This is a genomic window from Streptomyces sp. NPDC127100 (assembly GCF_042724095.1).
Lineage (GTDB): Bacteria > Actinomycetota > Actinomycetes > Streptomycetales > Streptomycetaceae > Streptomyces.
In genome coordinates this window covers 1-43,482 of sequence record NZ_JBHXFL010000054.1, presented here as the reverse complement: position 1 = coordinate 43,482, position 43,482 = coordinate 1, and the positions used below count along the sequence as shown (strand labels likewise).

43 protein-coding genes are annotated in these 43,482 nt (G+C 73.9%); 16 read left to right on the top strand and 27 right to left on the bottom strand.

Annotated elements, in window-relative coordinates:
- Positions 1-66: 66 nt before the first annotated feature.
- The 3 genes from ACFWJB_RS31715 to ACFWJB_RS31705 form a co-directional block, all read right to left on the bottom strand.
- A complete protein-coding gene (locus ACFWJB_RS31715; protein ID WP_385462881.1) occupies positions 67-1,941 on the bottom strand; it encodes a rhamnogalacturonan lyase in 1,875 nt (624 codons plus the stop codon).
- 79 nt (positions 1,942-2,020) lie between these two features.
- A complete protein-coding gene (locus ACFWJB_RS31710; protein ID WP_385462883.1) occupies positions 2,021-2,761 on the bottom strand; it encodes a class I SAM-dependent methyltransferase in 741 nt (246 codons plus the stop codon).
- Positions 2,762-2,765: 4 nt separating this feature from the next.
- Positions 2,766-3,071 (bottom strand): 4a-hydroxytetrahydrobiopterin dehydratase, encoded by a 306-nt coding sequence (locus ACFWJB_RS31705; RefSeq protein ID WP_385462886.1) that lies wholly within the window; start codon positions 3,069-3,071, stop codon positions 2,766-2,768.
- A 141-nt stretch (positions 3,072-3,212) separates the two neighbouring features.
- Between ACFWJB_RS31705 and ACFWJB_RS31700 the strand changes: the two genes are divergently transcribed.
- Positions 3,213-4,028, top strand: coding sequence for a helix-turn-helix domain-containing protein (locus ACFWJB_RS31700; protein ID WP_385462888.1), 816 nt, complete (start codon positions 3,213-3,215; stop codon positions 4,026-4,028).
- Here the strand turns inward: ACFWJB_RS31700 and ACFWJB_RS31695 are convergent.
- Complete coding sequence (locus ACFWJB_RS31695; RefSeq protein WP_381843615.1) at positions 4,010-4,435, bottom strand: hypothetical protein; 426 nt, start codon at positions 4,433-4,435, stop codon at positions 4,010-4,012. The two genes, ACFWJB_RS31700 and ACFWJB_RS31695, sit on opposite strands and share 19 nt — an antisense overlap.
- A 220-nt stretch (positions 4,436-4,655) precedes the next feature.
- On the opposite strand from ACFWJB_RS31695, the gene ACFWJB_RS31690 reads away from it, so the two are divergent.
- From ACFWJB_RS31690 to narI, 6 genes are all read left to right on the top strand, one after another.
- Positions 4,656-5,519, top strand: a complete 864-nt coding sequence (locus ACFWJB_RS31690; protein ID WP_385462892.1) for a helix-turn-helix transcriptional regulator — start codon at positions 4,656-4,658, stop codon at positions 5,517-5,519.
- A 37-nt stretch (positions 5,520-5,556) separates the two neighbouring features.
- Positions 5,557-6,372, top strand: a complete 816-nt coding sequence (locus ACFWJB_RS31685) for an SAM-dependent methyltransferase (RefSeq protein ID WP_385462896.1) — start codon at positions 5,557-5,559, stop codon at positions 6,370-6,372.
- A gap of 101 nt (positions 6,373-6,473) precedes the next feature.
- A complete protein-coding gene (locus tag ACFWJB_RS31680) occupies positions 6,474-10,169 on the top strand; it encodes a nitrate reductase subunit alpha (RefSeq protein ID WP_386926520.1) in 3,696 nt (1,231 codons plus the stop codon).
- Positions 10,169-11,764, top strand: a complete 1,596-nt coding sequence (gene narH / locus ACFWJB_RS31675) for a nitrate reductase subunit beta (RefSeq protein WP_386926518.1) — start codon at positions 10,169-10,171, stop codon at positions 11,762-11,764. The genes ACFWJB_RS31680 and narH overlap by 1 nt, the downstream gene beginning before the upstream one ends.
- Positions 11,764-12,258: a nitrate reductase molybdenum cofactor assembly chaperone gene (gene narJ, locus ACFWJB_RS31670; RefSeq protein ID WP_386926516.1), complete on the top strand. Its 495-nt coding sequence runs from the start codon at positions 11,764-11,766 to the stop codon at positions 12,256-12,258. Before narH ends, narJ begins: the two co-directional genes overlap by 1 nt.
- Positions 12,255-12,977 carry a respiratory nitrate reductase subunit gamma gene (narI, locus tag ACFWJB_RS31665; RefSeq protein WP_385462907.1) on the top strand — a complete coding sequence of 241 codons (723 nt, stop codon included), beginning with the start codon at positions 12,255-12,257 and terminating at the stop codon, positions 12,975-12,977. Before narJ ends, narI begins: the two co-directional genes overlap by 4 nt.
- Positions 12,978-13,004: 27 nt before the next feature.
- On the opposite strand, the gene ACFWJB_RS31660 is transcribed toward narI, so the two are convergent.
- From ACFWJB_RS31660 to ACFWJB_RS31645, 4 genes are all read right to left on the bottom strand, one after another.
- Complete coding sequence (locus ACFWJB_RS31660; protein WP_161163892.1) at positions 13,005-13,430, bottom strand: OsmC family protein; 426 nt, start codon at positions 13,428-13,430, stop codon at positions 13,005-13,007.
- A gap of 91 nt (positions 13,431-13,521) precedes the next feature.
- Positions 13,522-14,961, bottom strand: coding sequence for an amino acid permease (locus ACFWJB_RS31655; protein WP_386926513.1), 1,440 nt, complete (start codon positions 14,959-14,961; stop codon positions 13,522-13,524).
- An 84-nt stretch (positions 14,962-15,045) separates the two neighbouring features.
- Positions 15,046-17,172 carry a phage holin family protein gene (locus tag ACFWJB_RS31650; RefSeq protein WP_385462914.1) on the bottom strand — a complete coding sequence of 709 codons (2,127 nt, stop codon included), beginning with the start codon at positions 17,170-17,172 and terminating at the stop codon, positions 15,046-15,048.
- A gap of 134 nt (positions 17,173-17,306) precedes the next feature.
- Entirely contained in the window at positions 17,307-17,708 is a 402-nt protein-coding gene (locus ACFWJB_RS31645; protein WP_385462917.1) for a hypothetical protein, read from the bottom strand.
- A gap of 83 nt (positions 17,709-17,791) precedes the next feature.
- On the opposite strand from ACFWJB_RS31645, the gene ACFWJB_RS31640 reads away from it, so the two are divergent.
- Both ACFWJB_RS31640 and ACFWJB_RS31635 read left to right on the top strand, forming a co-directional pair.
- The gene (locus ACFWJB_RS31640) at positions 17,792-18,565 is read left to right on the top strand and encodes an MBL fold metallo-hydrolase (protein ID WP_386926510.1); all 774 of its coding nucleotides are present in this window, start codon (positions 17,792-17,794) and stop codon (positions 18,563-18,565) included.
- Positions 18,562-19,188, top strand: coding sequence for a DedA family protein (locus ACFWJB_RS31635; protein ID WP_385462923.1), 627 nt, complete (start codon positions 18,562-18,564; stop codon positions 19,186-19,188). The genes ACFWJB_RS31640 and ACFWJB_RS31635 overlap by 4 nt, the downstream gene beginning before the upstream one ends.
- Before the next feature lie 12 nt (positions 19,189-19,200).
- Here the strand turns inward: ACFWJB_RS31635 and ACFWJB_RS31630 are convergent, their stop codons facing one another.
- From ACFWJB_RS31630 to ACFWJB_RS31615, 4 genes are all read right to left on the bottom strand, one after another.
- The gene (locus ACFWJB_RS31630) at positions 19,201-20,262 is read right to left on the bottom strand and encodes an MBL fold metallo-hydrolase (RefSeq protein WP_386926508.1); all 1,062 of its coding nucleotides are present in this window, start codon (positions 20,260-20,262) and stop codon (positions 19,201-19,203) included.
- The gene (locus ACFWJB_RS31625; protein ID WP_386926506.1) at positions 20,259-21,578 is read right to left on the bottom strand and encodes an aminotransferase class I/II-fold pyridoxal phosphate-dependent enzyme; all 1,320 of its coding nucleotides are present in this window, start codon (positions 21,576-21,578) and stop codon (positions 20,259-20,261) included. The genes ACFWJB_RS31630 and ACFWJB_RS31625 overlap by 4 nt, the downstream gene beginning before the upstream one ends.
- Before the next feature lie 175 nt (positions 21,579-21,753).
- Positions 21,754-22,968: a hypothetical protein gene (locus ACFWJB_RS31620; RefSeq protein ID WP_386926504.1), complete on the bottom strand. Its 1,215-nt coding sequence runs from the start codon at positions 22,966-22,968 to the stop codon at positions 21,754-21,756.
- Between the two features lie 165 nt (positions 22,969-23,133).
- Positions 23,134-23,928, bottom strand: a complete 795-nt coding sequence (locus tag ACFWJB_RS31615) for an RNA polymerase sigma factor SigF (protein ID WP_385462934.1) — start codon at positions 23,926-23,928, stop codon at positions 23,134-23,136.
- A gap of 490 nt (positions 23,929-24,418) precedes the next feature.
- Here ACFWJB_RS31615 and ACFWJB_RS31610 point away from each other — a divergent pair, with 490 nt between their 5' ends.
- The 3 genes from ACFWJB_RS31610 (at position 24,419) to ACFWJB_RS31600 (ending at position 25,899) form a co-directional block, all read left to right on the top strand.
- Positions 24,419-24,811, top strand: a complete 393-nt coding sequence (locus ACFWJB_RS31610; protein ID WP_385462937.1) for a DUF2795 domain-containing protein — start codon at positions 24,419-24,421, stop codon at positions 24,809-24,811.
- A 22-nt stretch (positions 24,812-24,833) separates the two neighbouring features.
- Positions 24,834-25,265, top strand: a complete 432-nt coding sequence (locus tag ACFWJB_RS31605; protein WP_386926502.1) for a CBS domain-containing protein — start codon at positions 24,834-24,836, stop codon at positions 25,263-25,265.
- Between the two features lie 94 nt (positions 25,266-25,359).
- Positions 25,360-25,899 (top strand): type 1 glutamine amidotransferase domain-containing protein, encoded by a 540-nt coding sequence (locus ACFWJB_RS31600; RefSeq protein ID WP_385462943.1) that lies wholly within the window; start codon positions 25,360-25,362, stop codon positions 25,897-25,899.
- A 115-nt stretch (positions 25,900-26,014) separates the two neighbouring features.
- Here the strand turns inward: ACFWJB_RS31600 and ACFWJB_RS31595 are convergent, their stop codons facing one another.
- Positions 26,015-26,293 carry a DUF6158 family protein gene (locus ACFWJB_RS31595; RefSeq protein WP_385462946.1) on the bottom strand — a complete coding sequence of 93 codons (279 nt, stop codon included), beginning with the start codon at positions 26,291-26,293 and terminating at the stop codon, positions 26,015-26,017.
- Positions 26,294-26,353: 60 nt separating this feature from the next.
- On the opposite strand from ACFWJB_RS31595, the gene ACFWJB_RS31590 reads away from it, so the two are divergent.
- Positions 26,354-27,478: a Vms1/Ankzf1 family peptidyl-tRNA hydrolase gene (locus ACFWJB_RS31590; protein ID WP_386926499.1), complete on the top strand. Its 1,125-nt coding sequence runs from the start codon at positions 26,354-26,356 to the stop codon at positions 27,476-27,478.
- Positions 27,479-27,497: 19 nt separating this feature from the next.
- On the opposite strand, the gene ACFWJB_RS31585 is transcribed toward ACFWJB_RS31590, so the two are convergent.
- Positions 27,498-29,117: an ABC-F family ATP-binding cassette domain-containing protein gene (locus tag ACFWJB_RS31585; protein ID WP_385462952.1), complete on the bottom strand. Its 1,620-nt coding sequence runs from the start codon at positions 29,115-29,117 to the stop codon at positions 27,498-27,500.
- Positions 29,118-29,240: 123 nt separating this feature from the next.
- Here ACFWJB_RS31585 and ACFWJB_RS31580 point away from each other — a divergent pair, with 123 nt between their 5' ends.
- Together ACFWJB_RS31580 and ACFWJB_RS31575 are read left to right on the top strand one after the other, a co-directional pair.
- The gene (locus ACFWJB_RS31580) at positions 29,241-30,755 is read left to right on the top strand and encodes a bifunctional phosphatase PAP2/diacylglycerol kinase family protein (protein ID WP_386926496.1); all 1,515 of its coding nucleotides are present in this window, start codon (positions 29,241-29,243) and stop codon (positions 30,753-30,755) included.
- Between the two features lie 155 nt (positions 30,756-30,910).
- A complete protein-coding gene (locus ACFWJB_RS31575) occupies positions 30,911-31,732 on the top strand; it encodes a methyltransferase domain-containing protein (protein ID WP_386926494.1) in 822 nt (273 codons plus the stop codon).
- A gap of 37 nt (positions 31,733-31,769) precedes the next feature.
- On the opposite strand, the gene ACFWJB_RS31570 is transcribed toward ACFWJB_RS31575, so the two are convergent.
- The 13 genes from ACFWJB_RS31570 to ACFWJB_RS31510 form a co-directional block, all read right to left on the bottom strand.
- The gene (locus tag ACFWJB_RS31570; protein WP_385462960.1) at positions 31,770-32,063 is read right to left on the bottom strand and encodes a gas vesicle protein K; all 294 of its coding nucleotides are present in this window, start codon (positions 32,061-32,063) and stop codon (positions 31,770-31,772) included.
- 1 nt (position 32,064) lies between these two features.
- The gene (locus tag ACFWJB_RS31565) at positions 32,065-32,247 is read right to left on the bottom strand and encodes a gas vesicle protein (RefSeq protein ID WP_077799359.1); all 183 of its coding nucleotides are present in this window, start codon (positions 32,245-32,247) and stop codon (positions 32,065-32,067) included.
- The gene (locus ACFWJB_RS31560) at positions 32,244-33,083 is read right to left on the bottom strand and encodes a GvpL/GvpF family gas vesicle protein (protein WP_385462964.1); all 840 of its coding nucleotides are present in this window, start codon (positions 33,081-33,083) and stop codon (positions 32,244-32,246) included. Before ACFWJB_RS31560 ends, ACFWJB_RS31565 begins: the two co-directional genes overlap by 4 nt.
- Entirely contained in the window at positions 33,080-33,409 is a 330-nt protein-coding gene (locus ACFWJB_RS31555) for a gas vesicle protein (protein ID WP_385462967.1), read from the bottom strand. Before ACFWJB_RS31555 ends, ACFWJB_RS31560 begins: the two co-directional genes overlap by 4 nt.
- Positions 33,406-34,680, bottom strand: coding sequence for an SRPBCC family protein (locus ACFWJB_RS31550; protein ID WP_386926491.1), 1,275 nt, complete (start codon positions 34,678-34,680; stop codon positions 33,406-33,408). Before ACFWJB_RS31550 ends, ACFWJB_RS31555 begins: the two co-directional genes overlap by 4 nt.
- The gene (locus ACFWJB_RS31545) at positions 34,680-35,333 is read right to left on the bottom strand and encodes a DNA primase (protein ID WP_386926489.1); all 654 of its coding nucleotides are present in this window, start codon (positions 35,331-35,333) and stop codon (positions 34,680-34,682) included. Before ACFWJB_RS31545 ends, ACFWJB_RS31550 begins: the two co-directional genes overlap by 1 nt.
- A complete protein-coding gene (locus ACFWJB_RS31540; RefSeq protein ID WP_385462975.1) occupies positions 35,330-35,593 on the bottom strand; it encodes a gas vesicle protein GvpG in 264 nt (87 codons plus the stop codon). The genes ACFWJB_RS31545 and ACFWJB_RS31540 overlap by 4 nt, the downstream gene beginning before the upstream one ends.
- A gap of 5 nt (positions 35,594-35,598) precedes the next feature.
- Positions 35,599-36,372 (bottom strand): GvpL/GvpF family gas vesicle protein, encoded by a 774-nt coding sequence (locus ACFWJB_RS31535; RefSeq protein WP_385462978.1) that lies wholly within the window; start codon positions 36,370-36,372, stop codon positions 35,599-35,601.
- Positions 36,369-36,806: a gas vesicle structural protein GvpA gene (locus ACFWJB_RS31530; RefSeq protein WP_385462981.1), complete on the bottom strand. Its 438-nt coding sequence runs from the start codon at positions 36,804-36,806 to the stop codon at positions 36,369-36,371. The genes ACFWJB_RS31535 and ACFWJB_RS31530 overlap by 4 nt, the downstream gene beginning before the upstream one ends.
- Before the next feature lie 58 nt (positions 36,807-36,864).
- Positions 36,865-37,257, bottom strand: coding sequence for a gas vesicle protein (locus tag ACFWJB_RS31525; protein ID WP_386926486.1), 393 nt, complete (start codon positions 37,255-37,257; stop codon positions 36,865-36,867).
- Between the two features lie 113 nt (positions 37,258-37,370).
- Positions 37,371-38,315 (bottom strand): non-homologous end-joining DNA ligase, encoded by a 945-nt coding sequence (gene ligD / locus ACFWJB_RS31520; RefSeq protein ID WP_385462987.1) that lies wholly within the window; start codon positions 38,313-38,315, stop codon positions 37,371-37,373.
- A complete protein-coding gene (locus ACFWJB_RS31515) occupies positions 38,312-40,159 on the bottom strand; it encodes a transketolase (protein WP_385462990.1) in 1,848 nt (615 codons plus the stop codon). Before ACFWJB_RS31515 ends, ligD begins: the two co-directional genes overlap by 4 nt.
- On the bottom strand, positions 40,156-42,252 hold the full coding sequence (locus ACFWJB_RS31510; RefSeq protein WP_386926483.1) for an FAD-dependent oxidoreductase: 2,097 nt from the start codon (positions 42,250-42,252) through the stop codon (positions 40,156-40,158). Before ACFWJB_RS31510 ends, ACFWJB_RS31515 begins: the two co-directional genes overlap by 4 nt.
- Before the next feature lie 155 nt (positions 42,253-42,407).
- Here ACFWJB_RS31510 and ACFWJB_RS31505 point away from each other — a divergent pair, with 155 nt between their 5' ends.
- Entirely contained in the window at positions 42,408-43,370 is a 963-nt protein-coding gene (locus ACFWJB_RS31505; protein ID WP_386926481.1) for an LLM class F420-dependent oxidoreductase, read from the top strand.
- Positions 43,371-43,482: the final 112 nt, after the last annotated feature.

Below are 43,482 nucleotides of genomic sequence, written 5' to 3'. Positions count from 1 at the left end.
TAAGAGACAGGTTCGGCCGTTCCGGCCCCTCGGCCGGGGCAGCCCGGCCGAGAGGCCGGACGGGTGTCAGGGCGTGAACACCGCCGGCCTCGGCGCCGTCGCCATCCCGGCGCCGATGAAGAAGCTCGGGTGCGGCGGCTGGTTGTAGGCGGTGTTCTGCCAGGCCAGCGCCGTGCGGTACTGGGTGTCGTGCAGCAGGGTCGTGATGCGGGTGTCCGTGTCGTAGGGCGTGGAGTAGATGCGCAGGGCCTTGTTGTCGGTGGTCCGCCAGACGACTTCCTCGCGCCAGTCGCCGAGGATGTCGCCGGAGAGGACCGGTGTGGCCTTGGTGCCGTTGTTCGACGCGACGCCGGAGCCGGTGAGCAGGCGGGTGTCGCCGGAGGTGCCGTACTTGTCGACGCGGGTGCCGTCCAGGAGTTCGCGCACCGGGTCGCCGTCCCACCAGGACAGGAAGTTGGTGCTGGAGGGCTTGCGGCCGCTCACCACGGTGCCCTTCGGGTCGCGGACGCCGCTCTCGGCGGACGACCAGGACTCGGCGCCCGCGCTGCCGGACCAGATGTCGGCCGAGACGCCGCGGCCGTTGTCGCCGTTCGCGGGCGTGGACCAGATGATCCGGCCCGTGCGCGCGTCCGCCATCCAGGACGAGGGCTTCGAGCCGTCCTCGTCGACCTTGAACTCCTCCAGGCCCGCGCGGGACGGGTCGAGGTCCCCGACGTGCAGGGCGTCGCCGTGGCCGTTCTTCGTGGTCCACAGGGCGCTGCCGTTGTCGTCGACGGCCATGGCGCCGTAGACGATCTCGTCCCGGCCGTCGCCGTCGACGTCCGCGACGGACAGCTGGTGGTTGCCCTGGCCGTCGTAGCCCTTGCCGCTGTTGGTGGAGGAGTTGGTGTCGAACGTCCAGCGGCGGGTGAAGGAGCCGCCGCGCCAGTCCCAGGCGGCGACGACCGTCCGCGTGTAGTAACCGCGGGCCATGATCAGCGAGGGCCGGGAGCCGTCCAGGTACGCCGTGCCGGCCAGGAAGCGGTCGACGCGGTTGCCGTAGGAATCGCCCCAGGAGGAGACGGTGCCCCGGGCGGGGACGTAGTCGACGGTGCCCATGGCCCGGCCGGTCCGCCCGTCGAACATGGTCAGGTACTCGGGGCCGGACAGGACGTAGCCGGAGGAGTTGCGGTGGTCCGCCGAGGAACTGCCGATGACCGCGCCGGTGCCGTCCTTCGTGCCGTCGGCGGTCTTCATGGCGACCTCGGCCCTGCCGTCGCCGTCGTAGTCGTACACCTGGAACTGGGTGTAGTGGGCGCCGGAACGGATGTTGCGGCCCAGGTCGACGCGCCACAGGCGGGTGCCGTCGAGCCTCATGCCGTCGACGACCGTGTTGCCGGTGTAGCCGGACTGGGAGTTGTCCTTGGCGTTGCTGGGCTGCCACTTGAGGACGAGGTCGAGGGCGCCGTCGCCGTCGAGGTCGCCGACGGAGGCGTCGTTGGCCTCGTAGGTGTAGGCGACGCCGTCGGGCGTGGTGCCGCCGGCGGGCGGGCTGAGGGGGACGTCCTTGTAGCCGGCCCGGAACTGGATCGCGTGGACCGAGTCGGGCTGCTCGGTGCCGTTCACGACGGCACGGACCGTGTAGTCGGCCTGGGCGGGCGCGCCGGCGTGGAAGAAGGTGGTCGAGCGGGTGACGGGGGTGGAGTTGACCTTCGTGCCGGCCCGGTAGACGTTGAAGGCCACGTCGGCGGGGTCGGTGCCGAGCCAGCGCCAGCTCACGAGGTTGCCGTCGCCGGTGTGGACGCTGACCACACCTCGGTCGAGGGCCTCGGCCTGACGTGCGGTGGCGGCCTCCGCGGTGTCCGGGGCCAGCGTCGTCAGACCCGCGCCGACGAGGCCGGCGGCGGCGAGTGCCGCGGCCAGGACGAGGGGGCGTCTGCGGTGCTTGCGGGGGTGCCTCACGGGACGAACCTCCTGGGGGGCGGATGGGTTTCCGCCTCTCGGTCGCCGCCGGGGGCGCCCGGGTTGCCGCCCGGCGCGCCTACGCCTTCGCGAACGCCCTGAGGGTGAACACCGGGTCGGGTCGCGGCCGTTCCTGGTCGGGCAGGGCCGCGAGGCGGGCGGCGAAGCGGTCGGCGAGGTCCCCGCCCGGCGGCAGCGTGACGAACCAGCCGCGCCGCAGGTCGGCCACCGTACTGCGGGGACTGCGGCCCTGGCCGTGGCCGGTGAAGCGGGCCTCGCCGGCCGGTGTCAGGCCGTGGGCACGGGCGTACGCCTCGACGCGCCCGGCGGCGTCGCGGGCGGTGCTGGGCGGGCGGGAGGCGAGCACCGCGTCGATGTCGCTGCCCACGTTGTGCGCGGCTCCCTTGTCGACCGTCGTCACGTACACCCCGCCGGGCCGCAGCACGCGGGCGCACTCGCCCACGATGGTGCGCACGTCCTCGGCGCCGCGGGCCAGGTGCAGCAGCCACACGCTGCTCACGGCGTCGAACCCGCCGTCCCGGAAGGGCAGCCGGCGGCTGTCGGCCAGCACGACGGCGCCGGGCAGCCGGGCGGCGGCCCGGCGGGCCATCGCCGGGGCGAGGTCCGCGCCGGTCACGCGCAGGCCCGCCCGTCCGGCCGCGAGCCGGCCGGTGACGATGCCGGTGCCGCAGGCTACGTCGAGCAGGCCGCGGGCGTGCGGGGGCACGAGGCCCAGGACCGCCCGGGCGGCGGCTTCGGCGCGGGGCTCGCCGCCGCGCAGGGCGTCGTACCGTTCCGCTTCCTCGTCGTAGTCGAGCACTCCGTCAGTGTGCCCCGTGGCCCCCTGCCAGGTCCTCCACCCTGCGGGCGAGCTCGACGTCCTTCTCGGTGACGGCGCCGCCCACGCTGTGGGTGTTCACCGCCAGGGTCACGGTGTTGTAGCCGAGGGTCAGGTCCGAGTGGTGGTCGAGTTCCTCCTGCACCTGCGCGATGTGCACGACCATCGCGGTCGCCGCGAAGTGCGAGCCGAGGCGGTAGGCGCGGGTGAGGCGGTCCCCGTCGACGGACCAGCCCGGCAGCTCGGCCAGCCGCTCCTCGATCTCCTTCTGCGACAGCGGTTCCACGGGCATGGGCTGCGCTCCTCGTCTGCTGGCGTACGGGCACGGCGCCGTACGGCTCGGTTCCCCTCCCAGCCTGCCACAGCACGGCCGCCGCGGCCCTGGCCGGCGGCTCGGTGAGGCCGGGGTCCGCGGTCGGCTACCGTTCCGCGTATGACCGTACTCATGTCCGGTACCACCCCCACCGCCCAGGGCGTGGGTCCGCTGCTGCGGGCCTGGCGGGAGCGGCGGCGGATCAGCCAGCTGGAACTGTCGCTGCGCGCCGACTCGTCCGCCCGGCACATCAGCTTCATCGAGACGGGGCGTTCCCGGCCGAGCGAGGAGATGGTGCTGCGGCTCGCCGACCGGCTCGACGTCCCCATGCGCGAGCGCAACGCGCTGCTCCTCGCGGCGGGTTACGCCCCGCACTATCCCGAGACCCCGCTGGACGACCCGGCGCTGGACGCCCTGCGCGAGGGCATGGAGCGCCTGATCAGGGGCTACGAGCCGTATCCCGCGCTGGTGGTCGACGCGAGGTACGACGTGCTGGCCGCCAACCGGGGCATCGCGATGCTGATGGACGGCCTGCCCGAGCACCTGCTGGTGCCCCGGCCGAACGCGATGCGGCTCGCCCTGCACCCGGAGGGCCTGGCCCCGCGCATCCGCAACCTGCGCGAGTGGCGCGGGCACCTGCTGGAGCAGATGCGGCGGCAGATCGCCCTGGACCGTTCGCAGCCCCTGCGGGCCCTGTACGAGGAGGTCGCGGCCTACCCGGTGCCGGACGACGCCCCGGGCGAGGAACCGGACGAGCCGGTGCCGTACTTCGCGCTGCCGTTGCGGATCGAGCACGAGGGCCGGACGCTGTCGTTCATCTCGTCCATCTCCACCTTCAACACCCCGATGGACGTGACGGTCGCCGAGCTGGCCATCGAGACGCTGCTCCCGGCCGACCCGGCGACGGTGAAGTACCTTCACACGCTCATGTCCTGACGCCCCTTCAGCGCCGCGTACTGCAGCAGCGCGAAGCCCGCGACGACGAGCGCCTGGAGCACCGTCCACACCGCGCCGGCCGTGGTGGGCGAGAGCCAGAGGGCCAGGGCGGCGACACTCAGCGCCGACCAGGCCAGGTTGGCCTCCACCACGGCACGCACCGCGAGGGCGGGAGGCCGCCGGCGCGCGGCCAGCAGGCCCACGGCCGTCGCGTACACGGCGAGGAACGCGCCGAGGCCGAGCAGCAGCCCGGAGCCGGCCCCGAGGAAGCGGCCCAGCGGCCCGGACAGGGCGAGGTAGGCGAGCGCGTTGGTGCCGGTCACGGCCGCGTCGAGGGCCAGGAAGCGGCGGAGCACGAGCTGGGGCTCGAAGGTGCGGGCGAGTACGGCGAGCTGGTTCGTGGACATGGCGGGTCACCCTCCGTCGGGACAGGCGCGGCTGCGGGGGACCGGGGGCCGGGCCGGAGTGCGCCGGTCCGGCCCCCGGTGTGCTCTCCACGATCCCGCCCGGACGGGCGACGGTCGATTACCCGAGGGGTAATGCCGCCGCCGCACCCCGCACCCTGTGAGGCCGGCGACGGGACATGGCAGACTGCGGGCAGACTTGGGCGCGTTGGGGAGGCGTGGCGTGAGTGAGCGGCGGGTGGCACCCACCGTGGGCCAGGTGGTGCTCGGCAAGCGCCTCCAGGAACTGCGGGAGACGGCGGGCCTGAAACGCGAGGAGGCCGCCAAGGTCCTCCGGGTGGCCCCGGCGACCGTACGGCGCATGGAAATGGCCGAGGTCGCGCTGAAAATACCGTACGTCCAGATCCTGTTGTCGGAGTACGGCGTACCCGACGACGAGGTCGCGGCGTTCGTCGCGCTGGCCGAGGAGGCCAACCGGCCGGGCTGGTGGCAGCGCTACACCGACGTGCTGCCGGACTGGTTCAGTCTGTACGTGAGCCTGGAGGGCGCGGCACGGATCGTCCGCTCCTACGAACCGCACTTCGTGCCCGGCCTGCTCCAGACCGAGGACTACGCGCGCGCGGTCCTGGACGACGGGACGATCGGGACCGAGGGACGCGAGGCCGTCGAGCGGCACGTGGCCCTGCGCATGGAACGGCAGCGGCTGCTGGACCGGCCGGACCCGCCGCACCTGTGGGTGATCATGGACGAGACGGTGCTGCGGCGCCCGGTGAGCATCCACGGCCGGGTGATGCGCGGACAGCTCGACCGGCTGCTGGAGTTCGCCGCCCGGGACCGGGTGACCCTCCAGGTCGCCGAGTTCGGGGCCGGTCCGCACCCGGGGACGTACGCCCCGTTCACCCTGTTCCGCTTCGCCGAGCCGGAGCTGCCCGACCTGGTCTTCACCGAGTACCTGACCGGCGCGCTGTACCTGGACTCCCGCCAGGAGGTCTCCACGCACCTGGAGGTCCTGGACCACATGGCGGCGCGTGCCGCCTCTACCCAGCGCACCGAGAAGATCCTGCGGGAGTACCGCGAGAACTACTGACCGGCCACCGACACCGCTTCGAGGGAGAAGACCGCGCATGACCGGATCCGACGCCGCCGCCACCCCGATCGACACCAGCAGGCCGCACCCGGCCCGCGTCTACGACTGGTGGCTGGGCGGCAAGGACAACTACCCCGTGGACGAGGAGCTGGCCCGGAAGATCCTCGCCACGGACGACACCGCGGTGCGCGGGGCGCGCGCCAACCGCCGGTTCATGCAGCGGGCGGTCCGCACGGTCGCCGAGGCCGGCATCCGCCAGTTCCTGGACATCGGCACGGGCATCCCCACCGAGCCCAACCTGCACCAGGTGGCCCAGGGCGTCGCACCCGAGGCGCGGGTGGTGTACGCCGACAACGACCCGATCGTGCTCCGGCACGCCGAGGCGCTGCTGCACGGCTCGGCGGAGGGCAGCACGGACTACGTCCACGCGGACGTCCGGGACCCGGACACCATCCTGCGGCTGGCCGGGGAGAGCCTGGACCTCGGGCGGCCCGTCGCCCTGTCGCTGGTGGCCCTGACGCACTACCTCGGGGACGCGGTGGACGGCGACGACGCGCACGGTCTGCTGAAGCGGTACGTCGACGCCCTCGCGCCGGGCAGCCACCTGATCGTCTCGCAGGTCACGCCCGACCTGAACCCGGAGGCGGTCGGGCGGGCCGCCGGGCTGTTCGCCCGCAGCGGCACGCCGTTCTACCCCCGCTCGCTCGCCGAGTTCACGCGGTTCTTCGACGGTCTGGAGCTGTTGGGCCCCGGCATCATCCCGGTGACCGGATGGCGGCCGGACCCCGAGGACGTGGCGGCCCAGACGGAGGGCATCGTCCCGGTGTACGCGGGGGTGGCGCGCAAGCCCTGAGCGGTTCCCACGCCGCGCGCCCTGACCCGTACGGGCGCCGCGGACGGGTGGGCGGTCCCCGCGGCGCCTAGGTTCGCAACCAGGCGAGCAAGGGAGCGCACGTGACCGACACGCGGACACCGCCCACCGAGCCGGGCGCGGCGCTGCTGCGTGCGGGCCGCTTCTTCCGGCCCGGCACCGCCGCCCGCGACCTGCACAGCATCGGGCTGGTCGGCGGCCGGGAGTCGGACGCGTTCTACCGGGACCGCTGGAGCCACGACAAGGTCGTGACCTCCACACACGGCGTGAACTGCACCGGCTCCTGCCGCTGGAACGTGTTCGTCAAGGACGGCATCATCACCTGGGAGACCCAGGCGACGGACTATCCGTCGGTCGGCCCGGACCGACCCGAGTACGAGCCGCGCGGCTGTCCCCGGGGCGCCGCGTTCTCCTGGTACACGTACTCGCCGACCCGGGTGCGCCACCCCTACGTGCGCGGCGTGCTGCTGGACATGTACCGGGAGGCCCGGGCCCGGCTCGGGGACCCGGTGCTGGCGTGGGCCGACATCCAGGGCGACCCGGAGCGCCGACGGCGCTACCAGCGGGCGCGCGGCAAGGGCGGCCTGGTCCGGGCGAGCTGGGACGACGCGGTGGAGATGGTCGCGGCGGCCCACGTCCACACCATCGCGACCCAGGGGCCCGACCGGATCGCCGGGTTCTCCCCGATCCCGGCGATGTCGATGGTGTCGCACGCCGCCGGTGCCCGCTTCCACTCCCTCATCGGCGCCCCGATGCTGTCGTTCTACGACTGGTACGCCGACCTGCCGGTGGCCTCCCCACAGGTCTTCGGCGACCAGACGGACGTGCCGGAGTCGGGCGACTGGTGGGACGCGGCGTATCTGATCATGTGGGGCACGAACGTCCCGGTGACCCGCACGCCGGACGCGCACTGGATGGCGGAGGCCCGCTACCGGGGCCAGAAGGTGGTCGTCGTCGCGCCCGACTACGCCGACAACGCCAAGTTCGCCGACCAGTGGCTGCATCCGCACCCGGGCACGGACGCGGCGCTGGCGCTGGCGATGGGGCACGTGGTCCTCAGGGAGTTCTTCGTCGACCGGGTCACGCCCTTCTTCGACGACTACGTTCGGCGCTTCACCGACCTGCCGTTCCTGGTGACCCTGTCCGAACGGGACGGCGCGTACGTGCCGGCGAAGTTCCTGCGGGCCGCCGACCTGGGACAGCAGGGGCAGGACGCGGCCTGGAAGACGGTCGTGCTGGACGAGGCGACGGGCCGCGCGGTGGTGCCGGGCGGCTCGCTGGGCTTCCGCTGGAACGAGGCCGACCGGGGCAGGTGGAACCTGGACCTCGGTGACGTGCGCCCCCGGCTCGGCCTGCACGGCCACGAGGCCGCCGCGGGCGTCGAGGTGCTGCTGCCGCGCTTCGACACCGAGGGCGGCGCCCACGGCCAGGGCCGCGGCGACGTCGTACGGCGGGGCGTGCCGGCGGTCCGCCTGGGCGGGGCGGACGGGCCGCTGGTGACGACCGTGTTCGACCTGCTGCTGGCCCAGTACGGGGTGGCCCGCGACGGGGTGCCGGGCGACTGGCCGGCGTCGTACGAGGACGCGGACGCGCCCGGCACCCCCGCCTGGCAGGAGACGCACACCTCGGTGCCGGCGGCGACCTGCGTGCGGATCGCCCGGGAGTTCGCGCGGACCGCCGAGCGCTCCAAGGGCCGCTGCATGATCCTCATGGGCGCGGGCACCAACCACTGGTTCCACTCGGAGACGATCTACCGGGCCTTCCTCGCGCTGCTCCAGCTGACCGGCTGCCAGGGCCGCAACGGCGGCGGCTGGGCGCACTACGTGGGCCAGGAGAAGTGCCGGCCGGTCACCGGCTGGGCGGCGCTGGCCGCCGCGTCGGACTGGTCGCGGCCGCCGCGCCAGATGATCGGCACGGCGTACTGGTACCTGAACACCGACCAGTTCCGCTACGACCGCTTCGGTGCCGACGTCCTGGCCTCGCCGCTGGGCGAGGGGCGGCTCGCGGGGATGACGGCCGCGGACTGTCTGGCGCTGTCGGCGCGGACGGGCTGGATGCCCTCGTACCCGACCTTCGACCGCAACCCGCTGGAGCTGGGCGGGACCGACGGCGACCCGGTGGCGAACGCGGTGGCCGAACTGCGCGCGGGCACACTGAGGTTCGCCTGCGAGGACCCGGACGCGCCGGAGAACTGGCCGCGGATCGTGACGCTCTGGCGGGCCAACCTGCTCGGTTCGTCGGCGAAGGGCGCCGAGTACTTCACCCGGCACCTGCTGGGCACGCACTCCTCGCTGCGCGCCGAGGAGGCGGCGCCGGACGAGCGGCCGCGGGACGTGAGGTGGCGCGAGGAGGCGCCGGAGGGGAAGGTCGACCTGCTGGTGTCGCTGGACTTCCGGCACACCTCCTCCACGCTGCTGTCCGACGTCGTGCTGCCGGCCGCGACCTGGTACGAGAAGCACGACCTGTCCAGCACCGACATGCACCCCTACGTGCACGCGTTCTCGCCGGCCGTGGACCCGCCGTGGCAGGCGCGCACCGACTTCGAGACGTTCAAGGAGCTGGCCGAGAAGCTGAGCGAGCTGGCCGTCGGCCGTCTCGGAGTCCGCAGGGACCTGGTCGCGACGGCGCTCCAGCACGACACCCCGGGCGAGATCGCCCAGTCGGGCGGCGTCGTACGGGACTGGCGGCGCGGGGAGTGCGACCCGGAGCCGGGCAGGACCATGCCGAACCTGACCGTGGTGGAGCGGGACTACACGGCGATCGGCGCGAAGTTCGCGGCGCTGGGACCGCTGGTGGAGGACAAGGGGCTGCCCGCCAAGGGCATCACCCTGAGGCCGGACGAGGAGGTCGAGCGGCTGCGGCACATGAACGGCGCGGTGCGCGGCGGCCCGGCCGACGGGCGCCCCGCGCTGGACACCGCGGTGAAGGCCGCCGACACCATCCTGGCCCTGTCCGGCACCACCAACGGACGCCTCGCCACGCAGGGTTTCCGCACCCTGGAGGAGAGGACCGGGCAGGAGATGGCCCACCTGGCCGCCGAGCACGAGGGCAGACGGGTCACGTACGCGGACACCCAGGCGGCGCCCGTGCCGGTGATCACCTCGCCGGAGTGGTCGGGCAGCGAGGCCGGCGGGCGGCGGTACACGGCGTTCACCCTCAACACCGAGCACCTCAAGCCGTGGCACACCCTCACCGGGCGCCAGCACTTCTTCCTCGACCACGACTGGATGCACGAGCTGGGCGAGGCGCTGCCGGTGTACCGGCCGCCGCTGGACATGAGCCGGCTGTTCGGCGAGCCGCGGCTCGGCCCGGACGGACACCGCGAGGTGACGGTCCGCTACCTCACCCCGCACAACAAGTGGTCCATCCACTCCGAGTACCAGGACAACCTGTTCATGCTGGCGCTGTCCCGGGGCGGGCAGACCATCTGGATGGCGCCCGAGGACGCGGACGCCATCGGTGTGTCCGACGACGACTGGATCGAGGCGGTCAACCGCAACGGCGTGGTCGTGGCCCGCGCGATCGTCTCGCACCGCATGCCGCCCGGCACGGTCTACATGCACCACGCGCAGGAGCGCACGGTCAACGTGCCGCTCACCGAGACGACCGGAAAGCGCGGCGGCATCCACAACTCCCTCACCCGCCTGCTCCTGAAGCCGACCCATCTCATCGGCGGTTACGCCCAGTTGTCCTGGGCGTTCAACTACCTGGGGCCGACGGGCAACCAGCGCGACGAGGTCACGGTGATCCGCCGCCGCGGCCAGGAGGTCGAGTACTGATGCGTCCGATGGCCCAGATCGCGATGGTCATGAACCTCGACAAGTGCATCGGCTGCCACACCTGCTCGGTCACCTGCAAGCAGGCGTGGACCAACCGGCGGGGCATGGAGTACGTCTGGTTCAACAACGTCGAGACCCGGCCCGGCCAGGGCTACCCCCGCCGCTACGAGGACCAGGAGAAGTGGCGGGGCGGCTGGGAGCTCAACCGGCGGGGCGCGCTGCGGCTGAAGGCGGGCGGCCGGTTCAGGAAGCTCGCCGGCATCTTCTCCAACCCGAGGCTGCCCGAGATCAAGGACTACTACGAGCCCTGGACCTACGACTACAAGAACCTCACCGACGCCCCGCTCGGCGACGACTACCCGGTGGCGCGGCCCGTCTCGCAGCTCGACGGCAAGCCGATGAAGATCGGCTGGTCCTCCAACTGGGACGACAACCTGGGCGGCGCCCCCGCCTGGGGCGACCTGGACCCGATGGTGGAGCGCACCCGCCGGGAGGCCTCGGACAAGGTGCGGTTCGCGTACGAGCAGACCTTCATGTTCTACCTGCCGCGCATCTGCGAGCACTGCCTCAACCCGTCGTGCGTGGCGTCCTGTCCGTCCGGGGCGATGTACAAGCGGTCGGAGGACGGCGTCGTCCTGGTCGACCAGGACCGCTGCCGGGGCTGGCGGATGTGCGTGACGGGGTGCCCGTACAAGAAGGTGTACTTCAACCACCGCACCGGCAAGGCCGAGAAGTGCACCCTGTGCTACCCGCGCATCGAGGTGGGCCTGCCGACGGTCTGCTCGGAGACCTGCGTGGGCCGGCTGCGCTACCTCGGGGTCGTGCTGTACGACGCCGACAAGGTGACCGGGGCCGCGTCCACACCGAACGAACGGGACCTGTACGAGGCGCAGCTGGGGGTCCTCCTCGACCCCGGGGACCCCGAGGTGCGCCGGGCGGCCGAGGCCGCGGGGATCCCGCACGACTGGCTGGAGGCGGCCCGCCGCTCCCCCGTGCACGCGCTGGTGAGCACGTACCGGGTGGCGCTGCCGCTGCATCCCGAGTTCCGCACCCTGCCGATGGTCTGGTACATCCCGCCGCTGTCGCCGGTGGTGGACGCGCTGACGGAGACCGGGCACGACGGCGAGGACGCGGACAACCTGTTCGGGGCGATCGACACGCTGCGCATCCCGCTGGAGTACCTGGCGGAGCTGTTCACCGCGGGCGACGTCGCCCCGGTGCGGGCGTCCCTGGAGAAGCTGGCCGCGATGCGCTCCCACATGCGGGCGGTCAACCTCGGCGAGGCCCCCGACCCGTCGGTGGCGGACGCCGTCGGCATGACGCCGACCGCGGTCGAGGACATGTACCGGCTGCTGGCGATCGCCAAGTACGAGGAGCGGTACGTCATCCCCACGGCCGCCGTCGGGGACGCGCGGCGGCTGGAGGAGTCCGCGCTGCCGGACACGTGCAGCCTGGACGTGGACGGCGGCCCCGGCATGGGCGGCGACGGCCCGTTCGGCCAGGACTCGGGACGCCGGCGGCTGCCGCTGGTGCCGGTGGAGAACTTCCACATCCTGCGCCGGCGGCAGACCGCGGACGACGAGAGGGAGGTGTGATGCCCGGCTTCGAGGTCCTGTACCAGGCGGCGGCGCTCTGCCTGACCTACCCCGACGACGACTTCCGCGCCCGGCTGCCCCTGCTGCGCGAGGCCGCGCCGCAGCTGCGGGAGTTCACCGACCACGCGGCGGTGACGCCGCAGGGCGCACTCCAGGCGCACTACGTGGAGGTCTTCGACTTCAGGAACCGGCACAGCCTGTACCTGAGCTGGTGGACCGACGGCGACACCCGGCGGCGCGGCATGTCGCTGGTCCGTTTCAAGGAGCTCTACCGCGCCCACGGCCTGGAGTTCACCGGCGAGGAGCTGCCCGACTTCCTGCCGGCCGTGCTGGAGTTCACCTCGCGCACCGGCGACCTGGGCCTGCTGGTCGGGCACCGCGACGCCCTCGGCGAGCTGCGCTCCCGGCTCACCGCCTTCGGCACGCCGTACGCGCACGTCCTGGACGCCGTGTGCGCCACCCTGCCGCCCGCACCGACCGGAGCACGCCGATGACCGTCTTCCTCTGGGGCGTCCTGCCCTACGCCGCGTTCGCCCTGCTCGTCGCCGGCCTCGTCTGGCGGCACCGCTACGACCGGTTCGGCTGGACCACCCGCTCGTCCCAGGTCTACGAGTCGAGGCTGCTGAACATCGCCTCGCCGGTGTTCCACTACGGCATCCTGTTCGTGCTCGCCGGCCACCTGATCGGGCTGTTCGTCCCGGCGTCGTGGACGCGGGCGGTCGGCGTCGACGAGCACGCGTACCACCTGTTCTCGCTGTACGGCGGCACCCTCGCCGGAGCGCTCGCGGTCGCCGGGATCGGCCTGCTGGTCTACCGGCGCCGGACCAACGCGCCGGTCTTCCGCGCCACCACGGCCAACGACAAGGTCATGTACGTCTTCCTGCTCGGCGCCATCGTGCTCGGCATGGTCGCCAAGCTCTCCGACACCTCCGGCAACGGCTACGACTACCGCGGCACCGTCGCCCCCTGGGCGCGGAGCCTGTTCACCCTGCACCCGGACACGGGGCTGATGGAGGGGGTGCCGGTGCTGTACCACGTGCACGCGGTGATCGGGATGGTGCTGATCGCGCTGGTGCCGTACACCCGGCTGGTGCACATGTTCAGCGCCCCGGTGCAGTACCTGTTCCGGCCGTACGTGGTGTACCGGTCGCGCGACCCCAGGCAGCTGGGGCCGCGCCCGGACCGGCCGGGGTGGGAGCGGGCCGGGTCGTAGCAGGCCGCCGGGCCCGGCTCCCGGGGGTCAGGCGAGCTTGGCCGACAGGGTGATGGTCGTGCCGGTGAGGGCCTGGCTGACCGGGCAGTTCTTCTTGGCGTCCTCGGCGGCGGCGACGAACGCGTCGTTGTCGATGCCGGGGACGGTGCCCTCCACGGTGAGGTGGATGCCCTTGATGCCCTCACCCGGCTGGAAGGTGACGTCGGCCGAGGTGGTCAGCTTGGTGGGCGGGGTGCCGGCGCCGGCCAGGCCGTGCGACAGCGCCATCGAGAAGCAGCTGGAGTGGGCGGCGGCGATCAGCTCCTCCGGGCTGGTCTTGCCGTTCGCCTGCTCGGCGCGCGACGGCCACGACACCGGCTGCTCGCCGATGCCGGACGAGTCGAAGGTGACGACGCCGCTGCCCTCGAGCAGGTTGCCTTCCCAGACGGTGTGTGCGGAGCGCGTGGTTGCCACGACGAGTCCTTTCCGGATTCCCTTGCGGTACTGGGGTGGTGGGATCCCGTGCCCGGGTTCCCACCCCCATCCGATCACACTCCGGCCCGGCTCACCCGGAAGACCGGTCCCCGCGCAGCAGGTCTACCGAGCTGGCGGGACCGGCCTGCCGCTGCCGCCGGGCTGCCATCACCGCGTAGACCAGGACTCCCGCGAACAGGAACAGCACGCCCTGGTAGACCGCCGCGTAGCCGGCGCCCGCGACCAGCCACAGGGAGAACGCGGCCGCCACGGAGGCGATCACGGCGTCGCGCACCAGCCGGGCGCGGTTCACGCGCTCGCCCTGTCCGGAGAGCAGGTGGTAGAGCTGCGCGGCGGTGGCCAGCAGGTAGGGCACGGTCGCGGTGAAGGTGGTGACGAGGACCAGGACCTCGAAGACCTTCGCCGAGCCGGACGTGTAGTTGTAGACGGTGAGGAGGGAGGCCAGGACGACGGTGACGCCGACGCCGACGGTGGGGACACCGCGCCGCTTGCGGGCGAAGGCGGCGGGGAACAGTCCGTCGCGGGCCGCCGCGTACGGGGTCTGGGCGCTGAGCAGCGTCCAGCCGTTGAGGCAGCCGGTCATCGACACCAGGGCGGCGAGCGCGACGGCCCAGCCGCCCCAGGCGCCGCCGAACATGGCGTTCACGGCGTCGGAGAAGGGGGCGGTGGATCCGGCCAGGCGGTCGTGGGCGACGGTGCCGAAGACGGAGAGGGTGCCGAGCAGGTAGACGAGCGCGGCGCCCGCGGTGCCGATGACCGTGGCCCGGCCGACCGTGCGGCGCGGGTCCTTCACCTCGCCGGCGCTGACCGCGGCGGACTCCACGCCGAGGTAGGAGAAGAGCAGGATCGCGGCGGCGGCGGAGACCGCGCCGATGCCGCTGCCGCCGCTCGCGTTGAAGGGGCCGAGGTTGTCCGGGTCGAAGAAGAACAGTCCGCCGACCGCGACGAGCAGCAGCGGCGCGAACTTCAGCACGGTGGACACCAGCTGGACGGCGCCGACGTAGCGGGTGCCGGCGAAGTTGGCGAGCGCCGGCAGCCACTGGATGACGAGCGCGGCCAGGCACGCGGTCCAGCGGTGTCCGTTGACCGGGATCAGGACGTCGAGGTAGCCGACGGCGGCGACGGCGAGCGCGGCGTTGGACACCCAGGTGGTGATCCAGTACGCCCAGGCGGCGAGGAAGCCGGCGAAGTCCCCGAAGGCGCCGCGGGCGTAGACGTAGGGGCCGCCGGTGCGCGGGTCGCGGGCGGCGAGCCGGCCGAAGACCAGGGCGAGGGCGATCGCGCCGACGGTGAGCACGCCGAAGGCGAGCAGGCTGATGGTGCCGAACGGGGCGACGGAGGCGGGGAGCAGGAAGATGCCGCCGCCGATGATGTTGCCCATGACCAGGGCGGTGGCGACGGGCAGCCCGAAGCGGCGGGCGTGCTTGGTGCCGCCGGATTCCGGGGCGGGGGCGGCGGGGGTCTCCTGCGGAGCCGGAGCCGGTGGGGGGACGGTCCCGGGGACGTGCATGGGGTGGTACGCCTTCCTTGGAACTGGTGCCCGGGATCGCCGGGACGGCGTCCATGGTCCGGCACCGCCACGCATTGCTCCAAATCAGGCCGTTTTGTCCTGCGCGAGCCCCTCCGGGACCGCAAAAGGTGAGCCGTCGTGGCCCCGCGGCCGGGAATCGTCCAGCGGCACCTGCGGACCGTTGGACTCGCGCAGCCAGCGGCGGAGGATCCGGTGGACCTGCTCGGCGCCGACGACGTCCGCCCCCTCGCCGTCCGGCGCGGACAGGACGACGGGCGACAGCAGGAAGGCCCGGGACTGGGCGCCGCCGAGTCCGCCGTGGGAGCCGATCTGCTCCTCGAAGGCGAGGACCTCGCCGTCGGCCGGGTCGTGGAAGGAGTTGACCATGACGTCGGCGGTGTGCGGGAAGGTGTGCGTGCGGCGTACGGCGTCCGCGGCGCCGGGGCCGAACGGCGCGAGCGGGCCGGGGTCCTCGTCGAGCCGGTCCAGCGGGATCTCCGCGCCGCGCGCGCCGAGGACCAGGCCGCCGTGCTTCTCGCTGCGCACGAGCAGGAAGCCGACGCCGGGGTGGTTGGCGAGGGTGGGCAGCAGCGCCGGATGGCGGGCGTCGATCTCCTCGCGGCTCATCCGGTGCGGCACGTCCGGGAAGGAGACGAGGCCGAGGTTGCCGGAGGCCAGCACGACCGGCTCCGAGTGGCGGTCGGCGGCGGGACGGTGCTGCTCGCCGCTCTCCTCGACGGGCCGGTGCAGGGCGGCCCGTACGGCGGAGCGCGCCTCGGCGCCGCTGCGGGTGCGGCGCGCCCGGCGGGGCACGGGCAGTCCGCAGCCGGCCCGCACCAGGTCGGCGAGGGTGAGCCCGTAGCGGGCGCGGAAGGTCTCGCCGGGGCTCTGGCCGTGGTCGGACAGCACGACGATCCGGTACCGGCGGGGGGCGTGCTCGGCGACCTTCTCGATCAGCGCGAGGGCACGGTCGAGCCGCTGGAGGACCTTCGCGGCGTCCCGGCTCCGCGGTCCGGAGTGGTGCGCGACCTCGTCGTAGGCGACCAGGTCGGCGTAGACGGCGGTGCGTCCGGCGAGCATGTCGCCCATCACGGCGGCGACGACGACGTCCCGCTCGACGACGGTCGCGAAGGCCCGCACGAAGGGGTAGAGGCCGCCGCGGGAGACGCGCGGGCGGACCTTGCGGACGCGGGCGCGGGTGGACTGGCCGATCTCCCGGCCCACCTCGGCGACGAAGGACAGGGCGGTGCGGACCGCGTTGGCCGGGTCGGAGAAGTAGGCGAAGTAGCCGGACCGGGAGCGGTTCTCCGGGCTGCGGCGGCGGGTGGCTATGGACAGCACGAGGGCCTGCTCGTCGGCGCCGCCGCTGAACAGGTTGCCGCGGCTGGCGCCGTCGAAGGTGAGCAGTCCGCCGTCGCCGGTGTGTTCGATGGCCCGGCGCTGCAGGTCGGCGGCGCTGGTGGGGCGGTTGCAGACGACCACCTCGCCGCTGTCCTTCTCGTACCAGCGGAACGCCGGGACGTCGTGGTTGCTGCCGTGCAGGATGCCGAGCTGGCTGGCGCCGGTCTGGCTGGACCAGTCGGTGCGCCACGGGGCGAGCCGGTGGGTCGCGGAGGAGCCGTCTCGGCCGAGCCAGCGGGCGGCGGTGGGCATCAGACCCTCGTCGACCGCGTCCAGCAGCACGTCGTGGCCGACGCCGTCCAGTTGCAGGAAGACGGTGCCGGGGCCGGTCGGGCAGGGCGGGCCGGATCTGCGGCGGCGGTCGGCGAGCCGGTAGAGCCGGCGCCGGTAGGCGTCGTCGTCGCGCACGGCCAGGGCGCCGCCGGTGGCCGAGGCCACGGCGGACATCACGGCGGCCACCACCACGGCCGTCTCGGGGGCGACGCCGCCGCGCGCGGTCGGGTTCACGTCCAGGGCGAGGAGCAGCAGCCCGCCGTTGAGGAAGAAGACCAGCAGCCCGAGGACGAGCGCCGGCACCAGCAGCAGCAGCCGCACCAGCAGCGGCCACACCAGCGCCGAGAGCAGACCGAACGCGCCGGCGCCGACCGCGGCGGTGACCGCGATGTCGGTCGCGCTGTCGCCGTCGGGGGACTGGAGCCGGAAGTCGGGGAGGATCCCCGCCAGCACCAGCATGGTCACGGTGGAGACGGCCCACACCGCGATGCTCCGGCCGATCTGGCTGGCGCCCCGCCGCCAACGCCCTCCACCCACGCTCCGCACACCTCACGTCCCGGCCCGCAGTCCGCGCGGGCCCTCCCCACCCTGCCACAACGCTCCGGGACGCCTGTTTGTCCCCCCTGGTCCGGTTCACCCGGGACCCGCCCGATACCCGCGGGCGTCCGCCGTCAGCGGCCGTCGTACCCGGCCGTCGGCATGGACAGTCTGCGGTGCACGCACGCCTTCATCCGGGCGTCGTACGACGGTTCCTCGTGCCCCACCGTCTCCACCCGCACCCCGCGCCGCGCGCACTCCGCGGTGAACTCCTCCACGGAGGACAGCGCGCTCTCCAGCACCCGGCGGCTGGGCGCCACGAACACGTCCTGACCGGGGCGCACGCCGTCCCAGAGGGCGTCGTGGTCGGGCCGCAGGCCACGGACCAGCAGTTCCCGGGTGACCACGTAGCCCTGCTCGGCGGCCCAGCGCGCGCACATGGCGTGCTGGCTGCGGGAGTCGACGAGGAACGGATCGTCGTCCAGCTGCTCCAGCGGCGTCAGACTCGCGATCGCCGTCACGCGTAACGGCCTCATGGTGTCCCCCTCACCTCCCCTTTTCGCCGCCGACCCTACTCCTGGACGTAGGCTTCGGGGAGTCGCGCGAAGGAGGCAAAGAGGTGCCGGTGGAGCTCACGTGGTGGGGTCACGCCACCTGCACGGTCGAGGACTCGGACATACGTGTGCTCACCGACCCGCTGTTCGTCCGAAGACTGGCCCATCTGCGCCGCAGACGGGGCCCGGTGCCCTCGCCGGAGGCCCGGCGCGCGGACGTGACGCTCGTGTCCCATCTGCACGCCGACCATCTGCACGTGCCGTCGCTCGCGCGGCTCGCGCCGGGCACGCGCCTGCTCGTGCCCCGGGGCGCACGACGGGCGGTGCCGGGGCTGCGCCGGCTGGGGCACCTGAGGCTGACGGAGGTCGCGCCCGGCGACGAGACGACGGTCGGCGACCTGCGCATACGCGCCGTGCCCGCGCGGCACGACGGGCGGCGGCTGCCACTGGGCCCGCACCGCTCCCCCGCGCTCGGCTACGTCGTCGAGGGCGAGGGACGTACGTACTTCGCCGGGGACACCGGGCTGTTCGACGGGATGGAGAAGGAGGTCGGACCGGTCGACGCGGCGCTGCTGCCGGTCGGCGGGTGGGGGCCGTACCTCGGCGCGGACCACCTGGACGCCGGGCGGGCCGCCGAGGCGCTGGCCCGGCTGGCGCCGTCCGCGGCGGTGCCGGTGCACTACGGCACGTACTGGCCGATCGGGATGGACGCCGTGCGCCCCCACGAGTTCCACACGCCGGGCCACGAGTTCGTGCGCCTGTCGGCGCTGCGCGCGCCGGGCGTCGCGGTGCACCGGCTGGGGCACGGCGAGAGCATACGGGTGGAGGTCGCGAGGTGACCTTGCTGGGCACCGCCGTGACGAGCATCCCGACCGAGCCGACGCAGCAGGCGCTGGGCTATCCGTCGCTGTTCCTGCTGGTGCTGATCGGAGCGCTGGTGCCGGTGGTGCCGACCGGTGTGCTGGTGAGTTCGGCGGCCGTGGTGGCGATGCACCAGACGTTGCCGTTCTCGCTGCTGATGGTGTTCGCGACGGCGTCGCTGGCCGCGTTCTGCGGGGACATGACGCTGTACTGGCTGGGGCGACGGGGGGTCGGTTCGAAGAACGGCTCGCGCTGGCTCGAGGTGATCCGGTCCCGGGCGCCGGAGGACCGGCTGGAGCAGGCCCAGGAGAAGCTCGCCGACCACGACGTCGCGGTGCTCGTGCTGTCCCGGCTGGTGCCGGCCGGCCGGATCCCGGTGATGCTGGCCTGTCTGCTGGCCGAGTGGCCGTCGCGCCGTTTCGCCAGGGGCAACCTGCCCGCGTGCCTGGCCTGGGCGGTGACGTACCAGCTGATCGGGATTCTGAGCGGCTCGCTGTTCAGCGAGCCGTGGGAGGGCGTGGCCGCCGCGATCGCGCTCACGGTGCTGGTGAGCGCGGCGCCGAGCGCGTGGCGCCGCCTGCGGGGGCCGGCGAAGGCCTAGGGGGTCTCCGTTTCACTCCTCGCCCAGAACGCGGGAACCGCCGACGGGCAGGTCCCACAGGTCCTCCCGTGGCAGCCCCGCCTCGTGCCACGCGGCGCGTACGCGGGTGAGCGGCTCCATCACCGGTTCCGCCGACAGGACGAAGGTGCCCCAGTGCATCGGCGCCATCCGCCGGGCCCCGAGGTCCTGGGCGGCCCGGACCGCCTCCTCCGGGTCGCAGTGCACGTCGCGGAGCCACCAGCGCGGGTCGTAGGCGCCGATGGGGAGCAGTGCGAGGTCGATGCCGGGGTGGCGGCGGCCGATGCGCGAGAACCAGTGGCCGTACCCGGTGTCGCCGGCGAAGTACACGCGGCGGCCGTCGGCGTCGGTGAGGACCCAGCCGCCCCACAGGGTGCGGCAGGTGTCGGTGAGGCTGCGCTTGGACCAGTGGTGGGCCGGTACGAAGTCGAAGCGGACCGTGCCCAGCCGGGCGCCCTCCCACCAGTCCAGCTCGGTGACGCGGGTGAACCGGCGCCGGCGGAACCAGCGGCCGAGCCCGGCCGGGACGAACACCGGGGTGTCGCGCGGGAGTCTGCGCAGCGTCGGGGCGTCCAGGTGGTCGTAGTGGTTGTGGCTGATGACGACCGCGTCGACCCGCGGCAGGGAGCCCCAGGGGACGCCGACGGGGGTTACGCGGGCCGGGGTGCCGAGGATGCGGCGGGACCAGACGGGGTCGGTGAGCACGGTGAGCCCGCCGATGCTCACCACCCAACTGGCGTGTCCCGCCCAGGTGACGGCGACGGTGCGGGCGTCCACGCGGGGCAGCGGCCCGGGTGCGTACGGCAGCCTGGGGATGTCGGCCAGGCCCTCGGGGCCGGGTCTGACCGCGCCCTCGCGGGCGAATCTGGCGAAGGCCTTGAGTCCGGGCAGCGGTGCGGTCAGGCGGTCGTGGAAGGTCCGCGGCCAGAACCGGCGTTCGGCCAGCGGCCGGGGCTCGGCCAGGGGCGGGAAGGGGGTGTCCGGGCCCGGCGGTGTGGGGGCGTGCTGGTCCTGGACGGGCGTGGTGCTCGCGGTCGGCCGGGGCTGCTGCGTCATCGGGGAGGCTCCCATCGCTGAGCGTCGCGGAGATCGCCGAAGACCGACTTCAGGCCGATCAACGCGCCTTGCACGTGCGGAAGTTCCAACGGATCGGGAGAGGTGAGGCATTCCGCGCGCCGCTCGTCGGTGTCGCCCGGGAACGGGCCGGTGGACAGCCGGACGCGCAGCGCGAGGAGGTCGTCGCCGAAGCGGTGGCCGCCGGGGGCGGGCATGCCGAGCCGGGCGGTGAGGAAGTCCTCCAGTTCCTGGGCGTCACCGACGCCCCGGGCGCCGAGCGCCTCGCGCAGCGGGCCGAGGTCGGCGTACAGGTGGCGGCCGGCCTGCGGGGGCCGGGCGGTGGCGCCCGCGGCGACGACGGTGGCGTGCACGGCGGCGGCCAGGCGCGCGTGCAGGCGTACGGCGGCCGAGCGTCGGGCGGTGACCGGCTCGGGTTCGGCGAGCGCGTACCCGGCCGCGGCGGCGAGGGGCGCGGCGACGCGGGCACCGAGCGCGGTGAGGACGTCGAGCACGCGTGCGTGCAGGCCGTTCCCGGCGGCCGAGGCGGGGAAGCGGGCGATCGCGGCCGGCCAGCCCGGCGGCAGCAGCGCGCCGGCCAGGTCGGTGACGACGGTGACCCGATCGGGCAGCATCTCGGCGGGGCTGAGCAGCACCGTGGCGTGCGGGTCGTGCAGCGTGTCGCGCCAGGTCTCGTCACTGACCAGGTGCAGTCCCTCGCCCGCGGCGGCCTCGACGGTCTCGTGCAGCAGCTCGGGCGGCGCGACGGTGCCGGTGGGGTCGTCGGCGACGGACAGCACGAGCAGGCGCGGGTCGCCGCCCTCGGCACGGATGCGGCGCACGGTCTCCAGGAGGGCGTACGGATCGGGAACGCCGCCCGACTCGGCGGGGGTGGGTACGTGGAAGACGGGCCGGCCCAGCAGCCGCGCGTACGGGGCCCACCAGGCGGCGCAGGGGCGCGGCACCAGGACGTCGCCGCCGAGGGCGGCGGTCAGCGCGAGCAGCAGGGCGTTGGCACCGGGGGCGGCGGCCGCGTGGTCCGGGGCGGTGGGCAGGCCGCGCCGGTCCCAGTAGCCGCAGGCGGCGTCCAGGAGGGCCGGAGCGCCTCCTGCGGGTTCCTCGTGGGCGCGACCCGCGGCGGCGGCGAGGACGGCGGACAGTTCGGGCAGCACCGGAAGTCCGTCGCCGGGCAGGTGGGGGCCGCGGCGGACGGTGCCGTGGTCCTCGGGGGCCGGGCCCACGCTCGTCTGGGCGGGCTCTCCGCCCCCGGGCGCCGCGGGGCGTTCGGGGACGTCGCCTTCGGGGTCCGTCCACCGCATGGTGCCTCCGCAGTCCGTGGTGCCGAGTCCTGCCGCCGCCGGGGCGCGGTCCGCCTCGCGGCCGTGCTCCGGTCGCGCTCCGGTCGTGCAACCAAGTACCCACCGGGCCGCCCGGCCATTGCTCCGGCCCGCGTCGCGTCCGTCACCGTGCCGACCGGTCCGGGCCGGCCGCGGGTCAGTGGTCCCGGGTCTCCCCGCGCAGTCGCAGCCGCAGCCGGTACGCGGCCCCGCCGAACGCACCCGCGATCAGGACGCCGCCGGCGGCCAGGGCGGGCACGGAGTCGGTGAAGGACCCTCCCGTGCCGGCCTGCACCCCGTGGTCCGCCGTCCCGTCGCCGCACGGCGCGCCCCAGGTGGTGGGATCGGGGCACGGAGGCCGGGTCGTGCAGGGCGTACCGTGCCCGCTCGTCCCGCCGTCCCCGCGCGCGGTGGAGAGGCGGGACGGCACGGCATCGCCGGCGAGCGCGGACCCGGCCTGGGGGACGGCGCCGTCGTACGGGACGGGCGCCTCGCCGGAGGAGGACTTGCCGTCCGGCACCGCCTCGGCGTCCGGAACGGCGGCCTCGCCGTCCGGCACGGTCTCCTCGTACGGCATGGCCTCGTCGCCCGGGACGGCTTCGTCGCCCGGGACCGTCTCATCGTCCGGCACGGCCGGCTCGGCGTACGGCACGGCCGGCTCGGCGTACGGCACCGGCTCGTCGCCGGGTACGGCGGCCCCGTCGCCCGGTTCGGCCGGCTCCTTGCGCGGCACGGCCGGCTCGTCGTGCGGGGCGGCGGACGGGGGGCAGGAGGGCTCGGGGGTGGCACTGCCCCAGGAGCGGGTGGGCTTGGGGGTGGCGGTGCCCCAGGAATGCGTGGGCTTGGGGGTGGCGGTCCCCCAGGAATGCGTGGGCCTGGGGGTGGCGGTCCCCCAGGATCTGGTGGGCTCGGGGGTGCCGCTCTCCCGGGACACGGTCATCGCCGCGCTCCACGGCCGGCCGTCACCGCCGGCTCCCCCCGGGCAGGTGCCGTCCACGGTCGACGGCACCTCCCGGCCCGCCGCGTCCGGGTCGCTCCCGAGGTCGCCCGCGGAGGCCGTGCGCGCGGTCCCCCGGTAGGCGGTCCCGCCGTCGCCGCCCTTCACCCTCAGCAGCGCGACGGTGCCCCCGTCGAAGGCCGGCGAGACCGCGTCGAGGGCGTCCGGGGCGGCCGCGACGGCCGGGCCGCAGTCGACCGAGACGGTGACGGTGTCCCCCGGTCCGACGGCGGCCGGGCTGACCTCGGCGGCGGGTTCACCGGTACCGGCCGGCCGTGGGGTGCCGCCCGGGTCCGCCGCGCCGGATCCGGCGAAGACACCGAGGGCGGCACTGGCCAGTACGGCGGCGGACAGGACACGCGGGGTGCGGCGCATGGGTTCGGGCTCCTTCGAGCGACGGCTGCGAGGGCGCGGCACTCGCGCCCTCGGCCATCACAGCCCGCCCGGACCGGTGGCGCGCGCCGCCGTGCGCCGTTCGCGGGACCGGGGGGCCCGTGCGGGTGAGGAACACGTTTCGTACCCGCCGCCGCAAAAGCCGGGTCAGGCCGCCGGGTCCCGCAGCACCTGCTTGCGCACCCGGTCGCAGCACCGGCTGATCAGCCGGGAGACGTGCATCTGGGAGATGCCGAGCTGCTCGGCGATGCGGCTCTGGGTCATGTCGTCGAAGAACCGCATGTAGAGGATGGCGCGCTCCCGCTCGGGCAGGGCGGCCAGCCGCTTCCCGACGGCCACGCGGTCCACGACGGTGTCGAGGGCCGGGTCGGGGGCACCGAGGCCGTCGGCGAGCGAGTAGCCGTCCTCGCTGCCGGGGACCTCGGCGTCCAGGGAGAGGGCCGTGAAGCTGTCCAGGGCCTCCATGCCCACGCGGACGTCCTCCTCGCCCAGACCTGCGTGTTCGGCGATCTCGGCGACGGTGGGGCTGCGGCCGGAGGTGGTCCGGGAGAGGTCCTGACCGGCGACCCGGACACGGTTGCGGAGTTCCTGGACCCGGCGCGGCACGTGCAGGGTCCACATGTGGTCGCGGAAGTGCCGCTTGATCTCGCCGGTGACGGTGGGGACGGCGTAGCTCTCGAACGCGCTGCCGCGCGTGGGGTCGTACCGGTCGACGGCCTTGACGAGGCCGAGGGCGGCGACCTGCCGCAGGTCCTCGTAGTTCTCGCCGCGGCTGCGGAAGCGTCCCGCGATCCGTTCGGCCATGGGCAGCCAGGCCTCGACGATCCGGTCCCGGACCGCGTCGCGCTCCGGGCCGTCGGGAAGGGCGGCGAGGCGCCGGAAGGCGTCCGCCGTGTCGGGGGCGTCGTCGTGGGGGTGCTTCGTACCGGCTGGGATCGGCATGCGCGCAGCTCCTTCGGAGTGCGGGGGCCTGTCGTGGCGCCGGACGGAGGTCCGGGCGACGCGGGCCGGCACCGGGGCTCGTGGGGCTCTCCGGGGCCGGGGCGGGCGCCGGTGGTGCGACGACACGGCCCTGCGTTCGGGCGGTCACCGTGGGAGGGCGTCCGGGGCCCGGACGGACGCGTCCGTGGCGGCGTCGCGCCGCTCCCACGGACGTGCCTCCTGTCCGAAGCACTGAACCTGCGCCTGCCCCCGCACCCCGGCCCCAAACATCCCGGCGCGGCCGGGTCCCGGTACGGGCGACGCAGCCGACGGCGACCGCGGCGGGTGGTGGCGCGGGCCGGGTTGCCCCGCCCCGCCGGACGAACCCGGGGTGCCTGCGGCCGCACGTAGCGTGTCCGCGCGAATCCGGCCCGACGTGTCCGGGTGAATCCGTGTCGGCCGTCGGTGGCCGGGTACGCGGTCCGCACCCCCTGAGGATGTGGAGGGAGACATGCAGCGAGGCAGTGACCGGATGAGCGTCCACCGCGACGACGAGATGAAGCACGAACTGCAGGGTCTGCTCAGGTCCGGGCGCCCCACCCGCAGTGAGGAGTGGAACGACCCGGAGCCGACCGCCGAGGACGATCCGGAGGTCATGCACGGGCCGGTGACGCCGGGCCGCGGGCCGACGTACCTGGAGGCGCTCCGCCTGGAACTGGCCCGGAACCTGACCCGGGGCACTTTCCCCGCGGGTCCCCGGGAGCTGGGCCGCGCCCTGCGCCGCGGCAACGCGCCCGACGCCCTCGTCGAGGGCATGGAACGCCTGCCGGACAAGGCACGCTACGACAACGTCCAGGAACTGGCCGTCGCCCTGACCGAGAGCGGTGGGCCCGAGGGCGCGTAGGCGCCGGAAAGGGCGGGCCGTGATGGCCGAGTACGTGAGGGACGTCATGACTCCGGGTGTGGTCGCCGTCCGCCCGGACTCCTCCCTCGTCGAGGCGGCGCAGCTGATGCGCACGCAGAACATCGGTGATGTGGTGGTCGCGGACGGCCAGGAGGTCGTGGGAGTGCTGACCGACCGGGACATCACCGTGCGGGCCGTGGCGGACGGCACCGACCCCATGGCGGTGAGCGTCCGCGCGGTCTGCACCCCCGATCCGCTGACGGTCTCCCCCGGTGATCCGGTGGCGGACGCCGTCACGCTGATGCGTGAGCACGCCGTGCGCCGGCTGCCGGTCGTGGAGGACGGGCTGCCGGTGGGGATGGTGAGCCTCGGCGATCTGGCCGAGGCCCGGGACCCCGCCTCGGCGCTCGCCGACATCAGCCGCGCGGAGCCGGACGCGAGGGACGGCACCTGACAGCGACCCGCGGGGCCGCGGCCCCGCGACCGAACGTGACACGCGCGCCGGCCGGCGCCACCCGCCGGCGGGCGCAGAAAGGAAGACGAACCACATGCGCATCGCATTTCTGACCGCACCCGAGGGCGTGGAGCAGGTCGAGCTGACCGAGCCGTGGCAGGCGGCGAAGGACGCGGGCCACGAGCCCGTGCTCGTCTCCACGCAGTCCGGTGAGATCCAGGCCTTCGACCACCTCGACAAGGCGGACACGTTCCCGGTGGACGAGGTGGTGGGCGACACGTCGGCCGACTCGTTCGGCGGGCTGGTCCTGCCGGGCGGCGTGGCCAATCCGGACTTCCTGCGGATGGACGAGAAGGCCGTGGCGTTCGTGAAGGACTTCTTCGAGCAGGGCCGGCCGGTGGCCGCGATCTGCCACGCCCCGTGGACGCTCGTCGAGGCGGACGTCGTACGCGGACGGGTGATGACCTCGTGGCCCAGCCTGCGGACCGACCTCGGCAACGCGGGCGCCACCTGGGTGGACGAGCAGGTGAAGGTCTGCGACCACGGCAACAACATCCTGGTCACCAGCCGGAAGCCGGACGATCTCAAGGCGTTCTGCGAGACGTTCCTCGCGGAGTTCGCCAAGGCCGGCTGAGCTCCGGCCGTGCACGGGCCCGGCCGGCCGCGCGTTCCCGACGTGTGGGCCGGCCGGGCCCGTGCGCGTTCGCCGCACGCGGGCACCGCCGGGCCGGTGGCCGGGGCCGCGTGCTTCAGGCGCCGGGGGCGGCGCTCTCGCCGGAGGTGCGCTCCCGGGCGCCCTCGCGGGTGCGGCCCGCGGCGACCGGACGCCGGGGGTTGCGGCGCAGCCATTCGCCCTCGAGCTGCGCCATGCGCTCGTTGTGGGCCCGCAGTGCGTCGTTCGACCCGTACAGCAGGGTGTCGTGGCGCGTGCGGTGGATGGTCTCCAGCTCCTTCATGAGCTGCTGGTCGTCCAGACGGCCCGGGTCCACTCCGGCCGGGGCGCCGTCCCGCGTGTCGTGTTCGTTCATGCGGTCCGGGTACCCGCCCCGGAAGCACTACCACCCCCGAGCGGCATCCGGGAGGGAGCCATGGAACTCGCCTTTCTGCATCCACTCTACGAACACCAGGGGCCCTGGGCCTCCGTGTACGTCGACCTCTCCCAGCACACCGAGGACACACCCCACGAGCGTGAACTGACGGCCGCCGCGGTGGCCCGGGAGCTGGCCGCACAGGGCGCGGACGACGCGACCTGCCGGGCGGTGCGGGAGGCCGTGGACGGACTGCGCCACTCCAGCGACCCGCACGGGCGGGCGCTGTTCGCGCGGGCCGGCGAGGTGGTGCTCGACCCGCCGCTGGCGCGTCCCCCGCAGGGGGGCACCGAGGCCCACTGGGCGGCGCTGCCGCGCGTGGCGCCGCTGCTGGAGCTGGCGGGCGAGGATCCCGTGTGCGTCGTGGCGTACATCGACCGCAAGGGTGCCGACTTCGAGCTGCGCAGCGCGCTGGGCAGCCGGGACGCGGGCTCGGTGACCGGCCGGCCGTGGCCCGTGCACCGCACGAGCAGTTCCGACTGGTCGGAGCGCCACTTCCAGCTGCGGGTGGAGAACACCTGGGAGCACAACGCGGCGGAGATCGCGGACGCGCTCGCCGTGTGCCAGGAGGAGACGGGTGCCGACCTGCTGATCCTGGTCGGTGACGACCGCGAGCGGCGGTCGGTGCACGAGCGGCTGCCCAAGCGGCTGCAGGACCGGGTCGTGGAAGCCGCGCACGGCGCGGGCAGCCGGCTGCTGGACGCCGACGTGGAGCGGCTGCGCGAGGACCACGTGCGCTCGCGGGCGCGGGACGACCTGGACAGGTTCCTGGCCGCCCGCTCACCCGACGGCGAGGGCCGGGCCGCCGCGGCGGAGGGCGTACCGGCGCTGATCGATGCCGCCCGGGAGCACCGCATCGACGAGCTGCTGATCATCCCGGACGGTCCCGACACCCACCGCGAGGTGTGGATCGGCGAGGACGCCGACCAGCTGGCGGTGCGCCGTACGGAGCTCAGGACGCTCGGCGAGCAGAACTCCTGGTCGGCCCGCGCGGACGACGCGCTGCTGCGGTCGGCGGTGATGACCGGTGCTCCGGCGATCTCGGTGACGGCGGCCCGGTCGCAGGAGGAGGCGGCGGACGACGCGCCGGTGGGCGGCCTCGGCGCACTGCTGCGCTGGCGGTGACGCCCCCTGCCCCGGCCGGCTACCGGGCCCGCTCCACCCGCCGTTCGTCCCAGACCGGCTCCGGCGTCTCGCGGACGCGGCCGTCGCTCCCGAAGACGAGGTAGCGGTCGAAGGAGCGGGCGAACCAGCGGTCGTGGGTGACCGCGAGGACCGTGCCCTCGAAGCCCTCCAGGCCCTCCTGGAGGGCTTCGGCCGACTCCAGGTCGAGGTTGTCGGTCGGCTCGTCGAGCAGCAGGGCGGTGACGCCCTCCAGTTCCAGCAGGAGGATCTGGAAGCGGGCCTGCTGGCCGCCGGAGAGCCTGTCGAAGGTCTGCTCGGCCTGCTGGGTCAGCTCGTAGCGGCGCAGCCGGGACATCGCGGCGCCCCGGTCCTGGGCGTGTTCCTTCCACAGGATGTCCAGGAGGGTGCGGCCCAGCAGCTCGGGATGCGCGTGGGTCTGCGCGAAGTGGCCGGGCAGCACACGCGCGCCGAGTTTCCAGTGGCCGCTGTGGGCCACGTCGTCCCCGGCGAGCAGGCGCAGGAAGTGCGACTTGCCGGAGCCGTTGGAGCCGAGGACGGCGACCCGTTCGCCGTAGAAGACCTCCAGGTCGAAGGGTTTCATCAGGCCGGTGAGTTCCAGGTTCTCGCAGGTGACCGCGCGGATGCCGGTGCGGCCGCCCTTCAGGCGCATCCGGATGTCCTGCTCGCGGGGCGGCTCGGGCGGCGGCCCGGCCTCCTCGAACTTGCGCAGCCGGGTCTGGGCGGCCCGGTAGCGGGAGGCCATGTCGTGGCTGTTCTCGGCGGCCTGACGTAGCGTCAGGACCAGTTTCTTGAGCTGCGCGTGCTTCTCGTCCCAGCGGCGGCGCAGCTCCTCGAAGCGGGCGAATCGCTCGCGGCGCGCCTCGTGGAAGGTGGTGAAGCCGCCGCCGTGCACCCAGGCGTCGGCGCCCGCGGGGCCGGGCTCGACGGAGACGATCTTCTGGGCGGCGCGGGCGAGCAGCTCCCGGTCGTGGGAGACGAACAGCACGGTCTTGCGGGTCTCGGCCAGCCGCTCCTCCAGCCAGCGCTTGCCCGGCACGTCCAGGTAGTTGTCCGGCTCGTCGAGCAGCAGCACCTCGTCGGTGCCGCGCAGCAGCGCCTCCAGGACGAGCCGTTTCTGCTCGCCGCCGGAGAGCGTGCGCACCTGCCGCCACTGGGCCTTGTCGTAGGGGACGCCGAGCGCGGCCGTGGTGCAGATGTCCCACAGCGTCTCGGCCTCGTACCCCTGGGCCTCGGCCCAGTCGGCGAGGGCCTGCGCGTAGCGCATCTGGGCGGCCTCGTCGTCGACGGTCATGATGGCGTGCTCGGCGGCGTCGACGGCGCGCGCGGCCTCGCGGATGCGGGGCTGCGCCACCGACACCAGCAGGTCGCGCACGGTCGTCTCGTCGCGCACGGAGCCCACGAACTGCCGCATCACCCCGAGCCCGCCGCCGACCGTGACGGTCCCGCCGTGCGGCTTGAGCTCCCCGGCGAGCAGGCGGAGCAGGGTCGTCTTGCCCGCGCCGTTGGGTCCGACGAGGGCCACGACGGCCCCCTCCCCCACCCGGAAGGAGACGTCGCCGAGCAGCGCCCTCCCGTCGGGGAGGTAGTACTCCAGGTGCGCGGCTTCGAGATGACCCATGGGAACGGATTGTGCGGCTCGGGCCGCCTGCCGGGCAAATACGTTTCCGCCGGGACCGGCGGTACCCGGACGGGTGCGGTTCGCCACCGGCAGGAAAAGGCGTCCGCCGGGTAGGCGGGAGGAATGAGCCCCGATGTAGACCTCACCGTCCCGACGCCCGGCCCGCACCCGGTCCGCGACGGCCTGCTGCGGCTGGACCAGCGCGTGTTCGAGGCGGTCGCCGCCCGGCACTGGCCCGGCGCCGACCCCCTGCTGCCCCGGCTCAGCCGCGGCGCCAACCACGGCGTGCTGTGGTTCGCCGCCGCCGCCGCGCTGGCCGCGGCCCGCACGCCGCGGTCCCGGCGCGCCGCCGTCCGGGGTCTCGCCTCGCTGAGCCTGGCCTCCTTGACGATCAACACCCTCGGCAAGCGCTCGGTCCGCCGCCCGCGGCCGGTGCTGGACCCGGTGCCGGTGGTCCGGCAGCTGAAGCGGCAGCCGATCACCACGTCGTTCCCGTCGGGGCACGCCGCGTCGGCCGCCGCGTTCGCGGCCGGCGTCGCGCTGGAGTCGCCGGCGTGGGGCGCCGCGGTGGCGCCGGTGGCCGCCGCGGTGGCCCTCTCGCGGGTCTACACGGGTGTGCACTTCCCGAGCGACGTGCTCGCCGGGGCGGCGCTGGGCGCGGGCGCGGCGTTCGCCGTACGGGGCATGGTGCCGACCCGGGCCCAGCTCATCCCGCCGGCCAGGCCGCGCGCGGAGCTGCCGGCACTGCCCGGGGGCGAGGGCCTGGTGATGGTGGCGAACACCGCCTCGGGCACCGCGGACCGGGTGCGCGCGCTGTGCGACGCGCTGCCCGGGGCCGAGGTCGTCGAGAGCGCGCCGGAGGACGTCGGCGCCGAGCTGGAGAAGGCGGCGGGCCGCGCCCGGGTGCTCGGCGTCTGCGGCGGCGACGGCACCGTGAACGCCGCCGCGGAGATCGCCATGCGGCACGGCGTACCGCTGGCCGTGCTGCCGGGCGGCACGCTCAACCACTTCGCCTACGACTTGGGCGTGGAGGACGTCAAGGACCTGTGCCGGGCGCTGGAGGGCGGGGAGGGCGTGCGCGTGGACGTCGGCCGGTTCACCTCCGGCCGGAAGCGCGGCATCTTCCTGAACACCTTCAGTCTCGGCGTGTACCCGGAGCTGGTCCGCGAGCGGGAGCACTGGTCGCCCCGGATCGGCGGCTGGCCGGCCGGGGTGCTCGCGGCGGTGCGGGTGCTGCGCGCCGACCGGCATCCGCTGGAGGCCGAGGTGCAGGGGCGCAGGCGCCCGCTGTGGATGCTGTTCGCGGGCAACGGCACGTACCACCGGATGGGCCTCGCTCCCGGCCGCCGGCTGGACCTGGCGGACGGGCAGCTGGACATCCGGGTGGTGCACGGCGGCCGCCGGCCGGCCCTGCGGCTGCTCTCCGCGGCCCTCGCCGGGCCGCTGACCCGCTCCCCCGCCCACGCGGCGGTGCAGGTGAGCCGGCTCCGGCTGACCGGTGTCGCGCCGGGCACGCTCCTGGCGTACGACGGGGAGATCACCGAGACGCAGGGCGATCTGACGCTGGAGAAGCTGCCCGAGGCGCTCACCGTCTACCGGCCGCTGACGGGCACCCGGTCCTCCCACCCGGCCTCCTGACGCGGCGACGATCTCGCCCGACGGAGCATCAGACCGCATACTGAGACGCCGGTCTCATCATGTGGTGCACGGGCGTACGGTTGGTCCTGCCGCCGGGCGGGGTCGCCGTACCCCGCGCACCGGGGCGTCGGGCAGTCGCGCAGAGGGGATCGGCCATGTCCAGACCGCAGGAGACCGCCGTGTACACGCACGGACACCACGAGTCCGTGCTGCGCTCGCACACCTGGCGCACCGCCGCCAACTCGGCCGCCTACCTGCTCGGCTCGCTGAAGCCGCACATGAGGATCCTGGACATCGGCTGCGGCCCCGGCACCATCACCGCGGACCTGGCGGAGCTGGTGCCCGACGGGCACGTGACGGGTGTGGACCGGTCGCCGGAGATCGTGGAGCGGGCCCGCGCCACCGCCGCCGCGCGGGGCCTGCCCAACACCGCCTTCGCGGTCGCCGACGTGCACGCCCTGGACTACCCGGACGACACGTTCTGCGTGGTCCACGCCCACCAGGTGCTCCAGCACGTGGGCGACCCGGTGCAGGCGCTGCGGGAGATGAGGCGGGTGGTGCGGCCGAACGGGTTCGTCGCCGTGCGCGACTCGGACTACGGCGCCATGACCTGGTATCCCGCCTCCTCCGGCATGGACGGCTGGCTGGACCTGTACCGCAGGGTGGCCCGCGCCAACGGGGGCGAACCGGACGCGGGGCGCCGGCTGAAGGCCTGGGCTCTGGAGGCCGGGTTCACGGACATCACGGCGACCTCGGCCACCTGGACCTTCTCGACGCCGGACGAGCGGGAGTGGTGGAGCGGCCTGTGGGCGGACCGTACGCTGGCCTCCGCGTTCGCCGAGCGGGCCACGGAGGGCGGCCACGCGACGGCGGAGGAGCTGCGGGCCGTGTCGGCGGCCTGGCGGGAGTGGGGCCGCCGGCCGGACGGGTGGTTCGCCGTCCTGCACGGCGAGATCCTGTGCCGGAAGGAGGCCTGACGGACGGCCGGGGGTGGGGGCCGCCGCCCCGGGAGGCTCACTCCCGGGGCAGCAGCGGTCCCAGTGGTCCGAGGTCCAGGTTCAGGTCCTCGGGCCGCAGCCCGTAGCGGTCGCGCAGTTCCGTCATGCGGTCGTCGAGCAGCATCAGGGTGAGCCCGATCCGCTCCTCCTGCTCCTCGCTCAGGTCGCCCTCGTCGACGCGGCGCAGCGCCTGGCGCTCCATGAGCTGGCGCAGCAGCTCCACGACGGTCAGCACGAGTTTGATCAGGTCGCGCTCGACCGTGTCGGGGTCCAGGTCGAGGTGCTTGCGGCGTTCCGGTTGTTCGCTCACGTCAGTCCCCGAACGGCGACGGCACGTTGCGGTTGACCGAGCTGATCAACGCGTTGAGGTCGATACGGACCAGGTCGACGTCCGCGATGCGCAGCGTGATGTCGCCGGTGATGACCACGCCGCCGGCCAGCAGCCGGTCGAGCAGGTCCACGAGGGCGATCTCACGCCGTTCGACGACGGTCATGACTCCTCCCCCGCGACCTCGGCGTCCGCCGTCCTCCCGCCGGCGGTCTCCGCGCCGGAGCCCCGCTCCTCGGCGGCTTCGTCCCCTGCGAAGGAGTAGGCGGCCCACGGGCCGGTGAGTTCCACGCGCATGCCCGGGGTGTCGTCCTTCGTGCGGTCCACCATCTCCACGAACTCCTCGGACACGTCCCGCGGCACCAGATAGGCGGCGTTGAGGACGTTCCGTCCGGCGGCGCCGGAGAGGGCGGGGTTCTGCGGCGCGTGCAGCCGTGCGTCGTCGGCCCGGTCGGACAGGTTCGCGTGCAGGCGCGTCGCGAATTCCTCGGCCCGGGTCCACTGGTCCTCGTGCGCCCGTGTCCGCATGCGCCGCTGCCGCAGGTAGTCACGGCCCGTGGCGGGCTTCGGCTCGGGCTCCGCCGGACCGTTCCGCTGCCCGGATTCCGTCTCGACGTACACCTTCACACCCCATTCGACCCGGCCCTGGAGCCGGTCGAGGATGCGCCGGAAGTCGTCCTCCCGCTCCTCCAGCATCACGCGGACGCCGCTGTCGTCCCGGAAGACGGTGGCCAGCCGGAGCGGCAGCGGCGTGGTGACGACGGTGAGCGCGTCGACGACCTGCTGGTGGGCGCGGGCGGTCCCGGCGAGCCAGTCCATGTTCTCCAGGCGGGCCCGCAGCGCCTCCTCCGAGAAGTCGGCCTCGGGCACGTGACTGACCACGGCGACCAGGCCGTGATGGGTCAGCAGCCTGGGCGGGTCGCCCGCCACCCCCGCCAGCTGGGACTGGAGGGGGACGTCGAAGGGCCGGCAGACGGCGTAGACGTACCGCAGTGCCGTCATCGCTCCTCCTCCCTCGGTACGCGTCCCGCCTCCAGCTCCCGCAGCCGCTCACGCAACTCCGCGTTCTCCCGGGTCAGTTCGTCGCGCCGGGCGCGCGACGAGAGCGCCGGGTCGCTCTCCCACCAGTCGATGCCCATCTCCTTGGCCTTGTCGACGGAGGCGACGATGAGCCGCAGCTTGATCGTCAGCAACTCGATGTCGAGCAGGTTGATCCGGATGTCGCCCGCGATGACGACGCCCTTGTCGAGCACCCGCTCCAGGATGTCCGCGAGATTGGCGCTCTGTCCCTGGCCATAGGGGTCGGGCAGCCGGCTGGGAGTGGTCATCGACTGCTCCCGCGGCCGGCGTACTCGTCCTCGTCCTCGTACTCACCACGGGACTCGTACTCGCCCTCGGCGTCGGCGTCGCCGCCGTCCTCCTCCTCCTCGTACTCTCCCTCGGGCTCCTCCTCGTAGTCGTCCTCGTCCGCGGGCTCCCCGGACTCCTCGGACTCCTCGGGCGCCTCCTCCGCCTCTTCCTCCTCGGCTTCCTCCTCGGCGTACGGAGCGTCCTCGTCGTCCTCGTCGTCGTAGTGCTCGTCGTCCTCGTAGGCGTCCTCCGCCTCGTCGGACTCCTCGGGCTCGCCGTCCTCGTCCTGCTCGTCGTCCTCGCGGGCCTCGGGCTCCTCGTCCTCGCGGTCCTCCTCGCCCTCCTGGCCCTCCTCCTGCTCCTGCTTCTGCTCCTCCTCCAGCGCGTCCTCGTGGCTCCGGACCACCTCGCCGTCGCGGATCTCGCCGCGCCAGCCGTCCTCCGCCTCGCCCTTGAGGGTGATGTGGCGGACGAAGTTCTTCAGGTCCAGCCGGGCCCGGCGGCCCTGGGCGCGCCAGATGTTGCCGGTCTTCTCGAACAGGCCGCTCGGGTAGTACTCGATGACCAGGATGACGCGGGTGAGGTTGTCGGCGAGCTGGTGGAAGCTGACCACACCCTTGGTGGTGCCCTTAGCGCCCTCGGACGTCCAGGAGATCCGGTCGTCGGGCACCTGCTCGGTGGTCTTCGCCTTCCAGCTCCGGTTGGACCAGAAGACCTTCAGCTGCCAGTCGGAGGTCGTGTCGTCGGCGCGGTTCGCGCTCTTGACGCCCTTGGCGAAGGTGCTGAAGTCCTGGTACTGCGTCCACTGGTCGTAGGCCGTGCGCAGGGGTACGCCGACATCGACGTACTCGATGATGACGGTCGGCTTCTGACCGCCGCCGCCCTTCTTCCTCCCCTTGCCGCCGCCCAGGTTCTTGAAGGCGCCGACCACGTTGTCCTTCACCTTGCCGGCGCCGACCTCGAGCGCGGCCCGCATCGGGCTCTTGCCCTCGGCGAGCTTGCGTCCGCCGTCGAGGGCGAGCTTGGCGAAGCCGGGGCTGTTGCCGTCGGCTATGTCGTTCAGCTTCCCGGTGGTCTCGCCGAGCTTGCGGCCGACGCCGGTGAGCAACCGTGTGGCCTGGGCGGCGAGGTAGTCCTGCACCTCCGCCTTCAGGCGGTCGGCCGCCTCGCTCTGGGCCACGTCGGTGAGCGGGTTCTTCTTCGCGGCCTTGCCTGCCGTGGAGGCCGCGGATCCGAGGGTGTCGGACATCACTCACCACCGCCCTTCGCCTGCCGGGACCCGGCGCCGCGGGCGGGGGCCTTCTTGCCGGCCGCCTTCTTGGCGGGCTGTGCCCGCTTGGCGGCCGTCTTCTTCGCGGGCGCCTTGGCGGCGGCCTTCTTGGCCGGCCTCTTCGCGGGTGCCTTCTTCGCCGCCCCGCGGGCCGTCTCGGACGCCTTCTTCACGGGACGCTCGCGGCGGCGCCCGGACTCCTGCGATTCGTCCGGCTCGTCCGCCTCGTCCCGCCGGTCCTCGTCCCGCCGGTCGTCGTCCCGCTGCTCCTCGTCCTCGTACTCCGCGTCCTGCGAGTCCTCGGAGTCGCGGGATTCGCCGGAGAGCTGGCCGCGCACCTCGGCGGTGCGCCCGTGGAGACGGTCGGCGAGCGCGCCGATCTGCCGCTCGACCATGGCTCCCGAGGCGGCCTTGCCCACGCCCCGCAGATCCGTGCGCAGCTGGTCCCCGATCTCCTTGAACTGCGGATTGTTCTGCAGCTGCGTGGAGACCAGTTCCGCGATCCCCTTCGGGGTCAGATTCAGCTTCTTGCCGGCCACCATGGTGCCCACGGCGATCGCCATTTTGAGTTTCTTCGTACGTCCCAGCAGATAGCCGGCCCCTACTGCGAGGCCCAGTCCCGTTCGATTCATGGCGCCGTCCCCTTGCCCAATCCCGCGCTGTAACGCGTAGCGATCTCCAGCCGGTCCAGGAGCACGTCCTCCTCCTGGTCGAACTCCTCCTCGGTGATCTCCCCGGCCTCCAACCGCTCCTCGAGACGGGCGAGTTCGGCCCGGACAGTGGAGGGGTCGTAATAGATGCGCTCGGCCTCGGCGAGCACTTGCCTGATGGCCCAGCCGCCGCCGCGCGCCGGGGCGAGCGGCAGCAGGAGGATCTCCGAGAAAAGTCCCACTGTCGTCACCCCGCTCCGGCGTCCGCGCCACCGGCCGCGGTGCCCGCGGGCTCGGCCGGGCCGGGCTCGACGAAGCTGTACGGCGGCAGCGGCCCGTTCACGCGCACCTCCAGGTGCGGCATCTCCCTGCGGGCCCGCTCCACGGCGGCCAGGAACTCCTCGGCCGACTCGCGCTTCACCAGGAACGACACGTTGGCGAGCCATCCGGTGGACTCGGGGCCGACGCTGACGGCGTCGGCGGCCGGCTGCAGGGCGCGCTCCAGCGCGGTGCCGTCCTCGGACTCCTTGTCCTTGACGGCGGCGGCGACCATCTCGCCGAGCCGAATCTTGTCCTCGTAACTGCCGCCGCCCGACTGCCGGTTGGACTCCGCGAGGGCGCGGATCTCCGGGTTGTCGGCCATCACGTGGTGGAGCACGGCTTCCTCGACATGATTGGCCTTGATGTTGTACTCGACCCGGTCGTCCAGGGCCCGCAGACGCTCCTGGTAGTGCTCGGCCCGCTCGGCCAGTACTCCGGTGACCGCGTTGTCGTCCGGTGCGACGCTGCCGAAGCGCATGGGCAGGACACAGCCGGCCGCCCCGGCCTCACTGAGCACGTTCTGGTGGGCGAGCAGTTCCCGGCGCTTGGGGCGCAGGTCCTCGGGCGCGTCGCTGACGACCGCGGCCAGGTCGCCCTCCTTGAGGATGCGCACCTCCCGCGGCGGCGCGCCGACGCCCGTCAGCCCTTCCGGAAGCGCGGGGTGGGACCCGGCGGTGATGCCGTAGACGTACGTGCTCACTCCTGCTCCTCCTTACGGCGCGAAGACGCGGTCTTGCGGGCGCGCGGGCGCGAGGACGTCTCCCGCTCGGAGCCGCTCTCGTCACGGCCCTGCTTGAACGCGTCCGAGATGGTCTCGGCGGCGCCGGACAGCGCCCCCTTGGACTTGCCACGGGCACCGGACTCGGTCATCTCACCGACCAGGTCGGGCAGGCCCGGGTCCTTGCGCGGACCGGCCTCCAGGTCGAGCCGGTTGCACGCCTCGGCGAAGCGCAGATAAGTGTCGACACTCGCGACGACGACGCGGACGTCGATCTTGAGGATCTCGATGCCGACCAGGGAGACGCGCACGAATGCGTCGATGACGAGCCCCCTGTCCAGTACGAGCTCGAGAACGTCGTAGAGGCCGCTGCTGCCGCCTCCGCCGCCGGTCTGTTGTGCCGGAACCACAGTCATGCCGGCTGTCCCTCCATTCGTTCCGTGGGTGTGTGTGCGTGGGTGCCGGACGGGCGGTTCAGCGCCCGCCGCGGGCGTCGGCCCGTCCCCGCTCGTAGCGCCGGACCCGCCGGTAGCCGGTGAGCTGCCCGTCCGGGTCGAGTTCGACCACGTAGCTGCCCATCAGGCTCATCGTGTCGGGCACGCGCTCGAGCTCGAGGACCTCGACCTCCAGCGACCAGCCCTCCTCCGTCTGCTCGAAGGACGACACGGATTCCGCCGTCATCCCGGTGAGCTCCGCGAGCTGTGCACGCGCCTCGCGGAGGATCTCCATCGGCCGGGGCCGACGCGCCTTCGGTGCCTGTTGCGTTTCCTGTGCGTCCTGTGAGTCCTGTGACTTTTGAGAACTCTGTGTTTTTCGTGAACTCTGCTGTCGGGTCTGTGATTCGGACGTGTTGTTCGTGTTCGACATGGCCACCTCTCCCTCCCGTGTGGCCGCAAGTGTGTTCGCCAAACCTCCACGGGCCCATGCATGTGCCACACGTCCGCGCAACCGGAGCGGCCGTCGTCCCGGCCGTGCGGCGCTCAGCCGCGCAGGGTGTCCAGCCGTCTCCGGGCGGGGGCCAGGGACCGCGCGCGGCTCATGGTCCCGGCCCAGGGCCGGGTGCGTGCCTGGTCGACGGCGTCCGCGACGGTCCAGCGGCGGGCGTGCAGGCCGGGGTCGTCCAGCTGGTCCCACGACAGGGGGGTCGCCACCGGCGCGCCGGGCAGCGCCCGGACGGAGAAGGGCGCCACCGCGGTCTGTGCGTAGGCGTTGCGCTGGATGTCGAGGTAGAGCCGGTCGCCGCGGTCCTTCTTGCGGGCGGCGGTGGTGAGCCGGTCGGGGTGCGCGGCGGCCAGGGTGTCGGCGACGTCCCGGGCGAACTCCCTTACCTCGTCGTGGTTCTGCTCGCCTTTCAGAGGGACGATCACGTGCAGGCCGCGGGAGCCGGTGGTCATGAGGGCCGAGGGGAGCCTCAGCTCGTCGAGCAGGCCGCCCAGCAGCCCGGCCGCCTCGCGGACCCGCGGGAAGTCGTCACCGGCCGGATCGAGGTCGAAGACCATCCGGTCCGGCCGGTCGGCGCGCCCGGCCCGCGACTGCCAGCGGTGCAGGGTGAGGGCGGCCTGGTCGGCGAGGTACACGAGGGTGGCGGTGTCGTCGCAGACGGTGTGGTGGACGGTGCCGCCCTCCTTGGCCACCTCGACGCGGGGGATCCAGTCCGGGTAGTGCTCGGGGGTGTTCTTCTGCATGAACCGGGGGCCGTCCACGCCGTCCGGGTGCCGCTCCAGCATCAGCGGGCGGTCCCGCAGGTGCGGCAGCATGAACGGGGCGACGGCCCGGTAGTAGTCGACGAGGTCGCCCTTGGTGTACCCCTCGGCGCCGCCGTTCCCGTCGCGGCCGTCCCCGGCGGGGAACAGCACCTTGCCGGGCCGGTGCACCTCCACGGTGTGCCGGCCGGCCCGGACGGTGCGTACGGCGTCACGGCTCACGCGACGACCGCCTCCCCCACGAGCAGCCGCCCGGCCGCCGCGATGGAGTCGGCGTCGATGCCCGCCGCGCGCAGCTGCTCGTCCGGCGACGCCGAGCCGGGCATCGTCCGTACGGCGAGCCGGACCAGGCGGGGCACCGGCCGCCCGTCGGTGAAGGCGTCGAGGACCGCGTCGCCGATGCCGCCCTCCTCCCGGTGGTCCTCCACGGACATCAGGCAGCCGGTCTCCTCGGCGGCCCGCCGCAGGGTGTCCCGGTCCACCGGCTTGACCGAGTACAGGTCGATCACGCGGACCGCGATGTCCTCCTCGGCGAGGGCGTCGGCCGCGGCCAGCGCTTCGTGCACGGTGTCGCCCGCCGCGACGACGGTCAGCCGGTCGCGGTCCGAGGAACGCAGCACCTTGCTGCCGCCGACGGGGAACTCCTCGTCCGGCCCGTAGATCACCTTGCTCTCGCCCCGGGAGGTGCGCAGGTAGCGGATGCCCTCCAGCTCCGCCATCCCGGCGACGAGACGGGCGGTCTGGTTGGCGTCGCACGGGCAGAGCACGGTGGAGCCGTGGATCGCCCGCATCATGGCCAGGTCCTCCAGGCCCATCTGGCTGGGCCCGTCCTGGCCGATGGCGACGCCCGAGTGGGAGCCGACGAGGTTGAGGTCCGAGCCGCTGATCGACGCCATGCGGACGAAGTCGTAGGCACGGGTGAGGAAGGCGGCGAACGTCGTGGCGTACGGCACCCAGCCGCGGGCCGCCATGCCGACGGCTGCGGCGACCATCTGCTGCTCGGCGATGTAGCACTCGAAGTAGCGCTCGGGGTGCTTCTTGGCGAAGAACTCGGCGCGGGTGGAGTCGCCGACCTCGCCGTCGAGGGCGACGACGTCGCCGCGGGCGGTGCCGAGCGCGGCCAGCGCCTCGCCGAAGGCGTTGCGGGTGGCCAGCTCGTCGCCCTTCTCGTAGCGGGGCAGTTCGAGCCGGCCGGAGCCGGCCGAGTGCAGGGCGCGCGCGGACGGCGGCTCGTGCACGCGGACGGTGAGGTCGCGCGGGCCGCCGAGTTCCCCGATCGCCTCGTCGGCGTCCGGCACCGGCTTGCCGTGCTGGCCCTCACGGTCCTCCACGGCCTTCACGCCCTTGCCCTTGAGGGTCCGGGCGATGATCGCGGTGGGCTGGCCCCTGGTGGACAGTGCCTCGCCGTAGGCGCGGTCGACGGCGTCGACGTCATGGCCGTCGATCTCGATCGTGTGCCAGTCGAAGGCCCTGAAGCGGCGGGCGTAGGCGTCCAGGTCGTGGCCGTGCCGGGTGGGACCGCGCTGGCCGAGCCGGTTGACGTCGACGATCACGGTGAGGTTGTCGAGGTTCTCGTGTCCGGCGTGCTCGGCGGCCTCCCAGACCGATCCCTCGGCCATCTCGCTGTCCCCGCACAGCACCCACACCCGGTAGTCGGAGTGGTCCAGCCGCTTGCCGGACAGGGCGATGCCGACGCCGACGGGCAGGCCCTGGCCCAGCGAACCGGTGGCCGTCTCGACCCACGGGAGCCGCTGGGGTGTGGGGTGTCCCTCCAGGCGGCTGCCCAGCTTGCGGAAGGTGAGCAGTTCCTCGTCGTCGATGGCGCCGGCCGCCTTGTAGGCGGAGTACAGCAGGGGCGAGGCGTGTCCCTTGGAGAGGACGAAGCGGTCGTTGCCGGGGTGGGCGGGGCGCTGGAAGTCGTAGCGGAGGTGGTTGGCGAGCAGTACCGCCATCAGGTCCGCGGCGGACAGCGAGGACGTCGGGTGCCCGGAGCCCGCGGCGGCGGCGGCGCGCACGCTGTCGACGCGCAATTGCTGTCCGAGTTCGACGAGTTCACCGGTGTTCATGAGTCTCCTTCGTAGGGTCCGTCGGTGCGTTTGACGGGACCGGGGGCGATGCCGGGGCCGGGCGGCGGCTGGTCGGCCGGCGGTTCGGGTCCGGGGTCGGCGGGACCGGTGGCGGAGCGGGTCGGGGCGGAGGCGCCGGAGGACGGCGGCCTGACACGGCCGCCGGCGGCGGGCCGGGGCCTGCCCCGGGCTCCGGCCGGACCGGGCTTGGTCCGGACGCCCGACGGTCCGGGCTTGGGCGCCCCGGCCGCACCCGGCCTGCCCCGCCCGCCCGCGGGGCCGGGTTTGGGGGGAGCCGGCTTGGGGGGAGCCGGCTTCGGCGGGCCGGGCGCGGCCGGCGCCTCGGCGGGCCGGCCCCCCGCGGGCTCACCACCGGGCTGATTCTTCGCGGGCTCACCACCCGGCTGGCCCTTCGCGGGCTCACCACCCGGCTGGCCCTTCGCGGGCTCACCACCCGGCTGGCCCTTCGCGGGCTCACCACCCGGCTGGTCCTTCGCGGGCTCACCACCCGGCTGGTCCTTCGCGGGCTCACCACCCGGCTGGTCCTTCGCCGGCTCACCACCCGGCTGGCCCTTCGCCGGCTCACCACCCGGCTGGCCCTTCGCGGGCTCACCACCCGGCTGGTTCTTTGCCGGCTCACCGCCCGGCTCGGGGCCGCTGCCGGCCCGTCGGCTCGCCGGGGTGTCGCCGCTCGGCGTGTCCCGCCCGGGGCCGGCGTGGGGCCGGTCCGACGCGTCACCGGGCCCGGGGCCCGTCGTCGTGTCCTCCGTCCGGCGCGGCGCCGCCCCCGCCGGGACCCGTGCCAGCTCGGGCGACGCCGATTCCAGCGGCACCGACCAGGACCGTACGAGACCCAGCTGCACGGCCTGCCGGGGCAGTACCGCGTCCAGCAGCCAGTCCGCCGCGACCCGGACGCGGTTGCCCGGCATCGCGGCGAGGTGGTACCCGCGGGTGACCGCGCCCGCCGCCGCGCCGGACAGCGGGACGCCGAGCGGGTTGGCCGCGGCCTTGGCGCCGCCCAGGTCCACGACGAAGCCCAGGTCACGGTGGCGGTAGGGCCGCCGCTCGCCGCCGATGCCGAGCGACGCGGCGACGTTGTGGGCGCAGACCTTGCCGTGCCGCCAGGCGTGCTGCGCGGTCATCGGCGTGTATCCGCCGGGGTTGGCCAGGTCCGGCACCGCCGCCACGTCGCCGCACGCGAACAGCTCGGGGCGCCCCGGCACCTGGAGGTGGGGATCGACCAGCAGCCGGCCGCGCTCCATGGGCAGTCCGAGGGACTCCACGAGCGGATCGGGCCGCACGCCCACGCACCACACCAGCGTGCGCGTGTCGACGGTCGTGCCGTCGGTCAGCAGGACCCCGTCGTGGGTGGCCTCCTTCACCGACGTGCCCATCCGCACGTCGACGCCCCGCTGCCGCAGCACCCGCTCGGCGGTGCGGGAGAGCCGTTCGTCCATCTCGGGCAGGACGCGCGGCGCGATGTCGAGCAGCATCCAGCGGGGCCGCATGCCGGTGCGCATCGGGTGCCTGCGGACCTGCGCGTCCGTGTACATCTGGCCGTGCGCGGCGACCTCGGTGCCGGTGTACCCGGCGCCGACGACGACGAAGGTGCACCGGGCCGCGCACTCCGCGCGGTCCCGGGCCGCGGCGGCCAGCTCCACCTGCCGGGTCACGTGGTCGCGCAGGTACAGCGCCTCCGGCAGCCCGCGGAACCCGTGGGCGTGCTCGGCGACGCCGGGAATCGGCAGCAGCTTGTTGACGCTGCCCGCGGCGAGCACCAACCGGTCGAAGCGCAGGGTGCCCTCGCCGCCCTCCGGGTCGGTGTAGTGCACGGTGTGCCCGTCCAGGTCGACGCCGTCGGCCTCGCCGAGCACCAGCCGGACGCGCGGCAGGGTCCCCGACAGGGACACGGTGACCCGGCGCGGTTCCAGGACGCCGGCGGCGACCTGGGGCAGCAGGGGCAGGTAGAGGAAGTAGTCGGTCGGGTTGAGCAGGGTGATGTCGGCCTGGTGCCGGGTGAGCCGGGACAGGGTGCGGGCCGTCCGGTACCCGGCGAAGCCGGCGCCGACGATGACGATGCGGGGTCGGCTCACGGTGCGCCTCCGGGCTGTCGCGTACCTCGTGAGCCTTCCGCGTCCCCTTGGCCGGGGTGCCCAAACGTCGCCGGCGGGCCCGCGCCTCCGGTTTCCCGACCGGCGCCCGGGTACTCGGGGCGGGACCCACCCGCCCCGCGTCCTGGAGGCAGCCCATGCCCGAGTACGGCTATTTCCTCTCCTGCGAGCAGTACGGCCCCGCGGAGCTGATCGAGCAGGCCCGGATGGCCGAGCAGGCCGGGTTCCAGGCACTGTGGATCTCGGACCACTACCACCCGTGGAACGACGAACAGGGGCAGAGCCCGTTCGTGTGGTCGGTGATCGGCGCGCTGTCCGAGGCCGTGTCCCTGCCGGTCGAGACGGCGGTGACGTGCCCGACCGTGCGCACCCACCCGGCTGTGGTGGCGCAGGCGGCGGCGACCAGCGCGGTGATGACGCAGGGCCGCTTCCGGCTCGGGGTCGGCACCGGCGAGGCGCTCAACGAGCACATCCTCGGTGACGCCTGGCCGGCCGCGCACGTGCGCCTGGAGATGCTGGAGGAGGCCGTCCAGATCATGCGCCGGCTGTTCACCGGCGAGGAGGTCAACCACCACGGCACGCACTACACGGTGGAGAACGCCCGCCTGTACACGGTCCCCGAGGAGCCCATCCCGATCGACATCTCCGGTTTCGGGCCGGCGGCGACCGCGCTGGCGTCCCGGGTGGGCGACGGCTACATCACGATGATGCCGGACGCCTCGATGGTGCAGCAGTACCGCAAGGGCGGAGGCGGCGGCAAGCTGGTCAGCGGGGGCACGAAGGTCTGCTACGACACCGACAGGGACGCGGCGGTGCGGACCGTGCACCGGCTGTGGGCCAACGAGCTGCTGCCGGGCGAGCTGGGCCAGGTGCTGCCCTCGCCGAAGCACTTCGAGCAGGCGCAGACGCTGGTCACCGAGGACATGGTGCGTGAGAACCGGGTGTGCGGCGAGGACCCGGACGAGCACGTGGCGGAGCTGAGGAAGTTCGCCGACGCCGGGTTCGACCGCGTCTACGTCAACCAGATCGGCCCCGACATGCGCGGCTTCTTCGACTTCTACCGCACGAAGGTGCTGCCGCGGCTCCAGGAGAGCGGCTGACCGGCGACACCCCTCCGCACACGGCGGCGGCCGCCCCCGGGGCCCGCCGGGGGGCGCCCGCGAGGGCGGGGGGTGCGCACGCCCGGCGGGGGGCGGATAAGCAAAAGCAAAC

What these genes read in the sequence shown, in the direction of transcription:
- ACFWJB_RS31705 (WP_385462886.1), bottom strand. Translation starts at nt 3,071, where the DNA reads ATGCCCGTGGAACCGCTGTCGCAGAAGGAGATCGAGGAGCGGCTGGCC.
- ACFWJB_RS31700 (WP_385462888.1), top strand. Translation starts at nt 3,213, where the DNA reads ATGACCGTACTCATGTCCGGTACCACCCCCACCGCCCAGGGCGTGGGT.
- ACFWJB_RS31695 (WP_381843615.1), bottom strand. Translation starts at nt 4,435, where the DNA reads ATGTCCACGAACCAGCTCGCCGTACTCGCCCGCACCTTCGAGCCCCAG.
- ACFWJB_RS31685 (WP_385462896.1), top strand. Translation starts at nt 5,557, where the DNA reads ATGACCGGATCCGACGCCGCCGCCACCCCGATCGACACCAGCAGGCCG.
- narH (WP_386926518.1), top strand. Translation starts at nt 10,169, where the DNA reads ATGCGTCCGATGGCCCAGATCGCGATGGTCATGAACCTCGACAAGTGC.
- narJ (WP_386926516.1), top strand. Translation starts at nt 11,764, where the DNA reads ATGCCCGGCTTCGAGGTCCTGTACCAGGCGGCGGCGCTCTGCCTGACC.
- narI (WP_385462907.1), top strand. Translation starts at nt 12,255, where the DNA reads ATGACCGTCTTCCTCTGGGGCGTCCTGCCCTACGCCGCGTTCGCCCTG.
- ACFWJB_RS31655 (WP_386926513.1), bottom strand. Translation starts at nt 14,961, where the DNA reads ATGCACGTCCCCGGGACCGTCCCCCCACCGGCTCCGGCTCCGCAGGAG.
- ACFWJB_RS31645 (WP_385462917.1), bottom strand. Translation starts at nt 17,708, where the DNA reads ATGAGGCCGTTACGCGTGACGGCGATCGCGAGTCTGACGCCGCTGGAG.
- ACFWJB_RS31630 (WP_386926508.1), bottom strand. Translation starts at nt 20,262, where the DNA reads ATGACGCAGCAGCCCCGGCCGACCGCGAGCACCACGCCCGTCCAGGAC.
- ACFWJB_RS31625 (WP_386926506.1), bottom strand. Translation starts at nt 21,578, where the DNA reads ATGCGGTGGACGGACCCCGAAGGCGACGTCCCCGAACGCCCCGCGGCG.
- ACFWJB_RS31620 (WP_386926504.1), bottom strand. Translation starts at nt 22,968, where the DNA reads ATGCGCCGCACCCCGCGTGTCCTGTCCGCCGCCGTACTGGCCAGTGCC.
- ACFWJB_RS31615 (WP_385462934.1), bottom strand. Translation starts at nt 23,928, where the DNA reads ATGCCGATCCCAGCCGGTACGAAGCACCCCCACGACGACGCCCCCGAC.
- ACFWJB_RS31610 (WP_385462937.1), top strand. Translation starts at nt 24,419, where the DNA reads ATGCAGCGAGGCAGTGACCGGATGAGCGTCCACCGCGACGACGAGATG.
- ACFWJB_RS31605 (WP_386926502.1), top strand. Translation starts at nt 24,834, where the DNA reads ATGGCCGAGTACGTGAGGGACGTCATGACTCCGGGTGTGGTCGCCGTC.
- ACFWJB_RS31600 (WP_385462943.1), top strand. Translation starts at nt 25,360, where the DNA reads ATGCGCATCGCATTTCTGACCGCACCCGAGGGCGTGGAGCAGGTCGAG.
- ACFWJB_RS31595 (WP_385462946.1), bottom strand. Translation starts at nt 26,293, where the DNA reads ATGAACGAACACGACACGCGGGACGGCGCCCCGGCCGGAGTGGACCCG.
- ACFWJB_RS31590 (WP_386926499.1), top strand. Translation starts at nt 26,354, where the DNA reads ATGGAACTCGCCTTTCTGCATCCACTCTACGAACACCAGGGGCCCTGG.
- ACFWJB_RS31585 (WP_385462952.1), bottom strand. Translation starts at nt 29,117, where the DNA reads ATGGGTCATCTCGAAGCCGCGCACCTGGAGTACTACCTCCCCGACGGG.
- ACFWJB_RS31580 (WP_386926496.1), top strand. Translation starts at nt 29,241, where the DNA reads ATGAGCCCCGATGTAGACCTCACCGTCCCGACGCCCGGCCCGCACCCG.
- ACFWJB_RS31575 (WP_386926494.1), top strand. Translation starts at nt 30,911, where the DNA reads ATGTCCAGACCGCAGGAGACCGCCGTGTACACGCACGGACACCACGAG.
- ACFWJB_RS31565 (WP_077799359.1), bottom strand. Translation starts at nt 32,247, where the DNA reads ATGACCGTCGTCGAACGGCGTGAGATCGCCCTCGTGGACCTGCTCGAC.
- ACFWJB_RS31560 (WP_385462964.1), bottom strand. Translation starts at nt 33,083, where the DNA reads ATGACGGCACTGCGGTACGTCTACGCCGTCTGCCGGCCCTTCGACGTC.
- ACFWJB_RS31555 (WP_385462967.1), bottom strand. Translation starts at nt 33,409, where the DNA reads ATGACCACTCCCAGCCGGCTGCCCGACCCCTATGGCCAGGGACAGAGC.
- ACFWJB_RS31550 (WP_386926491.1), bottom strand. Translation starts at nt 34,680, where the DNA reads ATGTCCGACACCCTCGGATCCGCGGCCTCCACGGCAGGCAAGGCCGCG.
- ACFWJB_RS31545 (WP_386926489.1), bottom strand. Translation starts at nt 35,333, where the DNA reads ATGAATCGAACGGGACTGGGCCTCGCAGTAGGGGCCGGCTATCTGCTG.
- ACFWJB_RS31530 (WP_385462981.1), bottom strand. Translation starts at nt 36,806, where the DNA reads ATGACTGTGGTTCCGGCACAACAGACCGGCGGCGGAGGCGGCAGCAGC.
- ACFWJB_RS31525 (WP_386926486.1), bottom strand. Translation starts at nt 37,257, where the DNA reads ATGTCGAACACGAACAACACGTCCGAATCACAGACCCGACAGCAGAGT.
- ACFWJB_RS31515 (WP_385462990.1), bottom strand. Translation starts at nt 40,159, where the DNA reads ATGAACACCGGTGAACTCGTCGAACTCGGACAGCAATTGCGCGTCGAC.
- ACFWJB_RS31505 (WP_386926481.1), top strand. Translation starts at nt 42,408, where the DNA reads ATGCCCGAGTACGGCTATTTCCTCTCCTGCGAGCAGTACGGCCCCGCG.